Here is a 55,329-nt window from a genome sequence, read left to right as displayed (position 1 = left end):
CTCGCTCAACGAAAACTTTGCCACGCGCATGGCCTCGGGCATGGCCGAGGCGCTGGGCGTCAGCGTGGTCGGCGTGGTCGAGGGCGTGGGCGGCCTGGTGAAAGGCCTGCTAGGACGCTAGCGTGCCCTGCTCGCCCCACGGCAGCATCAAGGTCGCCAGCAGCAGCTTCTCGAACTCGGGCGCGAAGCGCTCGATGATCTTGTCGGGGTCGGGGCACAGCTTGCGGTCGGTGATGAGGCCGAACTGCACGCCGCCGCCATAGCTCAGGATCGACACGCCCATGCCGACGTCGCCCGACTGCGGCACCCAGAACATCACCTGCTTGAGCGTCGAGCCGAGGAAGGCCAGCGGCTTGGCCGGCCCCGGCACGTTGGTCATCACCGCGGTCGCCTTCTTGGCGAAGAAGCCGAGCAGCGCATGCTGCACCGGCTTGATCATCAGCCCTGCGACCGCGAGCACGGCGAAGGCCAACAGCGGCTGGAAGCTGCCCTTGAGCTCGGCCATGCGCGCGCGCACCGCGTAGACGCGCTGCACCGGGTTGGCGATGCCGATCGGCAGCACCAGCGGCACCAGGCCGAAGTGGTTGCCGAGTTCGTGCGCGCGCTCCATCGGCCGCAGATTGACCGGCACCATCGCGCGGATCTCCTTGCCGGCGACCGCATCGCCGCGGTCCTCCAGGTAGCCGCCGATCGCGCCGGCCGCGCAGGCCAGCAGCACGTCGTTGACCGAGCAGCCGAGCGCGCGGCCGACCGCCTTGACCTCGTCGAGCGGCACCGGGTCGCACCAGGCCACGCGCTTGACGGTGCCGGGCCTGCCCTTCAGGCGCGTGGGCGAGTCGTCGTCCATCAGCAACAGCGCGGCAGCGTCACTCACCAGCTGTGCGCCGCTGCGCGCGAGCTCGAACGAACCGGAGAGCGTCTGGGCGATCGGCTGTTGCGGATGGACCAGCATCTCGACCGACTTCGCGACGCCGTCGCCGGTCATGCCGATCGCCTTGACCGCAAGCTCGGTGAACGGCCGCAGCACCGCGTCGGCGAGCCAGTCGCGCTCGTCGCCGCCGGCACGGCCGCGCTTCGAGCGTTCGGGCGGCGGCGCACCGCCGTCGGTGATCGACAGCATCACCGAGATCAGCGCGATACCGTCGCCGATGCAGTGGTGGATGCGCGCGATCAGCACGCTGCCGCGCCGGCCCTCGTCGTCGACGTGGTCCTCGACCAGGTGCATCTGCCACAGCGGATGCGCGGTGTCGAACGGCGTCGCGGCCAGTTCGGCCACGCGCGCCTCCAGCGCGGCGCGCGCGCCCTGCCCGCGCTTGCGGCGCAGTGTCTCGGGCACGACATGGCGGGCGAGATCGAAGTGCGCATCGGGCACCCAGCTCGCGCCCATCGCGTCCTCGACCACCTTCTGGCGAAAGCGCGCATAGCGCAGCAGCCGATCGGCAACCCGTTCGCGCAAGGCCTCCAGCGCGATCGACGGCTCGAGCCGCCACACGCCGATGATCATCATCAGGTTCTGCGGCGTGTCCATGCGCAGCCAAGCAGTGTCGACGCGCGTCATGCGTTGCGCACCCCTGGGCAGGCTGGGCTTGCGCGAACTGGTGGGCATGCTCCAACTCCTGGTCTTGCTCGTTGTGGGCGACACGCTCGCGGCTAACATGCGTGCCGTCAACGGGACTTTCATCCACCCTCGCATCCACGGAGAGCGCCATGTCCGATCTCAAGGCCGCATTCGAGAAGGCCGTCGCCGAAAGCAAGCAGCTGCCGGAGAAGCCCGACAACATGACGCTGCTGAAGATCTACGCGCTGTACAAGCAGGCGAGCGCGGGCGACGTCGAAGGCAAGCGCCCCGGCTTCACCGACATGGTCGCGCGCGCCAAGTGGGACGCGTGGAACGAGCTCAAGGGCAAGTCGAGCGACGAGGCGATGCAGGAGTACATCGACCTGATCGAAGACCTGAAAGGTTGAGCCCCGACGGGGCGGCAAGGGCCGGCGTCAGCCGGCCTTCTTCTTTGCCGGGGCCGCCTTCTTCGGCTTGCCCTCGGCGGCCAGCAGCGCATCGAGGTTCTTTTCGATCTCGCCTTGGATCGTCTTCGCGAAGGCGCCCATCAGGATGCCCAGCCGCGCTTCGAGATCGAAGTGATCGGCCGCGACGATCAGCTGGCCTTTCACGCCGCTGCGCGTGAACTCCACCGTGTCGCTGAACTCGCCTTCAATCACGGTGCAGGCCATGTCGAACTTGGCTTCGGCGTCCTCGGCCCATTTCCAGGCAATGGCCCGCGCGCGTTCCAGTCCCAGTTGGTGCTTGCGGTGAATGCGGATGTCGGCCATGGCGGGGTGATTCAGTGGCGTGCGGTGGCGCTCGTCATGAGCGCGGCCAGTGTCGCGCGGCGCTCGTCGGCCGGCAAGCCGGCGAGGCGCTTGACCTCGGCGTGGAAGCGCGCGAAGTCGCGGCCCTCGCGCTCGAACAGCGCCATGAAGGCCGGCACGAGATCGTCGTAGGCGGCTTGCACGCCCAGGCGCGCGTTGTTGGCGCCGGCGATCCAGGCATCGAAGCGCGCGTCGCCGCGCCACGGCCCGGCCTTCAGCGCCGCGTGCTCCTCGCGCAGTTGCGCATAGATGCGCAGCTTCGCGGCGCGCTTGGCGTCGTCGCTGTCGGCGCTGGCATAGACGGCTTGCAGGCGCTCGCGCGCGCGGCGCGTCAGCGCGCGGAAGTCGCGCCGGCGTGCGTCGTAGCGCGCGTACTCCTCGCGCGCGGCCTCGCTCGCGTGCTCGTCGAGCCAGCGGGTGCCGCCGAGGCGCTCGACCGCGGTGGCATAGCTCTCGTTGAACTCGGTGTCGCCGGCGGCATAGGCGACCTGGTGGCTGAGCTCGTGGAACATCAGCCGCGCCAGCTCGCCTTCGGGCCAGGCAATGAAGGTGGACAACAGCGGATCGGCGAAGAAGTCGCCGGGCAGCTTGCCCAGGCTCGAATACGCCGGCACGCCGTAGACCGACACCTCGAGCGACGGATCGGCGGACCGCAGCTCGGCCGCGTAGGCCTCGGCCGCCGCGCGGTCGAAGTAGCCGCGGTAGCCGACGCAGCCGACGACCGGGAAGCACCAGGTCTTGAGCTTGAGCGAGAGCTCCGGCGCGGCCACCACGTTCCACACCACCACGGGCCGATCGAGCGCAGCGTAGCGCCGGTAGCTGGCGTTGTCCGGCAGCGCGAGCTCGCGCACGGCGAACTCGCGCATGCGCTGCGTGAGCACGAGCCGGTCGCGCAGCGCGGCGGGCGTGGCCTCGTCGGCGATCACCTCCGGCACCGGCCGCGCGGCGCGCATCACCGCGAGGTGGCCTTGCACCGATTGCAGCAGGTAGCCGGCGCTGCCGCAGCCGGCAAGGCTCAGTGTGAAGGCCGCGATGGCGAGGGCGGCAAGCGGTCGGCGCATGGCCGACAGTCTACGCAGCCGCGCGGGCCGCCTCGGCCTCAGAGATAGCGCCGGATCTCCGCCAGCCCCGGGTCGCTCGAGGCCTCCAGCCGCCGCACGGCCTCGGTGAAGCACTGGTCGGCACGCACAGGCCCGGCCAGCTCGGCCAGCGCCACGTACATCACGTTGACCAGCGCCGTGCCGGCGCCGCCGGCGGGCCAATCGCCGCCCAGCGACGAGACCTGGCCGCTCCACCACAGGGAGGCCGCATGCTGCTGCGCGCGCGGCAGCGTGGCCGCATGGCGGATCAGCGTGCGACGAACGCGCGCCGGCGTGATGCCCGGCGGCAGGTCGCGCGCGAGTTGCTCCTCGAGCGCCTGGTAGAAGCGCCGCAGCACGGCGGCCGAGCCGCTCGCGGGCGGCTGGGTGCTCGGCGCGCCGAACGCGTCGGCGCGCTCGTGCGGCGGCTGCGTCAGCGGGTCGTCGGGCAGCAGTCGCGGGTCGGACTGCAGCGCGCGAAACACCTTGAGGTGCAGCTCCGCTTCCTTGCCCGCGAGGCCGAAGACCTGGGCCACCTGGCGACAGTAGCGGTTGAGCCCGACGATGAGCGACTCGCGGCCCTCGAAGCTGCGGCTCCACAGGGCCAGCGCGTCGCGCACGCGTGCAGCGTCGAGGTAGTCGCCGAGCGCCTGGGCCAGCGCGCGGCGGGCGACGACGGCGTCGTGGTCAGGTGAAACTGCCATCGGTCGATTGCCGGCGTTCACTGCTTGCCGCGATGCACGGCCTCCTGCTGGAACTCCGGATAGCCGACCTCGTAGTGCTCGGTGAAGTCGAGGCCGCGCTGCTCGTCGAGCGTGGAGGCGCGCAGGCCCATGGTCTTGGCGATCACCGCGTACATGAGCAGCGAGACGCCCAGCGACCACACCAGCGCGACGCCGCAGCCCAGCGCCTGGACGCCGAGCTGGTGCCAGTCGAACATCGCGTCGGCCTTGAACAGCCCCGCTGCCAGCGTGCCCCAGACGCCGCCGACCGCATGAACCGAGACGGCGCCGACCACGTCATCGATGCGACGCGCCTCGAGCAGCCAGCCGGCCAGCACCGACAGGCCGCCGGCGACGAAGCCGGTGAGGATGGCGTAGACCGGCTCCATCACGTGGCAGCCGGCGGTGATGCCGACCAACCCGGCGATGCCGCCGTTGATGGCCGCCGTCATCAGCACGGGCTGGCGCGCCACGCCCAGCATCGCTAGGGCGCCGATCGCGCCGGCGGCGCCCGCCAGGTGGGTGTTGAGCACGATCTTGCCGATGCCGAGCGACGCCGCCGCCGTCGAGCCGCCGTTGAAGCCGAACCAGCCCAGCCAAAGGATGAAGCCGCCGAGCGCGACCGACGTGAGGTTGTGGCCCAGCACAGGCCGCGCGTGACCGTCGGCACCAAAGCGCCCGAGCCTGGGGCCCACCATGAGGATGGCCGCGAGCGCCGACCAGCCGCCCACCGAGTGCACGACGGTGGAGCCGGCGAAGTCGATGAAGCCGAGCTGCTTGAGCCAGCCGCTGCCGCCGTGCAGCGAGCCCCAGGCCCAGGCGCCGAACACCGGGTAGGTCAGGCCGGTGATGACGATCGAGCCGACGATGTAGGCCGAGAACTTGGTGCGCTCGGCAATGGCGCCGCTGACGATGGTGGCCGCCGTTGCGGCGAACATCATCTGGAAGAACAGCATGCCGTATTGCGCCTCGGGCACGCGATGCAGCGCGAACTGGTCGACGCCGATCCAGCCGCTGGGATTGGCGCCGAACATCAGGCCGTAGCCCACGGCCCAGAACGCGACCGCGCCGAAGCACATGTCGCAGTAGTTCTTCATGATCACGTTGATCGCGTTCTTCGCGCGGCTCATGCCGCTTTCGAGCAGCGCAAAGCCGGCCTGCATGAAGAACACCAGCGCACCGGCGGCGATCAGCCACACCATGTCGGTGTCGGCGCGCAGCGCCGCAAGCTCAGGGGTCATGCGCGGTCCCAACGATTTGTGACAACCGCGAGCGGGATGGCAAGAGCCATGCCACGCCACGCGTCGCGTCACATCACGCGGGCGCGACTTCCACCAGCACGTCGTAGAAGCACGGCGCGCGGCCCAGGTCCGTGAGCCGCTGGTGCGTGAGCTCGTTCACGTTGGTGCCTTCGAGCCCAAGCTTGCGCCACCAGATGCCCAGGCCGTTGACCACGCCGGGGCGCGCACGCTCGCTCACCTCGGCGGTGCACAGGTAGCTGCCGCGCGCGTTGAAGACGCGCACGCGTGCACCGCTTTGGATGCTGCGCGCGGCGGCGTCGCTCGGATGGATCTCCAGCAACGGCTCGCCCTCGATGTCACGCAGGCTCTTCACGTTGACGAAGCTGCTGTTGAGGAAGTTGCGCGCCGGCGGCGAGATCATCGCCAGCGGATAGCGGCGCGCGAGTTCGGGTGTACTGGACGGCGACTCGTGGTTGGGCACCACCTGCGGCAGGCCGGCCTCGGGCGCGTCGATGCGCACGCGGCCATCGGGCGTGGGGAAGCCGCCGTCGGCGAACGGTGCGTCGGCGATCGACAGCGACACCCAGCCGACCTCGCGCAGCCGTGCGTAGTCGATGCGATCGCCGAAGGCCTGGCGCGCGAGCGCCTCGTCATCGTCGGCGAAGCAGGGCTCGTCGAAGCCCATGCGTGCCGCGAGGCGGCGAAAGATCTCGGTGTTGGACAGCGCCTGGCCGAGCGGCGCGACCGCCGGCTCGTTGATCAGCACATCGGTGTGCCCGTAGCTGGTGTGGATGTCCAGGTGCTCGAGCTGTGTGGTTGCCGGCAGCACGATGTCTGCGAAGTCGGCCGTGTCGGTCATGAAGTGTTCCAGCACGACGGTGAACAAGTCCTCGCGCGCGAAGCCTTGCACGACCTTGGGCGACTCGGGCGCCACCGCGACCGGATTGCTGTTGTAGACCACCAGCGCATCGATGCGCGGCCCGAACGCAGGGGATGCCTCGCGCAGCAGGTCGTCGCCGATCGTGCTCATGTTGATCGTGCGCGGGCGGCGCGTGCCGAGCAGGTCGGGCCGCTGCAGCGCGGCGCGGTCGGGATGGAACCAGCCGGAGCTCGACAGCAGCATGCCGCCGCCGCGATGGCGCCACGCGCCGACGAGCGCCGGCAGCGTCGCGATCAGGCGCACCGCGTTGCCGCCGCCGGCCACGCGCTGCATGCCGTAGTTGAGGCGGATCGCGGCCGGCTGCGCCGTGCCGTAGTCGCGCGCCAGGCCCTTGATCTGCTCGACGCTCAGGCCGGTGGCCGCGGCCGCGCGCTCGGGGGACCACTGCAGCGCCTGGTCACGCAGCGCGTCCCAGCCGCGCTCGCCTTGCTGCACGTGGCGCGCGATGTAGTCGTGGTCGAGCCAGTCGTTGACGATCAGCTCGTGCATCAACGCCAGCGCCAGCGCAGCGTCGCTTCCAGGCAGCAGCGCCAGGTGTTCATGGCACTTCTCGGCCGTCTCGGTGCGGCGCGGATCGATGCACACCAGCTTCGCGCCGGCCCGCTTGGCCTGCTGCGCGAAGGTCCAGAAGTGCAGGTTCGAGGCGATCGAGTTGCTGCCCCAGATCAGGATCAGCTTCGACTCCGCGAAGAAGCGCGTGTGCATGCCGACCTTGCCGCCCAGCGAGGCGGTCATGCCGGCCCCGCCGGCGCTGGCGCAGATGGTGCGGTCGAGCAGCGAGGCGCCGAGCCGATGGAAGAAGCGCCGGTCCATGCTCTCGCCTTGCAGCAGGCCCATCGTGCCGGCGTAGCTGTAGGGCACGATGGCCTGCGGGTCGCGCGCGGCGATCGCGCCCAGGCGTCGGGCGATCTCGTCGAGCGCGGCATCCCAGCTCACGGGCTCGAAGCGGCCTTCGCCCTTGCGGCCGACGCGCCGAAGCGGCGTCAGCACGCGCTCGGGGTGGTAGGTTCGCTCGGGATAGCGCGAGACCTTGGTGCACAGCGCGCCATGCGTCGTGACGTGGTCCGGCGCACCCTGGACCTTGACGACGCGTCCGTCTTGCACGCTCACGCGCAGGGCGCAGGTGTCGGGGCAATCGTGCGGGCAGGCGCCGCGCACCGTGTGTATCGAGTTGTCGCTGACCGAGACGTCCATTGAAAGATGGTGCCACACGGACCACGGGGGCGTGACAGGCTCCTCGCAAGCCCCGCCGCAGCGCCGATCGGTGGCTCGAGCGCGCATGCTGCGCCGGCGCAACGCCGCTATCCTGCACGGGTTTGCATAATTCCCCGGCCATCGCCGGTGGCGCGAGCGAGCGTGTCGCGCCAAGCTGCATACGTCGTTGAGGACCTCGCCATGATCCAACGCCGCGCCCTGATCCAGGGTGCCGCCGCTGCTGCGGCCTCGGTCGCCCTTCCGGCCCTGCGCGCCGCCGAAACCAAACTGGTCCTCGGCCAGTCGGCCGCCTTCAGCGGGCCCGCCGCGCAGCTGGGCATCCAGATGAACAAGGGCGCGAAGATCTGGTTCGACCAGGTCAACGCGTCCGGCGGCCTCAACGGCATGCAGATCGAGCTGCGCACGCTCGACGACGGCTACGAGCCCGACCGCTGCAAGGCCAACACCGCCCAGCTGATCAAGGACGAGGTGTTCGCGCTGTTCGGCTATGTCGGCACGCCAACCTGCGTCGCGGCGCTGCCCCTGGTCAACGAGGCCAAGATCCCGTTCTTCGGGCCTTTCACGGGCGCCGAGGTGCTGCGCGATCCGTTCAGCAAGGTGGTGTTCCACCTGCGCGCGTCCTACTTCGACGAGACCGCGCTGATCGTGAAGAACCTCACCTCGCTGGGGCTCGACAAGATCGCGGTCTTCTACCAGAACGACTCCTACGGCATGGCCGGCCTCACCGGGGTGCAGCGCGCGCTCAAGACGCTGAACCTCGAGCCGGTGGCGCTGGGCACGGTGGAGCGCAACACGGTCAACGTCGCGCAGGCGGTCAAGGACATCGTGTCCAAGCAGCCGCAGGCGATCGTGCAGATCAGCGCCTACAAGAGCTGCGCTGCGTTCATCCGCGAGGCGCGCAAGGCCGGCTACGGCGGCCAGATCTACAACGTGAGCTTCGTCGGCACGCAAGCCCTGGCCGACGAGCTCAAGGGCGATGGCCGCGGCATCATGATCAGCCAGGTCGTGCCCTATCCCTACACGCCAGCGATCCCGATCTCGCGCGAGTACCTCGAAGCCGTGCGCAAGGCCGGCGGCGATGCGACACCCAACTACTCCAGCATGGAGGGCTACCTGGCCGCGCGCGTGTTCACCGAAGGCCTGCGCCGTGCCGGGCGCAACCCGTCGCGCGACGCGCTGGTCTCGGGCCTGGAATCGATCGCCAACTTCAACCTGGGCGGCTTCAACGTCAACTTCAGCGCGCGCGATCACGTCGCCTCGCGCTTCGTCGATCTGTCGATGCTCACGGGCGACGGCAAGGTCTCGCACTGAAAGGACCTTCGCCATGCAACGACGCCAGTTCCTGCGCCGCGGCGCCGCCGCGACCGTCGCGACCCTCGGCCTGCCTGCGCTCGCCCAGAGCGATCGCAAGATCGTTCTCGGCCAGTCTGCGCCGCTGACCGGCCCGGCCGCGCAGCTGGGCCTTCAGTTCCAGCGCGGCGCCAAGCTCGCCTTCGACCGCCTCAACGCCAAGGGCGGCGTGAACGGCACGGCGATCGAGCTCAAGACGCTCGACGACGGCTACGAGCCCGAGCGCTGCAAGGCCAACACCGAGCAGCTCATCAAGGACGGCGCGTTCGCGCTGTTCGGCTACATCGGCACGCCCACCAGCCTCGCGGCGCTGCCGCTGGCGACCGCCGCCAAGCTGCCCTTCATCGCGCCCTTCTCCGGTGCCCAGGCACTGCGAGAGCCGTTCAACCGGCTGGTGTTCCATGTGCGCGCCTCGTACTTCGACGAGACCACGCGCATCGTCAACCAGCTGGTCGCCACCGGCGTGCGCAAGATCGGCGTGTTCCACCAGAACGACAGCTACGGCCAGGCGGGCCTCGAGGGCGTGACGCGCGCGCTCAAGGCACACAACCTGGAGCCGGTCGCGATCGGGACGGTGGAGCGCAACTCAGTCGACGTGCAGGCGGCCGTGGGCAAGCTGATCGCGGCGGCGCCCGAGGCGATCGTGCAGATCAGCGCCTACACGAGTTGCGCAGCGTGCATCCGCGCCGCGCGCAAGGCCGGCTACGTGGGCCAGTTCTACAACGTGAGCTTCGTCGGCACGCAAGCGCTGGCCGGCGAGTTGGGCAACGACGCGCGCGGCGTGGTCGTGAGCCAGGTGATGCCCTATCCGTTCGCGCCGGTGTCGGCGCTGGCCACCGAGTTCCTTTCTGCGATCAGCGCCTCGCAGTTCGACATCGAGGCCAACTACAGCAGCATCGAGGGCTACATCGCCGCCAAGGTGTTTGCAGAGGGACTCAAGCGCGCCGGCCGCGACGGCAGCCGCGAGGGTCTCGTCGCCGGCCTCGAGGCGATGCGCGACGTCGACCTCGGCGGTTTCTTCATCGACTTCTCGCCGAAGAAGCACGCCGGCTCGAGCTTCGTCGAGCTCACGGTGCTGACGCAAGACGGCAAGGTCCGACGCTGACGACGCAATCGGGGCCGGCCATGGCCCTCGCGCGACGACGGTCGCAGCCCCGGCAGTACCATCGGCGCCTCTGTCGGAGAGCGCGATGCAACTGATCGAATCCATTCTTGCCGACGCGGCTTCGGTGCGTGCGATCCGTCGCGACCTGCACGCCCACCCCGAGCTGTGCTTCGAGGAGCACCGCACCTCGGATCTGATCGCCAAGACGCTCGAGGGCTGGGGCATCCCGGTCGTGCGCGGGCTCGGCAAGACCGGCGTCGTGGGCATCGTCAAGAACGGCAGCTCGACTCGAGCGGTCGGCCTGCGCGCCGACATCGACGCGCTGCCGATGACCGAGCACAACCGCTTCGAGCATGCAAGCCGCCACGCCGGCAAGATGCACGCCTGCGGGCACGACGGCCATACCGCGATGCTGCTGGCCGCGGCCAAGCACTTCGCGCGGCAGCGCGACTTCGACGGCACCGTCTACCTGGTGTTCCAGCCGGCCGAGGAAGGCGGCGGCGGCGCGCGCGAAATGATCAATGACGGCCTGTTCGAGCGCTTTCCGATGGAAGCGATCTTCGGCATGCACAACTGGCCCGGCCTCGCGCTCGGCCAGTTCGCGATCAAGCCCGGCCCCTGCTTCGCTTCGAGCAACGAGTTCAAGATCACGATCAAAGGCAAGGGCGCGCACGGCGCGATGCCGCACCTGGGCATCGACCCGGTGCCGGTGGCCTGCCAGATGGTGCAGGCCTTCCAGACCATCATCACGCGCAACAAGCGCCCGATCGACACCGGCGTGATCTCGGTGACGATGATCCACACCGGCGAGGCCACCAACGTCGTGCCCGAGAGCTGCGTGATCGAGGGCACGGTGCGCACCTTCACGACCGAGGTGCTCGATCTCATCGAACGGCGCATGAAGACCGTGGCCGAAGCCACCTGCGCGGCCTTCGAGGCGAGCTGCGAGTTCGAGTTCGAGCGCAACTATCCGCCGACCATCAACCATCCCGAGGAGGCCGCGTTCGCGCGCCGCGTGATGGAAGGGCTGGTCGGCGCCGACAACGTGTTCGAGATGGAGCCCACCATGGGCGCCGAGGACTTCAGCTACTTCCTGCAGGCCAAGGCGGGCGCCTACTTCGTGATCGGCAACGGCGACGGCAGCCACCGCGAAGGCGGCCACGGCCTGGGGCCCTGCATGCTGCACAACCCCAGCTACGACTTCAACGACGACCTGATCCCGCTCGGCGCGACGTTCTGGGTGCGGCTGGCCGAGGCGTGGCTTTCGCCGCGCTGAGTCGGCGTTAGATCAAGCCGAGCGCGCGCAGCTCGGCCTCGCACTGGGCCGCGCCGCGAAAGTGCAGCGCCTGCCAGCCCAGCGTGCGCGCCATATCGACGTTGCCTGCGTGATCGTCGATGAACAGCAGGTCGTTCGGTGCGTGGCCGAATATCGACTCGGCATGGCGAAAGATCTGCGGCTCAGGTTTGATGGCGCGCAAGCGCGACGAGAAGACGCCGCCGCGGAAGCACCGAAAGAAAGGCTGGCGACGTTCGATGTCGTCGGCATAGGGCGCCGGCATGTTCGAGAGGTAGTACAGCGGCACGTCTCGCGCGTGCAGGCGCTCGATCAGTGCCACCGTGGCCTGCTGCGCGACCAGGTGGTGGGGCACCGCGTCGACCAGGCGCTGGAGCCATCGCGCGTCGAGGCCGCTGCGCGCCGCGATGCGCGCCACCAGGGCCGACGGCTCGACCGTGCCTCGATCGAACTCGGCCCAGTCACCGCCGGGGCGAAAACCCTGGAAAACCGACTCGAACAGCGCCTCGATGGCGGCGGCATCGCCTGCCAGCGACGGCATCAGTTCGGCCAGCAACGCGCGCGGCTGCCAGTGCAGAAGGACGCCACCGAGATCGAAGACCACCGCCCGCGGCGCGGGCGCGGCAGCGTTCATGCGCGCAGGCGCGCCAGCAAGCCCGCCGTCGAGCCGTCGAGGCCCTGCGCATCGCCGCTGGCCAGCCGCGGCAGCAGGTCGTTGCACAAGGCCTTGCCCAGCTCGACGCCCCATTGGTCGAAGCTGTTGATGCCCCACAGCGCGCCGCTGGTAAACACGCGGTGCTCGTAGAGCGCGATCAATGCGCCGAGCGAGCGCGGCGTGAGCTGGTCGAGCACGAAGGTCGTGCTCGGACGGTTTCCCGGGAACGTGCGGTGTTTGGCGATCACGCTCTTGTCGAGCGACTTCGACGCGGTGGGCGCCGACTCGCCGAGCGCCTGCGCCTCGGTCTTGCCCTGCATCAGCGCCTGGCCTTGCGCGAGGCAGTTGGCCAGCAGCTTGGCGTGCAGGTCGGCGTGATGGTGCGAGGGTCGCTTGACCGCGATGAACTCGACCGGGATCACGTCCGTGCCCTGGTGCAGCATCTGGAAATAGGCATGCTGGCCGTTGGTGCCCGGCTCGCCCCAGACGACCGGGCTCGTCGCGTACGGCAGCACGGCACCTTCGAGGTCGACGCGCTTGCCGTTGCTTTCCATCTCGAGCTGCTGCAAGTAGGCCGGCAGCCGGCGCAGGCCCTGGTGGTAGGGCGCGACGCTGCGGCTCGTGAAGCCGTGGAAGTTGCGGTACCAGACGTCGAGCAGGCCGAGCAGCGCCGGCAGGTTGCGCTCCAGCGGCGCCTGCGCGAAATGGCGGTCCATTGCGTGCGCGCCGGCCAGCAGCTCGCGAAAGGCCTGGGCGCCGATCGCGATTGCGATCGGCAGGCCGATCGCGCTCCACAGCGAATAGCGCCCGCCCACCCAGTCCCAGAAGCCGAAGGTGGTGTCGATGCCGAACGCGGCCGCGGCATCGACGTTGGTCGTCGTGCCCGCAAAGTGCCTGGCGATCGCCGCCTCGCCGCCGGCGCCCCAGCCCTGCAGGAACCACGCGCGAGCGACCTGCGCGTTGGCCATGGTCTCCTGCGTCGTGAAGGTCTTGGACGCGATGATGAACAGCGTCGAGCGCGGCTCCACGCGCGCGAGCACCGGCGCGAGGTCGTGGCCGTCGACGTTGGAGACGAAGTGGAAACGCAACTGCGGATGCACGTGCGACTCGAGCGCCGCGACCGCCATCTGCGGCCCGAGGTCCGAGCCGCCGATGCCGATGTTGACGATGTCGCGGATGCCGCTTCGAGCGACGTCGCGCACGCGTTCGGCATAGGCCAGCATCGCGTCGAGCACGGCGTGCACTTCGTCCGAGAAGGGTCCTTGGCCACGCGGCGCGCGCAGCGCGGTGTGCAGCACGGCGCGGCCTTCGGTCACGTTGATCGGCTCGCCCGCGAGCAGTGCGTCGCGCCGCATCTCCAGGCGGCACTCGCGCGCGAGTTCGACCAGGAGCTTGCGCGTCGCGAGATCCCAGCGGTTCTTGGACAGGTCCGCGAAGACCTCGGGCGCCTCGACCGCGAAGCTCGCGAAGCGGCCGGGATCGCGCCCAAATGCCTCGCGCAGGTCGAGATCGCGGCCATGGGCCTCGAAGTGGCCCGCCAGCGCCGACCACGCGACCGTGCGGTCGCAACGAATGAACTCGGACATCACAGCGCGCGGATCAGGTCGTCGAGCGAACGGGCATCGGCAGCGAAGGCGCGAATGCCCTCGGCCAGCTTCTCGGTGGCCATGGGGTCGTCATTCAGGGCGTAGCGGAAGCTCGCTTCGTTGAAGCTGAGCGCGCGCGCATCGCAGGCGCTGGCTTGGGTGGGGTCGAGTCGGCGCGGCACCGGCGCGTCGGACTGCTGCAGTTGTCCAAGCAACTCGGGACTGATGGTCAGCAGGTCGCAGCCCGCCAACGCGAGGATCTGGCCCGTGTTGCGAAAGCTCGCGCCCATGACCTCGGTATCGATGCCGAACTTGCGGAAATAGCGCCAGATGCTGGTGACCGACTTCACGCCCGGATCGTTCTCGCCAGCGTTCGCGGCCTCGTCCCAGGCCGCGCCGGCCTGCTTCTTGTGCCAGTCGTAGATGCGACCGACGAAAGGCGAGATCAGCGTGACGCCGGCGTCGCCGCAGGCCACCGCCTGGCAGAACGCGAACAGCAGCGTCAGGTTGCAGTGGATGCCCTGGTGCTCGAGCGAGCGCGCGGCCTGGATACCCTCCCAGGTCGCGGCGACCTTGATCAGCACGCGCTCGCGCGCGATGCCCTCGGCCTCGTAGAGCGCCACCAGGCGCTGGGCGCGCGCGATGGTCGCCGCGGCATCGAAACTCAGGCGCGCATCGACCTCGGTCGAGACGCGCCCGGGGATCAGATTCAGGATCTCGCAGCCGAAGCGCACCAGCACGCGGTCGACGAGCGAATCGACCGGCTGGCCGCGGTGCGCAGCCACGGTCTGCGCGACCAGCGGCGCGTAGGCGTCCTGCCGCGCGGCCTTGAGGATCAGCGTGGGGTTGGTCGTCGCGTCGCGTGGGGCGAACGCGCCCAGCTGCTGAAAGTCACCGGTGTCGGCGACGACGACGGTGAAGCGCTTGAGTTGCTCGAGTTGGTTGCTCATCGGGTGCGACCGTGCCGTGACGGAACGTCGCCCGAATGGTACCCCCCTCTCGGTGACAAACGCTCCCGCGCGAGGGCCGCCGCGGCCCGCCCGCGAGAGACAGCGTTCACGCGGCCGGCGTTTCGGCCGCGGGCAGCAGCTCGGTGATGCCGTAGACCCGCGCCAGCTCGGCGAGCTGGTGCGGCAGCGAGCGCATCGCGAAGCGCTTGCCCCAGGCCTGCGCCAGGCGGCGGCATTCGAGCAGTACCGCAAGCGCGCTGGAGTCGAAGCGCTCGAGCGCACTGGCGTCGACGATCACGTCCGTGTCACCTTCCTGCTCGAGGGCAACCTTGAGCAAGCGCAGCGTGTCGCGCGCCTCGCGCAGCGTGAGCGTCTCGGGCAACAGGAGCATCGCGCGCCTCGTCGTGTCAGCTCTTGGCGGCGCCGGCCGACTTGTTGCGCTCGGCCAGCTTGGCGATCAGGCCGTCGATGCCGCCGGCACTGATCTCCTGCGCGAAGCTGTTGCGGTAGTTCTCGACCAGCCACACCCCGAGCACGTTGACGTCATAGATCTTCCAGCTGTCGGGCGTCTTTTCCAGACGGTAGTCGAGCTGGATCGGGTCGCCCCTGCCGCGCACCTCGGTGCGCACGACGACCTCGCTGTCGTCGGCCTTGCCGCGCATGGGCTTGAGCTGGACGCTCTGGTCGCGCACCTGGGCGAGCGCGCCGGAGTAGGTGCGCACCAGCAGGGTCTTGAACTCTTCTTGCAGGCGCTTCTGCTGCTCGGGCGTGGCCTGGCGCCAGTAGCGGCCGACCGCCGACGCGGTCATGCGACCGAAGTTCACGTGCGGCAGGATCTTCGCGTCGACGAGCGCCATGATCTTCTTGACGTCGCCGCCCTGGATGGACGGATCCGCCTTGATCGTGTCGATCACCTCAGTGGAGACGCGCAGGACCAGTGCATCCGGTCCGTTTGCCTGGGCCTGGGCATGCGCGGCCAGCGGCACGGCCAGCACGGCGCAGGCGCCGAAGCTCAGGCGCAGCATCAGGCGTCGGGTCGTTTGCAGCATGAGTGTTTCCTTTCGTTCCAGCGATGGGGTGTGAGCGCCCCATCGTTTCGAGCCGGGTGCGGACCCGGGGTTTCGCCCTGGTTGCCGGGCGTTACGTATCGCCTTGCCTCAACGCGCCGGGCCCGAGGCTGGTGCACCAGGCGCACTGGCCGCGGCGCCCGCCGCCGCGGCCGCTTCCTCGGCGGCGCGCTCGTGCGAGCGCAGCGACGGTGGCGGCTCGTAGGGGTCTTCTTCGTCGGGCGGGTTGCCGTCGTAGATCAGGCTGCGACGGCGCTGCAGGTAAGCGTCGCGGATGAACTGGTACTTGTCGAGCGCGATCTCGTCGATCACCTGCGTGGCCCCGAGCAGATTGGCGCGCGCATTGACGACGCGCACGACGGACAGCGTGCCGATCGTGATGCCATCGCTCGAGTACTGGTCGGGCGAAAGCTGAATCGCGAACGGGACGTCGGTCACATCGCGGAAGGTCGACGGCCCCAGCAAGGGCAGCACGAGATAAGGCCCTGCGCCGACGCCCCACTTGCCCAGTGTCTGGCCCAGGTCCTCGTCGTGGCGCTCGAGGCCCAGCGGCTCGGCCCAATCGATGAAGCCGGCCAAGCCGAACACGGTGTTGATGCCGAAGCGCATCAGGTCGCTGCCGGCGTCGGCCGGGCGGCCCTGCAGCAGCAGGTTGACGGCCGACCAGGCATCCTTGAAATTGTGGAAGAAGTTGTCAATGCCGGTGCGCACCGGGCTGGGCGTGATGTCGCGGTAGGCCGTTGCGACCGGCACCAGCACGTGCTGGTCGACGGACTCGTTGAACTTGAAGACCGCGCGGTTCACCGGCTCGAGCGGATCGCCCGACAAGCGCGGCGTCACAGCCGCGCAACCGCTCAGGGCCAACGTCGCCGCGCCGAGCGCGGCCGCGCACATGAGGGCCTTCATCACTTCTTGGCGCCTTCGCTGCCGGCGTCGGCGGCCTTGTTGTAGAGGAACTGGCTGATCAGGTTCTCGAGCACCACGGCCGACTGCGTCATGCGCACCGTGTCGCCCGACGCCAGCAGCTTTTCCTCGGCGCCGGGCTCGATGCCGATGTACTGCTCGCCGAGCAGGCCGGCCGTGAGGATCTTGGCCGAGCTGTCCTTCGGGAAGGTGAAGCGCTTTTCCAGTTGCAGGTCGACGCGTGCCTGGTAGGTCTTGTCGTCGAACGAGATGGCTGCCACGCGGCCGACCACGACGCCGGCGCTCTTGACGGGCGCGCGCACCTTGAGGCCGCCGATGTTGTCGAAGCGTGCGCTGACGTTGTACGTCTCGGCAAAGCTCAGCGACAGCAGGTTGCCTGCCTTGAGCGCGAGGAAGAGGATGGCGAGGCCGCCGATGACGACGAACAGGCCGACCCAGAGATCGTGCTTTGATTTCTGCATGGTTTGGTTTTCCTCCGCTACGCCGCGCCTGAGCTTCAGATGGAGAACATCATCGCGGTGAGGATGAAGTCGAGACCCAGCACCGCCAGCGACGCCATCACGACGGTGCGCGTGGTCGCACGAGACACGCCTTCGGGCGTGGGCTGGCAGGCATAGCCTTGCAGCAGCGCGACGAAGCTCACGGTGAAGCCGAACACGATGCTCTTGACAATGCCGTTGCCGACGTCCTTGAACACGTCGACGCCGGCTTGCATCTGCGACCAGAACGCGCCGGCGTCCACGCCGATCAGCACCACGCCGACCAGCCAGCCGCCGAGGATGCCCACCGCCGAGAACACCGCCGCCAGCAGGGGCATCGCAATCACGCCACCCCAGAAGCGCGGCGCCAGCACGCGCGCGACCGGATCGACCGCCATCATCTCCATCGCCGCGAGCTGCTCGCCGGCCTTCATCAGGCCGATCTCGGCGGTCAGCGAGGTACCGGCACGCCCGGCGAACAGCAAGGCGGTGACCACCGGCCCCAGCTCGCGCACCAGCGACAGCGCGACCAGCAGACCCAGCGCCTCGGCCGAGCCGTAGCGCTGCAGCGTGTAGTAGCCCTGCAGGCCGAGCACGAAGCCGACGAACAGGCCTGATACCGTGATGATCGCCAGCGAGTGGTTGCCGAGGAAATGCACCTGGTCGACCACCAGGCGCGCGCGCCGCAGCGCCGTGCCGCCCAGCAGCACGAGGCGGCCGAGCAGGCGCGCGGACACGCCGTAGTCGGCGAGCTTGGCGCGCACCGCGTAGCCGAGCGCGCTGGGTCCGAAGCCGTAGGGATTGCTCATCAGGCGGCTGCGCTGCGCTGGTCGATGCGGAAATCGTCCGCCACCGCCGCGGCCGGATGCTGGAAGCGCACCGGGCCATCGGGCTGCGCGTCGACGAACTGGCGCACCAGCGGGTCATCGGTCGCGCGCATCTCGGCCGGCGTGCCCTGGGCGACGACGCCGCCGTTGGCAAGGAAGACCACGTGGTCGGCGATCAGGAAGGTCTCCTCGACGTCGTGCGAGACGACGAGGCTGGTGAGGCCGAGCGCGTCGTTGAGCTCGCGGATCAGCCGTGCGGCGACACCCATCGAGATCGGGTCGAGGCCGGCGAAGGGTTCGTCGTAGAGCATCAGCTCCGGGTCGAGCGCGATCGCGCGCGCCAGCGCGACGCGCCGGCTCATGCCGCCCGAGATCTGGCTGGGCATCAGGTCGCGCGCGCCGCGCAGGCCGACCGCATTGAGCTTCATCAGCACGAGGTCGCGGATCATGGCCTCGCCGAGGTCGGTGTGCTCGCGCAGCGGGAAGGCCACGTTGTCGAACACGCTGAGGTCGGTGAACAGCGCGCCGTGCTGGAACAGCATGCCCATGCGGCGACGCGCGGCGTACAGGCGTTCGCGGTCGAGCGTGGCGAGATCGGTGCCGTCGAGAAGCACTTGGCCCGACATCGGGTCGAGCTGGCGGCCGATCAGGCGCAGCACGGTGGTCTTGCCGCCGCCGGAAGTGCCCATCAGCGCGACCACCGCGCCGCGGGGCACCGCGATGTCGATGTCGCGCAGGATCACGCGTTCGCCGTAGCCGCAGGTGACGCGGCGCAGTTCGACGAAGGGCTTGGAAGCAGTGGCGGCAGGCTCGGCCGAAGGCGCCGGCGCGGACGGATCGGTCATGGGCTTTCGCAAACGAAAGCCGGTGTCCGAAGACACCGGCGCCCGGATGATAGGGGATAACACCGACCGCTGCCGGCGGCCCGCGCCGCGCAACAGTTCTTTGCCCGGGAAGCCGGGCTCAGCGCGGCAGCTCGCTGGCGCCCATCAGGAAGGCGTCGACCGCGCGAGCGGCCTGGCGGCCTTCGCGGATCGCCCACACCACCAGCGACTGGCCGCGACGCATGTCGCCGGCCGCGAAGACCTTGTCGACGCTGGTCTTGTAGCTCGCCGCGCCCTCGGTGGCGGCCTTGGCGTTGCCGCGCGCATCCTTCTCGATGCCGAAGGCCTCGAGGATCGAGCTCACCGGGCTGACGAAGCCCATCGCCAGCAGCACCAGGTCGGCTGGCCAGGTCTGCTCGGAACCGGCCACCTCGACCGGCTTGCCGTTCTGCCACTCGATGCGCACGGTCTTGAGCGCCTTGACCTTGCCCTTTTCGCCGATCAGCTCCTTGGTCGAGATCGCGAACTCGCGCTCGCAGCCTTCTTCGTGGCTGGAGCTGGTGCGCAGCTTGATCGGCCAGTACGGCCAGGTCAGCGGCTTGTTCTCGGACTCGGGCGGCTCGGGCATCAGCTCGAACTGCACAACGCTCTTGGCGCCGTGGCGGTTGCTGGTGCCCACGCAGTCGCTGCCGGTGTCACCACCGCCGATGACGATGACGTGCTTGCCGGCGGCGGAGAGCTGGCCCTTGACCTTGTCGCCGGCGTTGACCTTGTTCTGCTGCGGCAGGAACTCCATCGCGAAATGCACGCCGTCGAGATCGCGGCCGGGCACCGGCAGGTCGCGGCTTTGCTCGGCGCCGCCGGTCAGCAGCACGGCGTCGAACTCGCTCTTGAGCTGCTCGGCGCTGACGATCTCCTTGGCCCAATTGGTGACCTTGGAGCCCTCCGGCAGGTGGCCGACCAGCACGCCGGTGCGGAACGTGACGCCTTCGGCCTGCATCTGTTCGACGCGCCGATCGATGTGCGACTTCTCCATCTTGAAGTCGGGGATGCCGTAGCGCAGCAGGCCGCCGATGCGGTCGTTCTTCTCGAACACCGTGACATCGTGTCCGGCGCGCGCCAGCTGCTGCGCGGCCGCCAGGCCGGCCGGGCCGGAGCCGACCACCGCGACCTTCTTGCCGGTCTTGCGGCTCGGCACTTGCGGCTTGACCCAGCCCTCGGCCCAGGCGCGGTCGATGATCGCGTGCTCGATCGACTTGATGCCTACCGCGTCACTGTTGATGTTCAGCGTGCACGCCGCCTCGCAGGGCGCCGGGCAGATGCGCCCGGTGAACTCGGGGAAGTTGTTGGTCGAGTGGAGCACCGCGATCGCGTTCTTCCAGTCGCCGCGGTACACGAGGTCGTTGAAGTCCGGGATGATGTTGTTGACCGGGCAGCCGTTGTTGCAGAACGGGATGCCGCAGTCCATGCAGCGCGCGCCCTGCACCTTGGCGTCTTCGGCCGCAAGGCCGATGACGAACTCCTTGTAGTGCTTGACGCGCTCCGCGACGGGCGCGTAGCCCTCTTCGAGACGCTCGTATTCGAGGAAGCCGGTGACCTTGCCCATGGTGTGTCAGTCCTTGTTCTGCGGGGTCGACGGCGTCACTTCGCCGAGACAGTCTTGCTGCCCTTGGCGGGCGACTTGGCCTTGGCGATCGTCGCGTCAGCTTCCTTCTGCGCGTTGATCTCGCCGAGCGCGCGCTTGTACTCGTGCGGGAAGACCTTGACGAACTTCTCGCGCGACTGCGCCCAGTGATCGAGGATCTCGCGCGCGCGCAGCGAGCCGGTCCAGCGGTGGTGGTCCTCGATCAGCTTGCGCAGCAGCAGTTCGTCGGCCACGCCCTTGTGGAAGGTGGCCGGGTCCTGCGAGGCGCGCTGGTCGTCGGCGGCCTGCACCTTGTCGAGCGCGACCATCGAGGTGTTGCAGCGCTTGGCGAACTGGCCGTCCTCGTCGTAGACATAGGCGATGCCGCCCGACATGCCGGCCGCGAAATTGCGGCCGGTGCGGCCCAGCACGACGACCGTGCCGCCGGTCATGTATTCGCAGCCATGGTCACCGGTGCCTTCGACCACCGCGGTCGCACCCGACAGGCGCACCGCGAAGCGCTCGCCCGCAACGCCGCGGAAGAAGGCTTCGCCACTGGTGGCGCCGTAGAGCACGGTGTTGCCGACGATGATGTTCTGCGTCGCGTCACCGCGGAAGTCGATGCTCGGGCGCACCACCACGCGGCCGCCCGAGAGGCCCTTGCCGGTGTAGTCGTTCGCGTCGCCGATCATGTACAGCGTGATGCCCTTGGCGAGGAAGGCGCCGAAGCTCTGGCCGCCGTTGCCCTCCATCTGGATGAACACCGTGTGGTCGGGCAGGCCGTCGGGCTGGTGGCGGATCAGCTCGCCGGAGAGCATCGCGCCGACCGTGCGGTTGACGTTGCGCGCCTCTTCCAGCAGCTGGACCTTCTCGCCGCGCTCGATCGCCGGCTTGCACTTCTCGATCAGGCGCACGTCGAGCGCCTTCGCGAGGCCATGGTCCTGCTCCTCGACCTGGCGGCGCGGCACATCGGCCGGCGCTTCGGGCAGGTGGAAGATGCGGCTGAAGTCCAGGCCCTTGGCCTTCCAGTGCGCGATGCCCTTCTTGGTGTCAAGCAGGTCGGCGCGGCCGATCAGATCGTCGAACTTGCGGATGCCCAGCTGCGCCATGATCTGGCGCACTTCCTCGGCGACGAAGAAGAAGTAGTTGACGACGTGTTCGGGCTTGCCCTGGAACTTCTTGCGCAGCACCGGGTCTTGCGTGGCCACGCCGACCGGGCAGGTGTTGAGGTGGCACTTGCGCATCATGATGCAGCCCTCGACGACCAGCGGCGCGGTCGCGAAGCCGAATTCATCGGCGCCGAGCAGTGCGCCGATCACGACGTCGCGGCCGGTCTTCATCTGGCCGTCGGCCTGCACGCGGATGCGCCCGCGCAGGCGGTTGAGCACCAGGGTCTGCTGCGTCTCTGCGAGCCCCAGTTCCCATGGCGTGCCGGCGTGCTTGATGCTCGACCACGGCGAGGCCCCGGTGCCGCCGTCGTGGCCGGCGATCACCACATGGTCCGACTTGGCCTTGGCCACGCCGGCCGCGATGGTGCCCACGCCGACTTCGCTGACCAGCTTGACGCTGATGCTCGCGCGCGGGTTCACGTTCTTCAGGTCGTGGATCAGCTGCGCGAGATCCTCGATCGAATAGATGTCGTGGTGCGGCGGCGGCGAGATCAGGCCGACGCCCGGCACCGAGTAGCGCAGGAAGCCGATGTACTCGCTGACCTTCCCGCCCGGCAGCTGGCCGCCCTCGCCCGGCTTGGCGCCTTGCGCCATCTTGATCTGGATCTGGTCGGCCGAGACCAGGTACTCGGTCGTGACGCCGAAACGGCCCGACGCGACCTGCTTGATCTTCGAGCGCAAGGAGTCGCCTTCGCGCAGCTCGTAGTCGGCCTCGATGACCTTGGGGCCGACGACGTCGGAGACCTTGGTCCCCGCGGTGATCTTGATGCCCTTGAGCTCGTTGCGGTAGCGCGCCGGATCTTCTCCGCCCTCGCCGGTGTTGCTCTTGCCGCCGATGCGGTTCATCGCGATGGCGAGCGTCGAATGCGCTTCGGTGGAAATCGAGCCGAGCGACATCGCGCCGGTCGCGAAGCGCCTGACGATCTCGCTGGCGGGCTCGACCTCGTCGAGCGGCACCGCCTTGGCCGGATCGAACTTGAACTCGAACAGGCCGCGCAGCGTCATGTGGCGACGCGACTGGTCGTTGATGATCTGCGCGTATTCCTTGTAGGTCTCGAACTTGTTCGCGCGCGCGCTGTGCTGCAGCTTGGCGATCGCGTCGGGCGTCCACATGTGCTCCTCGCCGCGCACGCGCCAGGCGTACTCGCCGCCGGCGTCGAGCATGTTCTCGAGCACCGGGTCGTCGCCGAAGGCCGCCTTGTGCATGCGGATGGCCTCTTCGGCCACCTCGAAGATGCCGATGCCGCCGACCTGCGAGGCCGTGCCGCGGAAGTACTTGTCGACCAGCCCCTTCTCGAGGCCGATGGCCTCGAACAGCTGCGCGCCGCAATAGGACATGTAGGTCGACACGCCCATCTTGGACATGATCTTCGACAAGCCCTTGCCGATCGCCTTGACGTAGTTGTAGACCGCCTTGTCGGCCGACAGGTCGCCCGGCAGCTCCTGGTGCAGCGAGACCAAGGTCTCCATCGCCAGGTACGGGTGGATGGCTTCCGCGCCGTAGCCGGCCAGCACGCCGAAGTGATGCACTTCGCGCGCGGAACCCGTTTCGACCACCAGGCCTGCCGTCGTGCGCAGGCCCTCTCGGACCAGGTGCTGGTGGATCGCCGACAGCGCCAGCAGCGCCGGGATCGCGACGTGCTCGCGATCCATGCGGCGGTCGGTGATGATCAGGATGTTGTGGCCGCTGGCGATCGCGTCCACCGCTTCGGCGCACAGCGAGGCGAGCTTGGCCTCGACCCCCTCGCGGCCCCAGCCGAGCGGGTAGACGATGTCGAGCTCGTAGGTCTTGAACTTGCCGCCCGTGTGCTTCTCGATCGCGCGCAGGCGCGCCATGTCGTCGAAGTCGAGGATGGGCTGCGTGACCTCCAGCCGCATCGGCGGGTTCACCGCGTTGATGTCCAGCAGGTTGGGCTTGGGGCCGATGAAGCTGTTGAGCGACATCACGATGGCCTCGCGGATCGGGTCGATCGGCGGGTTGGTGACTTGCGCGAACAGCTGCTTGAAATAGTTGGGCAGCGGCTTGTTCTTGTCCGACAGCACCGCCAACGGCGAGTCGTTGCCCATCGATCCCACGCCCTCTTCGCCAGCCTGGGCCATCGGGCTCAACAGGAACTTCAGATCTTCCTGCGTGTAGCCGAAGGCCTGCTGACGGTCGAGCAGGGATTCGCTGAACGCGTTGGGCTGGGCGGCGGCCTCGACGGCGTCGAGCTTGATGCGCACGTTCTCGATCCACTGCCGGTAAGGCTTGGCCGAGGCGTACTGGTTCTTGAGCTCCTCGTCGTCGACGATGCGGCCCTGCTCGATGTCGATCAGGAACATCTTGCCGGGCTGCAGACGCCACTTCTTGACGATCTTGTTCTCGGGGATTGGCAGCACGCCGGACTCCGACGCCATGACCACGAGGTCGTCGTCGGTGACGATGTAGCGCGCCGGACGCAGGCCGTTGCGGTCGAGCGTGGCACCGATCTGCTTGCCGTCGGTGAAGACCATCGCGGCCGGGCCGTCCCAGGGCTCGAGCATCGCGGCGTGGTATTCGTAGAACGCGCGGCGGCGCTCGTCCATCGTCGCGTGCTGTTCCCAGGCCTCGGGGATCATCATCATCGCGGCGTGGGCGAGCGGGTAGCCGCTCATCGTCAGCAGCTCGAGCGCGTTGTCGAAAGTGGCGGTGTCGCTCTGGCCCTCGAAGGTGATCGGGTAGAGCTTTTGCAGGTCGTCGCCGAGCACTGGCGACTTCATCACGCCTTCGCGCGCGCGCATCCAGTTGAAGTTGCCCTTGACCGTGTTGATTTCGCCGTTGTGCGCGACCATGCGATACGGGTGGGCGAGCGGCCACTCCGGGAAGGTGTTGGTCGAGAAGCGCTGGTGGACCAGCGCCAGTGCGGAAGTCACGCGCGGATCGGCCAGGTCTTTGTAGTACTTGCCGACCTGGTCGGCCAGCAGCAGGCCCTTATAGATGATCGTGCGGCAGCTCATGCTGGGCACGTAGTACTCGCGGCTGTGCGTGAGCTTCAGGCGCTGGATCGCCGCCGAGGCCGTCTTGCGGATCACGTAGAGCTTGCGCTCGAGCGCGTCAGGCACGATGACGTCGGTGCCGCGGCCGATGAAGATCTGGCGGATCACCGGCTCCTTGGCGCGCACCGTCGGCGACATCGGCATCTCGCGGTCGACCGGCACGTCGCGCCAACCCAGCAGGACCTGGCCCTCGGCCCGGACAGCCCGCTCGAGTTCCTGTTCGCAGGCCAGCCGCGACGCATGCTCCTTGGGCAGGAAGATCATGCCGACGCCGTATTCCCCCGGCGGCGGCAGTTCCACGCCCTGCGCGGCCATCTCGGCGCGGAAATAGTCGTCCGGAATCTGGATCAGGATGCCGGCGCCATCCCCCATCAGCTTGTCAGCGCCCACTGCGCCGCGATGGTCCAAGTTCTCGAGAATCTTGAGACCTTGTTCGACGATGTGATGCGCCTTCAGGCCCTTGATGTGGGCCACGAAGCCGACACCGCAGGCATCGTGCTCATGGGCCGGGTCGTACAGGCCGCTGCGAGCCAGGGCCGAGATCTCTTCGGCGGTGACAGGACGATGGGCCATGGCGCTCTCCGGCATTGAATCGGGAGCCGGAGATTACTGCGGCGCAACATCGGAAGCAATCAATTTAATTGGGGACGGTATCTATTTATGCGAAGCGGGCGGCGCGCTGATGTTTAAATAGGGACATATTAATTGTGCCCCTTCGGGGGGCGGCCGCGCGGCCGCGGCCGCAGGGGTCGGGCCGCTTTCTCGCTCAGTGCGGCAACAAAAGCGGCTGAGCCCAGGGCCCAACCGCCTCGCAACGCGGCGTCGATCGCTCCCCTGCGCAGCAAAGTCAGCGGTTGCTCCAGCAGCGATCGGTAACGCGCCTCGCGTTCGAACGGTGTGTTACCCAGCGCCCAAAAGCTCGCCGGGTCGGCGACCAACGGATCGATGCGTTGCCCGAGGTGGTGGGCAGTACTCGACGGGGCTTCGGCTGTCAGCGCGGCTTGTTCGACGTAGAGCATCGCGTCGAGCATCCAATCGGATGCATCGAGTACGGCTGCACGGTAGCGGCCGCTCCACAATGTGCCGTGACGACCCAAGCGCCGGTTCAAGGCCATCGCAAAGCGTCTTGACCAGGCTTGCATCATCGAGCCAAGGGCCGTGTCCGTCGGCGGCGTGGCGACGAGGCACCAGCGATCGGGCAGCAGCGCGTAGGCATGCACGCTGATCGCATGGTGCCCTGCGACTTCGCGCAGCAACTCGAGAGCCGTCTTGGCGTCTTCTGGCTCACTGGCGAGCGATACACCCGGCAAGGCCTGCTGGACGACGATGTGTGGAAGCGCAGCAAACGCAGCGCGAGGAAGACGGGCCATGAAGTAGACAGGTGGGCGGGCATACAAAGAAAAAGGGCACCCGAAGGTGCCCTCGATGATCGCCTGCCTGCAGCGCAGGTGGCGCGATCCGTCAGAAGCGGTGACGCAGGCCGACCATGACCGAAGTGCGGTCGGTCGCGCCCGTGCTGGCGGCAGTCGCAGGGGAGGCAAACGTGCCGTTGATGACCAAGCCGTCCTTCAGCTTGGTGTAGTCGGCACCGATGTAGCCGTCCGTGCGCTTCGAGAACGCATAGTCGAACAGCACCGAGAAGGCGTCAACCTTGCCGTTGCTCGAGCCGTCCACGGCCGTCTGCTTGCCGTAGTAGTACTGGAAGCCCACCAGCATGGCCGGCGTGAAGTTGTAGGTCATGCCGACCGTATGCAGTTCGCGCTCACCGACGGTTGTCGAATTGGTGGCGACCGGAACAGTGAGCGCGGTGCCGAACAGGGCGGCCGAGATCGCCGCCGCGCCGATGCCCGCATCGAACTCGTTCTTGCCGTACGAGTAGTTCACGTACAGCGGGCCCATGGTGTAGGCGACACCGACCTGGTACACCTTGGCCTTGAGACCACCCACCGTCTCGCTTTCGATGTAGCCGCCGCCGAAGCCCAGGCCGCCGGTCACGTAGCGGGCCGCCGCACCGTAGGACTTCAACAGCGCAGGATCGCCCTCGCCGGCGCTCACTTGGGCCTCGGCCGTCAGTCCGCCGACCGTCAGCGCGTACTTGACCATGTTGTTGTTCCGCGACCCGAGGCCCGCGGCACCGCCAGCGCCCTGGACCGTCAACTCGGGCTTGAAGGCCTCGATGTACGGCGAGAACTTGTACGGCGCATACGTGGTGGTCATCATGTCGAACAGCACGTTGTACTGCCGACCGAGCGTGATGCGCCCCCAGCTGGAGGACTGGATACCGACCCAAGCTTGCGAAAACTGCACGCCATTTTGCTGGGTGCCGTCGTCGGTCGTGAAGCGGTTCTCCAGGTTGGCCAGCGTACGCAGACCGCCGCCCAGATCCTCATCGACGCGAATGCCCCAGCGGCTTTGCGACATGCCGCCGCCGATGACGCGGACCCTGCTGTCGTGGCCAACGCCTTCGTTGTCAGAAACGCGCACCGCCGCATCGACGATGCCATACAGCGTCACGCTCGACTGGGCCTGCGCCGCACCGGCCATCGCCGACAGCGCCGCAAGAGCGACGAGGGTCTTCTTCATCATGGGACTTATCTCCTGGGTTCTGGATGTGTTGTGCTTGCAGCCCGGGGAGGAACTGCCTCACAGCGCGACAGGAACGCCCCTACCGCTTACTGCTGCGGGGCACTATATCGACCGGTTTGTGGGGTCAATACCGGGGGAAAGCCTCGGCTGTTGCAATTTGGTGACAAGAAGTGCGCGGTCCGCACGCCTTGTCAGTCGAAGGCCGGTTTGCCCGTGAGCCGTTCGAATTCGCGCGTGGCGAAGCGGTCCGTCATGCCGGCGATGTAGTCGGCAATGGTGCGCTGAGCTGAGGTCTGCGGCGCGGCCGCGATGCCGACATCCGGCCATAGCTCGAGGTACGCCCCGAACAGACCGGCCACGACCTCCTTGGCCCGCGAGGTCGTGGTCACGACTTCGGGGTGGCGATAGAGATTGGCGAACAGAAAGCGCTTGAGCTGGCGGCTGTCGTCGCGCATCGAATCAGAGAAACGCACCAGGACCGCGGCGGCGCGGACATCGTCGACGCTGCGCACATCGGCCGTCGCAAGCGCACGACGAGTTGCATCGATGACGTCGTAGACCTGGACGGAGAGCATGCGCCGCAATGTCTCGAACAGCAGCCGCCGGCCCAGCAGCATGGGGTGTTCGTTCAGTGCATCGCGCAAGTGGGCAACGAACAGCGGCACCGATTCGAGCTGCTCCATCTGCAGAAGCCCCGAGCGCACGCCATCGTCGACATCGTGCGCGTTGTAGGCGATCTCGTCGGCAAGGTTGGCGAGCTGCGCCTCGAGGCTGGGTTGGCCGCCGGTCAGAAAGCGCGCCGCGACGCCATTGGGCTCAATGCTTTCGAGCTCGGCCGCATGCTTCTTGGAGCAATGCTTGAGGATGCCCTCGCGCGTTTCGAAACTGAGGTTCAGGCCGTCGAACGCGGCGTAACGCTCCTCGAGCCGGTCGACGACGCGCAGCGACTGCAGGTTGTGCTCGAAGCCGCCGTACTCGCGCATGCAATCGTGAAGCGCGTCCTGACCGGCGTGACCGAAAGGCGTGTGACCGAGGTCGTGAGCCAGCGCAATCGCTTCCACCAGGTCTTCATTGAGCGACAGGCTGCGCGCGATCGAGCGGCCCAGCTGCGCCACCTCGAGCGAATGCGTCAACCGCGTCCGATAGAGGTCGCCCTCGTGGTTCAGGAAGACCTGCGTCTTGTAGACAAGGCGACGAAACGCCGTCGAATGGACGATGCGATCGCGGTCACGCTGGTATTCGGTGCGGGTCGGCGCCGGCGCCTCCGGATGGCGACGGCCACGGCTGCGGGCGGGGTCGCAAGCGTAGGGCGCCAATTCCATCGGTTGCGCCGACGGCCGTCAGCCGACACAGGCCGCCAGGACCTCGCGAACCGCGGCGTCGGGAGCGGCAGTCACGCTGGCTTGGCCCAGGCCGTCGAGGACCACGAAGCGAATATCGCCATCCTCGGCCTTCTTGTCGACGCGCATCAGCTCGAGATAACGATCGGTGCCGAGGTCCGGCCCCCGGGTCGGCAGGCCGGCGCGTTCGATCAAGCCGACGATTCGCTTCGCGTCCGCAGCATCGAGCCGGCCCAGGTGGACCGACAACTGCGTGGCCATCACCATGCCGCAACCGACGGCCTCTCCATGCAGCCATTGGCCGTAGCCGAGGCCTGCCTCGATCGCATGGCCGAACGTGTGGCCGAAGTTGAGGATGGCGCGCAAGCCAGATTCCCGTTCGTCGGCACCGACGACTTGCGCCTTGATCTCGCACGAGCGGCGCACGGCATGGCGCAGGGCTGATTCGTCGCGCCGCAGCAGCGCATCCAGCGATGTCTCCAGCCAGCCCAGGAACTGCGCATCGGCGATGGGCCCGTACTTGATGATCTCGGCGATACCGGCCTTGAGCTCACGATCCGGCAGGGTGGCCAGCGTGTCCAGGTCGGCAATCACACGAAGCGGCTGGTAGAACGCGCCGATCATGTTCTTGCCGAGCGGGTGGTTGATCGCCGTCTTGCCGCCGACGGACGAATCGACCTGGGCCAGCAGCGTCGTCGGCACCTGCACGAACGGAACGCCGCGCATGTAGCAGGCAGCGGCAAAGCCGGTCATGTCGCCGATCACGCCGCCGCCGAGGGCATAGAGCGTCGTCTTGCGGTCGGCAGCGGCGGCCAGCAGCCGATCGAATATCAGGTTGAGCGTCGGCCAGTCCTTGTGGTCCTCGCCATCGGGCAGCTCGATCAGTTCGACGCGTCGGTGGCGGCGCCGCAAGACGTCCAGCAGCCGTTGACCATACAGGGGAGCAACCGTCGTGTTGGACACGACAGCGGCCGCCGCGGCGGGCAAGCCTTCATAGGACGCCATGTCGTCGAGCAGCCCGGCGCCGATGCGGATGTCGTAGCTGCGTTCGCCGAGAGCAATGCGAACAGTGTCCGCGGCAGCGGCAAGGGAAGCACTCATGCCGCCAGTGTATCGGTGGCTGCAGCGTGGCTTTCAGTCGTCCCGGCGACCGAAGAGCGTGGTCTGGTCCACCGGCGAAGGCACGAGCGCCGGGTCGACCAAACCGGCGAGCTCCAGCTGCATCAGGATCATGCCGACGAGCGTCGGCACCGACGGGCGACCGGTCTCGATGACGAAGCGTGCCGTCTCGCGATAGAGCGGATCGCGAACGCGGTACAGCTCGCGCAACTTGGCGCGCGGATCCGCGACTTGCAGCATCGGCCGGTGCGTGTCGTGACGCAGCCGGCGAGCGAGCTCGTCTGGTGGGGTGTGCAGGTAGATCGTGACGGCGCGCTGGCTGAGCAACCGCCGGTTGGCTTCGCGCACGACGATGCCACCGCCGGTGGCGAGGACGCCCTCGCCGGCTTGATCGAGACAGCCCTGCAGCACCTGCTGCTCGATGTCGCGGAAGCGGGGTTCGCCTTCGCGATCAAAAAAGGAGCGTATCGGCTCGCCGATACGCTCCTCGATGATGGTGTCGGTGTCCCGGAAGGGGCACCCCAGCCTGCGGGCCAGTTGGCGGCCGACGGAGGACTTGCCTCCGCCGGGCATGCCGATCAGCGCAATTGACGTGAGCAACGCTGCAAGTTCACAAGAGCGGGCAGCTACTAGACACGCCGAATGGGCTTACGACACCGGCAGGTGGTACCGTTTCGTCGCTGAAGTCCGAGGAAGAACCACGGACAACGAAAGTCGAGCTGGTCGAAGAGGCTGTCCCACTGACGATCGCCTCAACCTGAAGCTTGAGCTCGACCCACGGCGCATAGCTTTCCGCATAGATCAGCGACAGCGTGGCTCGACCGTTGCTATCCGTCGTAACGTTACCCGGAGATATCGAGATAACGTTGCCGGGCTCAAGCGATCCGTTCGAGTTTGCATCCTCACCGCTATCGAGCACGCCGTTGTAGCTGCGAGCGTCAGTCTCACCGTAGAAGCGGTCCTCACTGTCGCAAATACGGACATTCAACGAATAGGTCCAACTGGGATCGACAAAGGTCAACGACCCGGTCATGTACCTCTGCGGCAGCGCCTTCGCCGTGATCGTGACACCGGATACCGCAACACCGTTGGCGTCAGTCACGTAGACCACATAGTCCTTCTGGTAGGTCTGCGGATCGATGTTCGTGATCGTGTTGCCCGTGCCAAGAGCAATGAACAGCGCTGACTGGCTCACCGTCAACGACGCGTCCCCGGTAACCGATGGCACCGATGCGACCACGGCGTGGAGCTTCACACCATTGCTTGCCGTGCTGGACGCCCCGGAGATGTACTTGACACTCGCTTGGCCCGTGATGTCCGTGACCGCCGACGCCTGCGAAAGCGAGCCGCCGCTCGCGTCCTGCAGTTGACTGAAGTTCACTGTCACACCGGCAACAGGATTCGCCGCTGCATCGGTGACTTTCGCAAGTACGGTCGCTTGATTCGTCGTTGATCCGCCGGCATTCGGGCCAATGGCCGTCGGCGTCACCTGGAGCACGAGCGCGTTAGGCGTTGTTGCAACGAAGCTAATTGGCAGCGTCGCCTGCGCGGTACCGCCCTGCAGCGAAGCCGTCAGCGAAGCAGAGCCTGCAAAGGTCGAACTGATCGACACACTCGCAACGCCAGACGCGTTGGTTACGGCCGAAGAGGCGCTGAGCGTCCCAATGGTGCTGGCGAAGTTGATCGTGCGCCCGGCTTGGGCAACGCCGCCTTGACGATAGCGCACGCTAACCGTCTGCGATGCGCCGACGGCCACTTGCGTGTTTGCCGCCGGGCTCACAAAAGCGAAGTCCTCGCCGCTGACGACGATCGACTGAGTGCTCGTCGCGCCCACGCCGGCGAAGTCGACGGCATCAGTACCGGAGTTGGTGCCGGTGTACGTCAGGCTGGCTTGACCAAGCGCGTCCGTGGTCACGCTCGAGGCAGACAGACCGTTGCCAAGCGAACTTGCGACGGTGACGACGGCACCCGAAATACCATTGCCCTTCGAATCGGTCGCCGTGACCGTCATGGACTGAGAAGCGCCCAGGGTCAGCGTGGTCGCACCCGAATAAGTGAGCTTGGTCCCCTCGACCGGGATCTCGATGCTCCCCGTGGCGGAGCCAGACGTCACGGTGATCGTGGCGGTGCGATTACTTTTGTCCGATCCAGAGCCAAAGGTCGCCGTCGCGACACCGTTGTCGTCGGTCGTCGCAGATACCCCGGACAGGGTACCGGTATTCGTGGAGAACGACAGGACCGTATCGGCGACGGCGGCGTTGCTTGAATCCTTGACGATGGCCGTCAACGTGATCGTGTCGCCTCCTGTGCCCACCGAATTGGAGCTGGCCAGGACTTCAATGACGGCGGCAGTCGAGTCGCCGTCACCGCCTCCATCGTCGGTCCCCGGCAGAGGGTCACCACTACCGGCGCCGCCGCCGCACGCAACTAGCAAGGCAGCACTCGCCAGAAGCGCCAGCCAACGCATGAGCCACTTGTTCATTTGCTTCCCTTGAAATCAGCGCCTCGTCGAACGGGCAATCAGCGCACACCGGATCGATCGGTAATCACCTTGGGTGTCAGAAATACCAGCAACTCAGTCTTCTGGGCATTCCGAGTCTTCGATCGGAACAGCGCCCCCATGAACGGCACATCGCCCAACAGAGGCACCTTCGTCTCGTTGACGGACTCGTTCTGCTCGAAGATGCCGCCGATGACGACCGTACCGCCGTTGTCGACCAGCACTTGCGTCTTGACGTGCTTGGTGTTGATCAGGATGCCAGCGGCCGTCGTCGTGCCCGGGCTGTCCTTGTTCACATCGACATCGAGAATGATGTTGCCTTCAGGGGTGATCTGCGGCGTGACTTCCAGTTTCAGCGTCGCTTTGCGGAACTGGATGGCCGTCGCGCCACTGGAGGTCGCCGTCTGATAAGGGATCTCGGTGCCCTGCTCAATGAGCGCCTTGACCTGGTCGGCGGTGATCACGCGCGGGCTGGACACCACCTTGCCCTTGCCGTCGGCTTCCAGCGCGGACAGCTCGAGATTCAGGAAGCGGTTCATCGCCGAACTGAACAAGGAGACAGCAAACGTGGCCGGGTCATAGTCATTCAAACCGACCGCCGGGAGGTTCACGAAATAGCTGCTGGCGGAGAGGGTTCCGACCACATTGCCGGCCGCATTGACCGGCAGAGACTGCTGCGTCGAGCCACTCAGGCCGTAATAGTTGCCGCCGATGGCCGTGCGGCTGTTGCCGCCCACGCTCCAGCCCGGCTGAACACCGTTGGTGACCGAGCGGTCGGTGGTACCCAGCTTGGCGCCGAGCGTGCGGCCGAAGGTGTCGGACGCTTCGACGATGCGGGCCTCGATCATCACCTGGCGCACAGGGATGTCGATGCGGGCGATCATCTGCGCCACTTCTTCAAGCTTCGACGGGATGTCGCTGATAAACAGCTGGTTGGTTCGCGTCTCGTATACGACGCTGCCACGCGGCGACAAGATGCGGCCCGAGTTGGAACCGCCGCCAGAACCACCGGAACCACCCTGCCCGGCCAACTGACCCGTCAGGCCCTTGGCGACGTCCTCGGCCTTGGTGTAATTGAGCTGGAATGCCTGTGTGCGCACCGGCTCCAGTGACGCAATCTGCGCCTTGGATTCGAGTTCCAGCTTCTCCTTCGCCGCGATCTCGTCCTTCGGCGCAATCCACAGCACATTGCCGGTCTTGCGCACGCCGAGGCCCTTGGCCTGCAGGATGATGTCCAGCGCCTGATCCCAAGGCACATCCTTCAGCCGCAGCGTGACGTTGCCGGTCACCGTATCGCTCGTCACGACGTTGAAGTTCGTGAAATCAGCGATGACCTGCAGCAGCGCACGCACCTCGATGCTCTGGAAATTGAGCGACAGCTTCTCGCCGCTGTAGCCAGGGCCTTGCGTCAGCTTGTTCGGATCGACCTTCTGCGGGCGCACCTCCAGCACGAACTGGTTGTCCGTCTGATAAGCGCTGTGCTCCCACACACCGGTCGGTTCGACGACCATTCGAACCTTGTCGCCGGACTGCGAGGTTGCAATCGTCTTCACGGGCGTGCCGAAGTCCGTGACATCGAGGCGCCGGCTCAGCGAGACGGGCACATTCGACTTCAGGAATTCGACGACGAGCGATTGCCCTTGCTGGCGAATGTCCACGCCGACCTGATTGCTCGGCAGGTCGACGATCACGCGACCAGCGCCGTCGCTGCCGCGGCGAAAGTCGATGTTGCGCAGCGACTGAGGCGTCGTGTTGAGGCTCTCGGCAAAATGCGTCGGGGCAGCGGCGGTCGCAGCCGGAGCCGGCGCGGCAGCCATCACCGCCGGGTCGATGGCACCCGGCGCAACGAACAACAGCAGGGTCTTGCCCTGCAATTGCGCCTGGTAGTTGGCCGCTTGTTTCAGGTTCAGCACGAGGCGCGTGCGGTCCCCGGCCTGGGCAACGGTTGCTGAGCGCAGGATGCCCTGATTGAGTTCGACCGAATTGCGCCCGATCGCGTTGGAGACTCCCGGCAGATCGATCGCGATGCGCGGCGGCGTCTGGACGGCGAACCCCTGAGGCAGAGCCGACAGCGGTTCGCTCAACTCGATGCGAACAACGTCGGTGCCGCCTTGCTGGCTGCTGTTGATCGACTGGATCGCGTTCTGCGCCCACGAGCTCGCGGCGGTCAAGAACAGCGCCAGCGCGACAAGCGGCGCGCGCCAGTGATTCATGGTTCTCTCCTGCATGTTCTTCATCGCCCCTTCTCCTGCAACTGGAGGGTCGCCGGGCGTTCAATCCATTCGCCGGCCGCGTCCTGCACGATCTCGCGCACCGCGACTTCGGTCTCGGTGATCTTCGTGACCTTGCCGTAGTTCTGGCCGAGGTAGTCGCCCACCTTGACCTGATAGAGCAGGTTGTCGACCTTCATCAGTGCGAACTGTCGACCCACGCGCGAGACGCTACCCACCATCGCCATCGAATCGAGCGGATAGGCCTCGAGCGGCTCCTTGCGGCGGTTCATCTCGGCGGCCAGCATGGAGTTCGGCTGCCGCGCCTCCTGCTTGAGCGCCACCGTCAGCTTCTGCGTGCTGAACGGCTCGACGCTTCGAGCCTCGTCATAGGGCTGCGGATCGAACCGCTTTGGCGGCGTCAGCGGCGGCACATTGGGCTTGACCTCGCGCCGCTGTTGCGCCATCCAGGCATCGAGCTCTTCTTGTTCTCCGCCGCAGCCGGCCAGAAGCGATGCGGCAACGACCACGGCCGTCAAGCCGATCACGCGCGAGCGGCGGCGCATCATGGCTTGGCTCCCTTCTTGGCCGCAGCCTGCGCGGCACGCTGCGCATCGATCTCGCTCTGATCGAGGTAGCGATAGGTGCGCGTCAGCGCATCCATCGTGAGCGTCCCACCGGCACCTTGACCTTGCGTCGGCACGATCTGCAGATCGTGCAGCGTCACGATCCGCGACAGGTTGGCAATGTCGGCCGCGAACGAGCCAATGTCGTGATAGCGACCGGTCACCCTGATGTTGATCGGCAGCTCCGCGTAATAGTCACGCACCGCCACCTGGCCCGGCTTGAACAGCTCGAACTGCAAGCCACGACCCAGACCAGCCTGGTTGATATCCGACAGCAGTGCATCCATCTCGGCCTTGCCGGGAAGCTGCTTCTCCAGCTGCGTCACGTACTCCTGCACCTGGATCTTCTGCTTGCGCAGCTCTTCCAGGTTCACGGCCTGCGCAAGCTTCGCTCGATAGTCCGCGCGCAGCGCGGGCTCGCGATTGCGCTCGGCCTCCAGCTCGTCGTGCTTGTCCGTCAGCAGGACGAACCATCCGACCACCACCACGGCCGCAGCCACGGCAGCGAAAGTCGCAAGCTTCGGCAGGATCGGCCACTGCCCCGGCTCATTGGGATTGAGCCCGCGGAACTGCTGCTGCGCCTGTACGAAGACCGAATTGAGATCGAGATTGAGTTTGCCGGCGGTCGCCATCGAACCCTCCTCAGGACGTCTTGGTCGGCACCGCAGCCGGTGCTGCGCCCGGAGCGGGCTTGTTGTCCTGGGCTTCCTTGTCTTGCGGCCGCTTGAGCGTCACGCGCACCGAGAAGTCGAACAGACGCTTCTGCTCGCGCGTCGCGGTCTGAACGTTCGCCGCCTTGATCTCGACGAGTTCCGGCTTCTCGACCCACTCGGAGTTGTAGGCCGTGTTGCGCAGAAACTCCGACACGCGCTCGTTGGTCTGGGCAATGCCGTTGATGGCGACGACCTGCCCCGTCTGCTTGATCGAGACGAGATAAACGCCTTCGGGTGTCTGCTTCACCAGCTCGTTGAGCAGGTGCACCGGCATGTTTCGATCGGTCTGCAGATTCTCGACTGCCTTCTGGCGCGCCTTCAGCGCCTCGATCTCGGCCTTGAGCGTCGCGATGTCCTTGATCTGCTCCTCGAGCTTCTTGATCTCGGCGGAGAGATAGTTGTTGCGGTCTTGCTGACCCGAGATCAGCTGCTGCAGCACACCCAACCAAAGCGCGACGATCAGCGCGCCGACCACGGCCGACAGACCAAGGCCGGCATAGAAGGCCTGCTTGCGCCGCTGCCGACGCTCTTCGCGGTGCGGCAGCAGGTTGATCAAAATCATTGCAGGAACCTCCGCATCGCCAGACCGCATGCAGTCAGATAGGCCGGAGCCTCCCGACGCAGCTTGCTCTCACGCACGGCCGAACCCAGGCGCATGCCGTCGAACGGATTCACGACCATCGATGCGAAACCGGTCAGTTCGGTCACGCGCTCCTTCAAGCCCGGCAATGTTGCGGTGCCGCCGGCCAGCATCACGTAGTGCACCTTGTGGTGCGGCGTGCTGGTGAAGAAGTACTGCAGCGCCCGGCCTATTTCCTGCGACAAGCTATCGACAAAAGGGCTCAGCAGCGAGGACTCGTAGTCCTCCGGCAAATCATTCGCGAGCTTCTTCTGCTCCGCTTCTTCGAACGAGAAGCCGTATTGGCGCGAGATCAGCTGTGTGAGCTGGGAGCCGCCGAAAGCCTGGTCGCGGTCGTAGAGGAGGTCCTCGTCTCGCAGCACCTTGAGGCTGGTCGTCTCGGCGCCGATCTCGAACAGCGCCACCAGCGCGTCCTTGCCGCCGTTGGGCAGACCCGCCACCACGCGGCTCATCGCCAGACGGGAGGCATGCGACTCGACATCCAGCACCACCGGCTTGAGACCGGCCGCCTCGGCGAGCCCCTGACGATCCTGGACGCGATCCTTGCGCGACGCGGCGATCAGCACCTCGACGTCACCGGCCGATGTCGAACTCGGCCCGACCACGCAGAAGTCGAGGCTCACCTCGTCGAGCGAAAAAGGGATGTACTGGTTGGCCTCCGACTCGACCTGGATCTCGAGTTCCTCATCGCGCAGGCCGGCCGGCAGCATGATCTTCTTCGTGATCACGGCCGACTGGGGCATGGCCATTGCGACGCGCTTGGTGCGCGTGCCACTCTTGGCAACCACGCGCCGCACGGCTTCGGCCACTTCGTCGAACTTCTCGATCTGGCCGTCCTGAATCCAGCCTTTTTCGAAGCTCTCGGTCGCGAAGCGCTCGAGGACGTATTCACCCGACGAGGCCTGGCCGAGTTCGACCAGTTTCACGCTCGACGAGCTGATGTCCAACCCGACCAGCGCTCCCTGTTTGCGGCCCAGCAATCCGTCAAGAAAGCCCACACCGTCCCCCGAACGCCGCTGTGCAGCTGTTAATAAGTTACTTGAATGCTAGCAGTAAAGATCTTGTGATCCCACCACATTTGCCCGGGCGCCACAGGCGGCCCGTTGCAAAACTCACACGCGCTGAGAAGGCCTGGAAAGCGGTTGCAACAGCGCTTTCCGAGGCGTCTTAAGGGCGCTTCAACCCCCTTCCTATAATCCTTCGCGACCCCAGGAGGCCCATGACCGCATCCGACCGCGCCCCGAAGTCCGAACCCTCTCCCGCTGGCCGATCCTCACTTCCGGACGCGCTTCGCTGGCCCCTCAAAGCAGTGGGGCTGCTGGCCGGGCTTGCGCTGGCCGGCGTGCTGGCCGCGCTGTTCCTGGTGGCCATGGCACTCGCCGTGGCCTATCCCAATCTGCCGGATATCCACGGCCTGGCCGACTACCGGCCCAAGTTGCCCTTGCGCGTGTACTCGGCCGACGACCAGCTGATCGGCGAGTTCGGCGAGGAGCGCCGCCAGTTCACGCCGATCGCGCAGATCCCGCGCGTGATGCAGGAAGCGGTGCTCGCCATCGAGGATGCGCGCTTCTATCAGCACGGCGGCGTCGACTACCTCGGCGTCATCCGCGCCGGCCTGGCCAACGTCGGCGACGCACGCAGCCAGGGTGCATCGACCATCACGATGCAGGTCGCGCGCAACTTCTACCTGCCGACCGAGAAGACGCTGACGCGAAAGATCTACGAGATCCTGCTCGCCCTGAAGATCGAGACGCAGCTCACCAAGGACCAGATCCTCGAGCTGTACATGAACCAGATCTATCTCGGCCAGCGCGCCTACGGCTTCGCGGCGGCCGCCGAGACCTACTTCGGAAAGCCGCTGCAGGAGCTCACGGTCGCCGAGGCGGCGATGCTGGCGGGCCTGCCGAAGGCGCCGTCGGCCTACAACCCCATCGTCAACCCCAAGCGCGCGCGCATCCGGCAGTTGCACATCATCGACCGGATGTACGAGAACGGCTTCATCACCGAGGAGCAGGCCGAGGCAGCCAAGACGCAGACGCTGCGCTACCGCGCGGCCGCCGTCTCGCCGATCCACGCCGAGTACGTCGCGGAGGCCGTGCGCCAGCTGATCTACGCCCAGTACGGCGACGAGACCTACACGCGCGGCCTGAACGTCTACACGAGCCTGCGCACGGCCGAACAGGAAGTCGCCTATCGCGCGCTGCGCCAGGGCATCACCGACTACGAACGCCGACAGGTCTACCGCGGCCCGGAGGCCTGGGTCGACCTGCCCAAGGATGCGGCCGCGCTGGACACCCGCATCGCCGAAGCACTCGAAGACCACCCCGACAACGACGAGCTGCGCGCGGCGGTCGTGCTCGAGGCGAGCCCCAAGCAAGTGGTCGCGGCGCTGCAAAGCGGGGAGACGGTGACCATCACCGGCGACGGCCTCAAACCCGCGCAGTCCGGCCTGGCGCCGAACGCCGAGCCAAAGAAGCAAGTGCGCCGCGGCTCGGTCGTGCGCGTCGTCAAGATCGGCAAGGACAAGTCGGGCGCCGACCGCTGGTCGATCACGCAGCTGCCCGAGGTCGAGGGCGCCTTCGTCGCCATCGACCCGCAGACCGGCTCCATCCGCGCGATGGTGGGCGGCTTCGACTTCGCGAAGAACAAGTTCAACCACGTCACCCAGGCGTGGCGGCAGCCGGGTTCGAGCTTCAAGCCCTTCATCTACTCGGCCGCGCTGGAAAAGGGCTTCACGCCCGCGACGGTGGTGAACGACGCGCCGCTGTTCTTCGACGCCGCTACCACCGGCAGCCAGCCCTGGGAGCCGAAGAACTACGACGGCACGTTCGACGGCCCGATGCCGCTGCGCAAGGCGCTCGCGAAGTCGAAGAACATGGTGTCGATCCGCATCCTCGAGTCCATCACGCCGCTGTATGCGCAGGAGTGGATCACCCGCTTCGGCTTCGAGGCGGAGAAGCACCCGGCCTACCTGCCGATGGCCCTGGGCACCGGCTCGGTGACGCCGCTGCAGATGGCCGATGCCTATGCCGTCTTCGCGAACGGCGGGTACCGCATCCGCCCGCAGCTGATCACGCGCATCACCGACAACAAGGGCCGGCTGTTGGTGAAGACGGAGTTCGCGCCGCCCGACGAGTCGCAACGCACGATCGACGCTCGCAACGTCTTCGTGATGAGCAGCCTGCTGCAGGAGGTCACGCGCAGCGGCACCGCGGCGCGCGCGCAAGCGACGCTCAAGCGCCCCGACCTCTACGGCAAGACCGGCACCACCAACGACTCGCTGGATGCCTGGTTCGCCGGCTGGGGCCCGGGCGTGGTGGCCGTCGTCTGGATCGGCTACGACCAGCCAAGAAAGCTCGGCAGCCGCGAGACCGGCGGCGGCCTGGCGCTGCCGGTGTGGATCGACTACATGCAAGTCGCCCTCAAGGGCGTGCCGGTGCAGGAGATGCCGGCGCCCGAGGGCGTGATCAACGTTGCCGGCGAGTGGTACTACGAAGAGTACGGGCCGAATGCCGGCGTCAGCGGCGTGGGTCTCGACGCACCGGTGCCGGCGCCGCCGCCGACCGAGGCCGAGAAGAAAAGCATCCTCGACCTGTTCAGGAACTAGCTGGCGGGCGGCTCGAAGCGCAGCGTTCGGCCAGCCTGTTCGCTCGCGCAGGCCGACAGCAGCGACCAGAACTCCTCGCCGCTCTTGGTGTCGAGCCAGCGGCCGCTTGCATGCCTGAAGTGGAAGCCACCGCGCCGCGCAGCCAACCAGATCTCATGCAGCGGCGGCTGCGTGTTGACGACGAGCTTGCTGCGGTCGGGCAGCGTCAGCTCGAGCAGGCCGCCGGTGCGCGCACCGTCGATGTCGACGACGTCGTCCTGGAGCCAGCGGTCAATCTGCGCTTCGATCGCGGCCAGCACCGCACGCGTGCACGCGTCGTACTCGGCGTCAGTGAGGCCGGAGTCGTAAGCGCCGATGGCAGCACCCATCCTTAGAATCCCATGATGATCTCGACCGCTTCAAGCATACCCGTGGCGCGCATCGCCGCGCGCACGGTGATGGCATTGGCCGCGCTGGGCGCGCTGGCCGGCTGCGGCCAGAAGGGCCCGCTGCGGCTGCCCACGACCTCGCCTGCCTCTCCTGCTGCGAGCGCACCCGACGGCCCGGCGGCGAGCACGCCCACGAAATGACGATGAAGCTGCCCGGCCATCCGGACGTCGCCTATCGCGACGGCCAACTACACCTCGACGACCTGCCGCTGCGCGAGCTCGCAGCGCGCTTCGGCACGCCGCTGTACGCCTACTCGCGCCGCGCGATGCTGGCGGCGCTGGCGCCCTATCAACGCGCGCTCGCCGGCCGCGAGCACCTGATTTGCTACGCGATGAAGGCCAACAGCAACCTTGCAGTGCTGCAGACCTTCGCGCAGGCCGGCTGCGGCTTCGACATCGTCTCGGGCGGCGAGCTCGAGCGCGTGCTGGCCGCCGGCGGCGACGCGCGCAAGGTGGTGTTCTCCGGGCTCGGCAAGACCCGCGCCGAGATGGCGCGCGCGCTCGAAGCCGGCGTGCGCTGCTTCAACGTCGAGAGCGAGCCCGAGCTCGAGGTGCTGGCCGAGGTCGCCCGTGCGCACGGCACGCGAGCGCCGGTAAGCCTGCGCGTCAACCCGGACGTCGACGCCAAGACGCATCCCTACATCTCGACCGGCCTCAAGGGCAACAAGTTCGGCGTCGCGCACGACCGCGCGCTGCACGCCTACCGGCGCGCCGCCGAGCTGCCGGGCCTGGAGGTGGTGGGCATCGATTGCCACATCGGCTCGCAGATCACCGAGTCCGACCCCTACCTTGACGCGATCGACCGCGTGCTCGATCTCGTCGAGGCGATCGAGTCGCAGGGCCTGCGCCTGCATCACCTCGATCTCGGCGGCGGCCTGGGCATCACCTACACCGACGAGGCGCCGCCGGCGGCCGACGCGCTGATCGCGCGCATGCTCGAGCGAATCGACGCGCGCGGCCATGGCCATCGCGAGATCGTGCTCGAGCCCGGGCGCTCGCTGGTCGGCAACGCCGGCGTGCTGCTGACCGAGGTGCTCTACCTCAAGTCGGGCGAGGCCAAGAACTTCTGCGTCGTCGATGCGGCGATGAACGACCTGATGCGCCCGGCCATGTACGAAGCGACGATGGCCATCGTGCCCGCCACGCTGCGCGACGCGGCGCCTTCGACCTATGACGTCGTCGGCCCGATCTGCGAATCGGGCGACTGGCTGGGCCGCGACCGCGCATTGGCCGTGCAGGCAGGCGACCTGCTCGCGGTGCTGAGCGCCGGCGCCTACGGCATGAGCATGGCGAGCAACTACAACAGCCGTGGCCGCGCGGCCGAGGTGCTGGTCGATGGCGACCAGGCCTGGTTGATCCGCGACCGCGAGGATCCGCGCGCGCTGTTTGCCGGCGAGCACCTGCCGCCGGCGCGCTGAGGCAGCGCTACAGCCGCCCTTCCTCGACGGCATGGCAGGCCACCTGCACGCCATCGTCCACCGGCATCAGCAGCGGCCGCTCTGCGCGGCAGCGCGCGTTGGCGTGCGGACAGCGCGGATGGAAGGCGCAGCCGGTGGGCGGCGCGAGCGGATTCGGCACCTCGCCTTGCACCGGCACGCGGGCGCGCCCGCTCATCGCCATGTCGGGCACCGCGTCGAGCAGCATGCGCGTGTAGGGATGGCGCGGCGCCGAGAAGATGCGTGACTTGGGCGCCAGCTCGACCAGGCGGCCGAGGTACATCACGCCGACCGCGTCGCTCACGTGGCGCACGACCGCAAGGTTGTGCGAGATGAACAGGTAGGTGAGCCCGCGCTCGCGCTGCAGATCGCGCATCAGGTTCAACACCTGCGCCTGTACCGAGACATCGAGCGCCGAGGTCGGCTCGTCGCAGACCAAGAACTCGGGCGCCGTGGCCAGCGCCCTGGCGATCGAGATGCGCTGGCGCTGCCCGCCCGAGAACTGGTGCGGGTACTTGTCGGCGTCGGCCGCGCCAAGGCCCACCTGCGCCAGCAGTTCGACGACACGCGCGTCGCGGGCGGCGGCGTCGGGCACCAGGCCGTGTTCCCGCAGCGGCTCGCCGACAATCTCGCGCACGGTCCAGCGCGGATTCAGGCTCGCATACGGATCCTGGAAGATCATCTGCAGCCGCCGGCGCACCGCGCGCGACTGCGGCGAGGCGTAGCGGGCCAACAGATCGGCGCCATCGAAGCGCACGCTGCCGCGCGACGGCGCGACCAGGCCGGTGAGCAGCCTGGCCACCGTGCTCTTGCCGCAGCCGGACTCGCCGACCAGCGCCAGCGTGGTGCCGCGCGGGATCGCGAAGCTCACACCGTCGACCGCCTGCACGACCGCCCGGCCGCGCCGCTCGATCAGGCGCTCGAGCCAGGGCGCGGAGACGTCGTAGCGCTTGGCGAGGTCGCTGACCTCCACGAGTGCCGTCATGCCGCCGCCTCCTCGATGCGCACGATCGGCGCCAGCCAGCAGGCGGCCCGGGTCGCCCCGACCGACCTTAGCTCGGGCCGATCGCCCTCGGCGCAGCGCGGCTGGGCGTGCGGGCAGCGCGGGTGGAAGCTGCAGCCCGCCGGCCACGCGCCCGGGCGCGGCATCGCGCCGTCGATCTGCGCCAGACGCTCGCCATGGCCGACAGCGTCGAGCCGCGGAATCGCCGCCATCAGCCCGGCCGTGTACGGGTGCGCCGGCGCGTGGATCACCTCGCGCACCGGCCCGATCTCGACCACGCGCCCGGCATACATCACCGCGACGCGGTCGCAGGTTTCGGCGATCACGCCCATGTCATGCGTGATCAGCAGCACCGCGACGCCGCGCTCGCGCGCCAGGCGCTTGAGCAGGCCGATGATCTGCGCCTGGATCGAGACGTCCAGCGCGGTGGTCGGCTCGTCGGCGATCACCAGCTCGGGCTCGGCGGCCAGCGCGAGCGCGATCACCACGCGCTGGCGCATGCCGCCCGAGAACTGGTGCGGATACTGGTCGATGCGCGCCTCGGGCGCCGGGATGCCGGTGTCGCGCAGCAAGCCGATCGCGCGTTCGCGCGCGGCCGCGGCGTCGAGCGGCAAGTGGGTGCGGATCGTCTCGACCAGCTGCTCGCCCACCGTGTACAGCGGGTTCAGCGAGGTCAGCGGGTCCTGGAACACCGCGCCGATGCGCTTGCCGCGGATGCGCCGCAGCGCACGTTCCGACAGGCCGTCGATGCGCTGGCCGTCGAGCGCGATCGAGCCGCTCGCGACGCGCCCCGGCGGCTCGATCAGGCCGATCACGGCCGCCCCGGTCAGCGACTTGCCCGCGCCCGATTCGCCGACCACGCCCAAGATTTCGCCGCGGCCGAGTTCGAACGACACGCCATCGAGCGCGCGCACGCGCCCGCGCCGCGACGCGAACTCGACCACCAGATCGCTGACGGACAGCAGCGGCGAAACGGCAGCCACGCTGCTCACTTGGCCGGCGGCGTGCAGCCGGCGATCGACTCTTCGTAGTCGACCTTGGGCTTGAAGTCGACGTTCAGCGCGTTGTCCTTCACTGCCACGATGTAGTAGCGCGTGCAGGGCTTGACGTCCATGTTGAGCGTGACCTCGTCGACGTTGCGCTTGCCGGCGCCGCCCGGGGGGCCCTGGAGCGTGACGGCGCGCTGGCCGGGATCGACCAGCACCGGCCCGCCGATCGGCGTGCTCTTGCCGTCGACCTTGGAGATGATCACGGGATAGGTATCGATGGGCGCCTTGAAATAGCGTTGACCGCGAAGCTCGGAATAGTGATAGCCGGTCGCGCAGCCCGCCAGCAGCAGGCCCGCGGTAGCGAGGCACAGGGCACGAAGCGGTGTCATGGGGTCTCCACAAAGGGTAGTCGGGAGATTCGTCAGATTAGCGCAGCCGCGGGTTCAGCGCATCGCGCAGCCAGTCGCCGAGCAGGTTCACGCTCAGCGCGATGGCGACCAGCATCGCGCCGGGAAACACGGTGATCCACCATTCGCCGCTGAACAGGAAGTCGTTGCCGATGCGGATCAGCGTGCCCAGCGACGGAGACGTCGGCGGCACGCCGACACCGAGGAACGACAGCGTCGCCTCGGTGATGATGGCCGACGCCACCTGGATGGTGGCCAGCACCAGCACCGGGCCCATCACGTTGGGCAGCACATGCCGGCGCATGATCGCCAGCGGCGCGACGCCGATCACGCGCGCGGCCTGCACGTACTCCTTCTGTCGCTCGACCATCGTCGAGCCGCGCACCGTGCGCGCATAGGGCACCCAGCCGGTCAGCGCGATCGCGAAGATCAGTACCGCGAAGGCCAGCGTCGCGTGCGCGTCGGGAAACAGGGCGCGCCCGACGCCGTCGATCAGCAAGGCGACCAGGATCGAAGGGAACGACAGCATCACGTCGCACACGCGCATCAGGAAGGCATCGAGGCGGCCGCCGACGTAGCCGGCCAGAAGCCCCAGCGACACGCCGACGATCATCGACAGCAGCACCGACGCCACACCGACCAGCAGCGAGATGCGCGCGCCGTAGAACAGCGCCGAGAGGATGTCGCGGCCCTGGTCGTCGGTGCCCAGCAGGTACTTCGCGCTTCCGCCTTCGAGCCATGCCGGCGGCAGGCGCGCATCGGCGAGGTCGAGCGTCGCGAGATCGAACGGCCGGTGCGGCGCCACGACCTCGGCGAACAGCGCACCGCCGATGCACAGCAGCGCGACCAGCGCCGCCGCGATCGCCACCGGCGAGGTCAAGAAGCTGTGCGCGAGGTCGCTGTCCAAGGCGTGCCGCAGCCGGGCACGCCAGCCGGCAGGGCGGGCAAGTGCAGTGGTCATGAGAAGGCTAATGCGCCGCCGCCGCGCGCTCGACGCGCAGGCGCGGGTCGACCACGGCATACAGCAGGTCCACCACGAGGTTAATCAGCACGAAGATCAGTGCGATCAGGCACAGGTAGGCGGCCATCACCGGCACGTCGGCAAAGCTCACCGCCTGGATGAACAGCAGCCCCATGCCGGGCCATTGGAAGACCGTCTCCGTGATGATCGCAAACGCGATCAGCGAGCCGAGCTGCAGACCGGTGACGGTGATCACCGGCACCAGCGTGTTCTTTAGCGCATGCCGGAAATGCACCGCGCGCTGGGAGAGGCCGCGCGCTCGCGCGAAGCGGATGTAGTCGGTGCGCAGCACCTCGAGCATCTCGGCGCGCACCAGACGCTGGATCAGCGCCAGCTGGAAGATCGCCAGCGTCACCGCCGGCAGCACCAGATGGCGCCAGCCGTCGAGCGTAAGCAGGCCGGTCGACCAGGGACCGAGCTGCACCACGTCGCCGCGGCCGAAGCTCGGCAGCCAGCCGAGGCCCACCGAAAACACGAGGATCAGCAAGATGCCGATCAGGAAGGTCGGCAGCGACACGCCCAGCAGCGAGAAGGCCATCAGCGCCTGCGCCAGCGCGGTGCCGCGCTTGAGCGCCGCGATCACGCCCAGCGGCAGGCCCACGGCCAGGGCCAGCAAGGCGGCCACGCCGGCGAGCTCCAGCGTCGCCGGCAGGCGCTCGGCGATCAGCGTCGAGACCCGGCGCCCCTGGCGAAGGCTGAGCCCGAACTCGCCACGCACCGCATTGCCGACGAAGCGCACGAACTGCAGCGCGAACGGCTGGTCCAGCCCGAGGTCGGCGCGCAGCTGCTCGCGCTGCTCGGGCGTCGCGTCCTGGCCCAGCAGATGCGTCACCGGGTCGCCGACGTACTGGAACAGCATGAAAGCGAGGAACGCGACCGTGAGCATCACGATCGCGCCCTGCGCCAGGCGGCGCAGCAGGAAAGCCAGCATTCAGCTCAGTCCACGCGCACGTTGCGCATCTCGATGCGGTTGTCCGCGCGATGCGTCATCTGCACATTCTTCTTCATCGCCCACGGAATGATCTGGTGGTGCAGCGGGATGTCGGACACGTCGTCCTTGGCGATCTGCAGCGCCTTTTGCAGCAGCTGCTTGCGGGTGTCGGCGTCGATCTCCTTCTTGGCGCGCTCGATCAGCGCGTCGGCCTGCGGGTTGCTGTAGCGCCCGACGTTGTAGTTGCCGTCGCCTTGCGCCCCGACCGTGCGAACGAGCGACTGCAGCGAGTACAGCGCGTCGAAGGTCGGCACGCCCCAGCCGAGCATGTAGATGCTGGCCTCGTAGCGCTGGATCATCGGGAAGTAGGTCACCAACGGCAGCGTGCGCAGCTTGGCCTTGACGCCGATGCGCGCCCACATCGCGCTGATCGCCTGGCAGATTTCCTCGTCGTTGATGTAGCGGTTGTTCGGACAGGCGAAGTCGACCTCGAAGCCGCTCGCATACCCCGCTTCCGCCATCTGCTTCTTCGCGGCTTCCACGTCGTAGGGCAGCCGCTTGTCGAGTTCGGCCGACCAGCCGTTGACCTGGGGCGGGATCAGCGTGCCGGCCGGCTGCGCGAGGCCGCGCATGATGTTCTTCTGGATCGCGTTGATGTCGATCGCCTGGTACAGCGCGCGGCGTACGCGCAGGTCCTTGAGCGGGTTCTTGCCCTTGACGTTGGAGCCGGGCAGCTCGTCGCGATAGACGTCCAGGCCGAGGAAGATGGTGCGGTTCTCGACGCCGTCGAGCACCTTGAGCTGCGGGTTCGCGCGCAGGCGCGCGAGATCGTTGGGCGACGGGTCGAGCACCATGTCGACCTCGCCCGACAGCAGCGCCGCGACGCGCGTGGCCTCCGACTTGATCGGCGTGTAGACGATCTCGTCGAGGTTGCCCTTGGCCTGGCCCCACCAGTTCGGGTTCTTCGTGAGCACCAGCTTCACGTCGGGCTCCCAGCTCTTGAGGATGAACGGGCCGGTGCCGTTGGCGTGGCGGTGCGCGTAGTTCTCTTCGGGCGTCTTGATGTCCTTGGGCGAAGTCGACTTGTTCTTCTCGGCCCAGGCCTTGTTCATGATGCGCAGCTCGGTCAGCTGGCGCAGCAGCACGGGGTTCGGGCCCTTGGTGAGGATGTCGACGGTCGAGTCGTCGACCTTCACGACCTTGTCGATGCCCTGCGTATAGACGCCGTAGTTGGAGGTCTTCTCCATCGCGCGCATCAGCGAGAAGACCACGTCGTCGGCAGTGAGTGGCGCACCGTCGTGGAACTTCACGCCCTTGCGCAAGGACACGCGCAGCTGCGTCGGCGTCATCTGCTTCGAGCTGGTGGCCAGCACGGGCTCGAGCTCGAACTTGTCGTTGTAGGTGTAAAGCGCCTCGTAGACGGTGGCGTGGATGCCGTTGCCCAGCGCGTTGTTCTGCGAATGAACGTCCCAGGTGGGCAGGTCGCTGGCACTGGTCCAGCGCAATGTGGCGGCGTGGACGCCGGCGCCCCATGCGATCAGGCCGGCGGCAAGAACGGCGGATGCGCCGTGGCGAAGAATCGACGTCACGCGGACTCCTTGTGGGATGGTGCGGTCAGGGTCAAGGCGCGCATCATGAGCAAGCCTTGAGCCAGCGGGCAGCCGGGAAAGCCCGCTTTTCGCGGACCAATGTTCAGCGCGCGGCCAACGGCGGCGACCCGAGGCAGACGGCGCCATACCAGGCGATCGCCTGGCCGCCGGTATTGTCGGCATCGGTCATCAACGCCACGCCGGTCAGGGCACCGGGCCTCTCGCCGAACGCGCGCTCGAAATCGGCGGCGATGTCGCGCTCGTAGCTGCGCCACTCGTCCAGCCGGCGCGGGCCCGACTCCAGCACGATCTTGCGCACGCGGTCGGTGCGCTCGCTGATCACCACGCTGCCCTCCGGTGCCTGCGAATCCCAGACGTACATCAGCGTCGCGTACGGAGGTCGCTCGCCGGCCACGGCCTGCACGAGGTCGAACACCATGCGGTTGCGCGCCGACAACCGCGATTCATCGCCCTCAAACGAGAGCAGCAGGCGCACGGGTGCATCCTCGACATCACGATCGCGCACATCGGCGCCGGCGATCAGCGCGGGAACCCGCCACGCGAAGCTCACCGTGCCCAGCGCCGTCGGCTCGACGCGCAGCGTGTGGCGCAAGAGGCTCGCCGAGCGGTCGGCACGCGCGCGCAGGCGCTCGGCGCCGCCGTCGGACGTGAGTTCGTACTGCGTCGCGCGCTTGCCGGGCAGGCGCTGCGGCTGCCAATGAGGAATGCATTGCCGCCCGATCGAGGCGACCGAAGTCGGCGCCGACACCGGCGCCTGCGCGCTCGGCGGCCACGAGGCGCAGGCGCCCAGCGCGCCCGCAACGCATACCGCTGCCGCAGCCCTGATCCCCACGGCGGTCCGTCTCCATCTCATGATCGCGCTTCGATTCGCTGCCTTCATGAAAAAGGGCGCCCGAGGGCGCCCTTTCGATCGGATCGAGGGATCGATCAGAAGTTGTGGCCGATGCCGAAGACGTACTCGCTCTTGCGCGAGAAGAATTCGTCGGCGTTGTCGTCACCCTTGCGCTGCGTCGCCGCGGCGTACAGCTGGGTGCGCTTGGACAGCGAGTAGCGCAGCGAAACGCCGTACTTCTGGAAGTCCGCGTCGCCGAGGGCCGTCTCGATCGTCGAGCTGGTGTACTGGCCACGCAGTTCGAACGCGCCGAACGGGATCAGCACGCCGAGGTTGTAGGCCTTCTGGTCGACCGAGTCGCCGCCAAGGGTCCACTGGGCAGTCTGCGTGCCGACGTCCTTCGTCTGCTGGTAGCCGGCAAAGACGGTCGCGACGCCGAAGTTGTAGTTACCGCCAACGGTCACCACATCGTTCCAGCCGTCGTACTGCTCGAACACGGCGCCGACCTTCAGCGGGCCGCTGGCGAACGTGGCGCTCACGCCCTGCAGGCGCTGGTTGGTTGCCGGCGTGCCTTCGCCCGCGGCAACGATCGCGCGGACCTGGAAGCCGCCCCAGACCGGCGAGAGGTACTGGACCGCGTTGTCAACGCGGGTGCCGAGGTTCTGGAACAGGATCGCCGACGGGGCCGGCGACGTGGCGCTCAGCAGCGTTTCGACAACCGACAGTTCCGACTCGCCGGACACATCGGTGAAGCCGAGGTTCAGTTCGCGGGTCAGGGTCTGCTGGCGGCCCAGACGAATGTCGCCGAAGTCCTTCGAGCCCAGAGCCACGTAGGCCTGGCGGTTGAAGAACGGCGTGCTGCCCGCGCCCGTGTCGGTACGGAAGCCCGACTCGAGCACGAAATAGGCCTTGAGGCCGCCGCCGAGGTCTTCGGTGCCACGCAGGCCCCAGCGCGAACCGCCGACGCCGTTGTCGCCGCCGTCGTTCATCTTGATGACCGCGTCACCAGGGGCGCCGCCAGCCACCGAGGCCGAGCTGCCCGGATCCTGGTACGTCACGTTCGCGTCGATACGGCCGTACAGCGTGACCGACGACTGGGCCGACGCGGCACCGGCGGCAGCCAGCACGGCGAGAGCGATCAGAGTCTTTTTCATTCCAACTATCTCCTGGGTTGAACCGGAGCGACCACCGCGAACGGCCCGGACCGGGCCAAGGTGGCGCGACCTCCTTATCGGAAGTTGCCCGGATTGCATCAGACCTCCGCCGGCAAGACCAGAAACCAATCGCCCCATGGGGCCGAATTTGTTGCCCCGCCGCAACTGGGTCCGGGATGGTGTTGACGGTCATCGACGATTCACAAACGCCCCTATGAAATCGAGGTGCATGACGAGCCTGCAGGCGAGGCTGCGGAATCCGCCGCGCGCGCGGCGGCGGCGTCCGCCGACGGCGCTACGATGCGGCGCATGAACCCGCTGCCGCATCCTGACCAGGTCCTGTCAGCCGCCGATCAAGCGCTGCGCACGTTGTTTTCGTCCCACACGGCCGTGCGACCGATGCCCCGACCCGCGGGGACCGGCGACGAGGCCATCCCGGCCGATGCCGAGCAGCGGCGCCTCAGCGCGGCGCTGATGCGCGTCAACCACGTGGGCGAGGTCTGCGCCCAGGCGCTTTACCAGGCGCAGGCGCTGTCCACGCGCGATCCCGCGCTCAAGGCGCACTTCGAGGCCGCCGCGCGCGACGAGACCGACCACCTCGCCTGGACCGAGCAGCGCCTGCGCGAACTCGGCGCGCGCACGAGCTGGCTCAATCCCCTGTGGTATGCCGGCGCCTTTGGCATCGGCCTGGCCGCCGGACGGGTCGGAGACCAGGTCAGCCTCGGTTTCGTCGTCGAGACCGAGCGCCAGGTCGAGCAGCATCTCCACAGCCACCTGTCGCGGCTGCCCGCCGACGATGCCGCGTCACGCGCCATCGTCGAGCAGATGCGTGACGACGAGGCGCGCCACGCGATGGACGCCGAACGCGCAGGTGCCGTGCCGCTGCCACTGCCGGTGCGCTGGCTGATGCGCGGCGCAGCCAAGGTCATGACGACCACGGCCCACCACGTCTGAGTTCACAAGGGCGCTCAGCCGGCTTCGCGCAATTCCAGGCTGGTCGTGATCTCGGCCGTCTTCGCCAGCATGGCCGTGGCCGAACAGTACTTCTCGTGCGAAAGCGAGACGGCCCGCTCGACCGCCGCCTGCTGCAGGCCACGGCCGGTGATGACGAAGTGGAAGTTGATCTTCGTGAACACCTTCGGGTCGCTCGACGCTCGCTCGGCCATCAGCTTGACTTCGCAGCCGCGCACGTCATGGCGGCCGCGCTTGAGGATCAGCACCACGTCATAGGCGGTGCAGGCACCCGTGCCGGCCAGCACGGTCTCCATCGGCCGCGGAGCGAGGTTGCGCCCGCCGCCGTCGGGGGCGCCGTCCATCGAGAGCAGGTGTCCGCTGCCGGTTTCGGCACTGAAGGCCATGCCGGCATCAGGCTGCCAGCGCACGGTGCATTCCATCGAGGCTTCCTACAGAGGCGGCCCGCGCCGCGCGGGCCCATTGTGGATCGGCGATTGTGCAATTCATCGCGCTGCCCTTGCGGTTGCCCGGAGATGGCCCCGAACGACCGTGCGATTCATATTGCGGCGCACCATCCCGTGCGCCTAGAATTGCCTTCATCGATGCCGCGGAAAGGTCTGTCCGTCGCGGCATCCCCGGTTGTCTCCTCCACCTCCTCCATTGGTGGATTCGGCCCGGAGCCGCAAGGCTCCGGGCCTTTTTCTTGCCCATCGCCAGTGCGCCGCGCGCGACTGCTGCGCCGCAGCGTGGCGGATCGCGCACTCACTTATGATCCTTGGCTGCTTACCGGCCACCAAGGAGATCCCCATGAGCCGCCGCGGCCCCGCGACCGACTACCTCCAGCGCATCCTGACCGCTCGGGTGTACGACGTCGCGATTGAATCGCCGCTCGAGGAAGCCACGCAGCTGTCCGCCCGCCTGGGCAACCGCGTCTGGCTCAAGCGCGAGGATCAGCAGCCGGTGTTCAGCTTCAAGCTGCGCGGCGCCTACAACAAGATGGTGCGGCTGTCGCCCGAGCAGCTCGGGCGCGGCGTGATCTGCGCTTCGGCCGGCAATCACGCTCAAGGCGTCGCGCTGTCGGCGCGCCGGCTCGGCTGCCAAGCCACCATCGTGATGCCGGTGACGACGCCGCAGGTCAAGATCGATGCGGTGCGCACGCTCGGCGGCACGGTCGTCCTGCACGGCGACAGCTTCTCCGACGCCTACGGCCACGCGCTCGAACTCGAACGCACGACCGGCGCGACCTTCGTGCATCCGTTCGACGATCCCGACGTCATCGCCGGCCAAGGCACGATCGCGATGGAGATCCTGCGCCAGCTGCAAGGCCCGATCGATGCGGTGTTCGTTGCCATCGGCGGCGGCGGGCTGATCGCCGGCGTGGCGAGCTACATCAAGGCCGTGCGGCCCGAGATCAAGGTGATCGGCGTGCAGACCGCGGACTCGGACGCGATGCTGCAATCGGTCAAGGCGGGCAAACGCGTCACGCTGCACGACGTGGGCCTGTTCTCCGACGGCACCGCGGTCAAGACGGTCGGCGAAGAGACTTTCCGGCTCGCGCGCGAGCTGGTCGACGACTTCGAGGTGGTCGATACCGACGCGGTCTGCGCCGGCATCAAGGATGTGTTCCAGGACACGCGCTCGATCCTCGAGCCGGCCGGCGCGATGGGCGTCGCGGCGATCAAGCAGTACGTCGCGCGCACCGGCTGCCAGGGCCAGACCTTCGTGGCGATCACCTGCGGCGCGAACATGAACTTCGACCGCCTGCGCTTCGTCGCCGAGCGCGCCGAGGTCGGCGAGGAACGCGAGGCGCTGTTCGCGGTGACCATCCCCGAGGAGCGCGGCTCGTTCAAGCGATTCTGCGAGCTCATCGGCCCGCGCAACGTCACCGAGTTCAACTACCGCATCAGCGACGAGAAGATCGCCCATGTGTTCGTCGGCCTGAGCTCGCGCACGCGCGGCGAGTCGGCCGAGATCGCGCAGCGCTTCGTGCAGCACGGCTTCGCGACCGTGGACCTCACGCACGATGAGCTCGCCAAGAGCCATGTGCGCTACATGGTCGGCGGGCGCAGCGAGCTCGCGCGCGACGAGCGCCTGTACCGCTTCTCCTTCCCCGAGCGGCCCGGAGCGCTGATGCGTTTCCTCTCGCGCATGCATCCCGACTGGAACATCAGCCTGTTCCATTACCGCAACCAGGGCGCCGACTACAGCGACATCCTGGTCGGGCTGCAAGTGCCGCCGAACGAGGCCTCAGAGCTGCAGGAATTCCTCAGTTCGCTCGACTATCCCTATGTCGAGGAATCGCTCAACCCGGTGTATCGGCTGTTCCTGCGCTGACGGCTTGCGCCCGCCTGCTCCACAATCGCGCGACCCCATCCTGACGTCCGCGCCGTGCAACGCTCGCTGATCACTCCGACCGCGCATCCCAAGCTCGAAGAGGCGCTGCGGCACAAGCTGCAGCGGCGCAGCGAGACGACCGGCAGCCTCGGTGAGCTCGAGCCGCTGGCGGTGCGGCTGGGCCTGATCCAGAACACGCTCAAGCCCAAGCTGCGCTCGCCGCAGCTGCTGGTCGCCGCCGGCGACCACGGCCTCGCGGTCGACGTCGCGCCCAGCGGCGCAGCCTCGTCGATCCAGGTCATGCACCTGCTCGCCGGCCGGCTGCCGATGGCGGTGTTCTCGTTCATCCAGGGGCTCGGCCTCACGGTCGCCGACGCCGGTCTGGCCGAAACGATGAGCCCGCACCCGAGCCTGTTGCAGCGCAAGATCGCCTTCGGCACGCGCAATGCGCGCATCACGTCGGCGATGACGGTCGACCAGGCGCATGCCGCGATCCGCGCCGGCATGGAGATCGCCGACGGCCTGCACGGCAACGTGCTGGCCTGTGCGGGCATCGGCGTCGGCGCGCACGAAAGCGCGGCGCTCGTGATCTCGCGGCTGTCGACCGTGCCGCTGCGCTCGCTGGTCGAGAACGGCCACGCGCTGCCGCCGGACCAGCTGGCGTCGCTGCTGGTGGTGCTGCAAGGCGCGCAGGGCCGCCACCGCGACATCACCGATCCGGTCGAGGTGCTGGCGGCGTTCGGCGGCTTCGAGACCGCGCTGCTCGTCGGCGCGATGCTGGTCGCGGCCAGCAAGCGGCACCTGATCATCGTCGACGGCCTGCCGGCCTGCGCCGCGCTGCTGGTGGCCTCGAAGATCGCCGCGCCGGTGACCGACTACTGCGTGTTCGCGCGCAGCCACGGCCACCGCGGCCTGGATCATGCGATGTCGATCTTCGGCGCCAGCGCGCTGCTCGAGTTGGGCATGGAGTCGGCCGACGGCACCGGTGCATCGGTCACCTGGCCGCTGATCCATGCCGCGGCCGCGCTGCTTACCGAGGTTGCCGAGGGCGAGGACCCTGGCCCGACCTTGCCGATGACGACCACCACAGACCCCGGCACGCCGAGCGGTCCGCGCTCGCGCCCCTGAGCCGGCCGCGTTTCAGCGCGCTGCCGAAGCCGCCTCGCCACGCCGGCGTGCCGCACCGCCGGAGCCGACGGGCCCGCGCGGCAGGCTGGGCATCACGGCCGTCGGCGGTGGCGCGCCGGGCACCAGGCCCGGGGGCTCGCCGGTCGGCGGCGCCTGCACCGCGGCCGGCGACGGTGGTGCCGGCGGTGGTGCGCCCGGTGGTGTCGCCGGCGGCAGCGTGCCGGTGGCCGCCGGTGTCGGCGGCGGAAGGCTCAGCTCGACAGCCGGCGCCGCACCCTGAGCGCCGATCGACGCGGTGCGCGCCGCAACCGACTGCAGCAGCCAGTCGCCGTCGACGCTCGCGCCCACGCGCACGGCCCGCGGCGGTTTGCCGTCCACCGCGATCAGCGCGACGCCGCCCTCGCCGCCCGCACGGGGCGCGACGACACCCAGCAGCTTGAAGCGACTGGCCAGCGCCGGCTCGGCCACCGGCGCGTTGCGCACCTCGTTGACGAACAGGCGCGCGACGTCGCCACGCACCGCGGCGGTGCCGGACACCGGCAAGGCGTCCGGCGGCAGGCCCGGCGCCGAGACCGTGGTCCGCAGCACCCAATAGACCGCCGACGCCGCCACCGCGGCCCAGCCGAAGAACGCGGCGCTGCGCGCCAGCCAAGGAGCAGACATGGGCGCCGATTATGATGGACCGTCTCTTCGCAACAAGGCTTCGAGCGAGCCCCATGCCCATGACTGCGTCGACCCCGACTTCCCTTCAGCGCTCCCCGGCCGACCGCATCGTGCGACGCTGCGCGCGCATGGTCGGCTTCACGCTGATCGAGCTGATGGTGGTGCTGGTCATCATCGGCGTTCTCGCCGCGCTGATCGTGCCCAACGTGCTGGATCGCGCGGACGACGCCCGCGTCACGGCCGCGCGCACCGACGTCGCCAACCTGATGCAGGCGCTCAAGCTCTACAAGCTCGACAACCAGCGCTTCCCGAGCGCCGAGCAGGGACTGCAGTCGCTGGTCGCCAAGCCCACCGCGAGCCCGATTCCGCCGAACTGGAAGCCCTATGTCGAGAAGCTTCCCAACGATCCCTGGGGCCGCCCGTACCAGTACGCCAATCCGGGCGTGAGGGGCGAGGTCGACGTGTTCAGCTTCGGCGCCGACGGCCAGGCCGGCGGCGAAGGCAAGGACGCCGACATCGGCTCCTGGCAGTAACGTCGCCGGGCCATCGCGCAAGGAGCACCGATGCGCCGCGCGACACGCGGCTTCACGCTGATCGAGTTGCTGATCGTCATCGCGCTGGTCGCGATCGCATCCGCGGTGGCCTCGCTCGCGCTGCGCGATCCC

General features: G+C 67.9%; 53 protein-coding genes (2 of these 53 running past the window's edge). 14 read left to right on the top strand and 39 right to left on the bottom strand.

The annotated features are described in order from the left end of the window. A protein-coding gene (locus ACO2TI_RS06905) for a DUF748 domain-containing protein (RefSeq protein ID WP_423282999.1) crosses the window boundary here: on the top strand, positions 1-121 show its 3' portion. 962 nt of this gene lie to the left of the window's left edge; 121 of the gene's 1,083 nt are visible here — the last part of the coding sequence; its start codon lies beyond the left edge, outside the window; it ends in the stop codon at positions 119-121. Here the strand turns inward: ACO2TI_RS06905 and ACO2TI_RS06900 are convergent. Beyond that, positions 110-1,606 carry a wax ester/triacylglycerol synthase family O-acyltransferase gene (locus tag ACO2TI_RS06900; protein ID WP_423282997.1) on the bottom strand — a complete coding sequence of 499 codons (1,497 nt, stop codon included), beginning with the start codon at positions 1,604-1,606 and terminating at the stop codon, positions 110-112. The genes ACO2TI_RS06905 and ACO2TI_RS06900 overlap by 12 nt on opposite strands. A 101-nt stretch (positions 1,607-1,707) precedes the next feature. Here ACO2TI_RS06900 and ACO2TI_RS06895 point away from each other — a divergent pair, with 101 nt between their 5' ends. Then, entirely contained in the window at positions 1,708-1,965 is a 258-nt protein-coding gene (locus ACO2TI_RS06895) for an acyl-CoA-binding protein (protein ID WP_423282995.1), read from the top strand. 27 nt (positions 1,966-1,992) lie between these two features. Here the strand turns inward: ACO2TI_RS06895 and ACO2TI_RS06890 are convergent, their stop codons facing one another. From ACO2TI_RS06890 to ACO2TI_RS06870, 5 genes are all read right to left on the bottom strand, one after another. Then, positions 1,993-2,328, bottom strand: a complete 336-nt coding sequence (locus ACO2TI_RS06890) for a polyhydroxyalkanoic acid system family protein (protein WP_423282993.1) — start codon at positions 2,326-2,328, stop codon at positions 1,993-1,995. 11 nt (positions 2,329-2,339) lie between these two features. Further along, entirely contained in the window at positions 2,340-3,428 is a 1,089-nt protein-coding gene (locus ACO2TI_RS06885; RefSeq protein WP_423282991.1) for an aminopeptidase, read from the bottom strand. A gap of 38 nt (positions 3,429-3,466) precedes the next feature. Continuing rightward, positions 3,467-4,150: a hypothetical protein gene (locus ACO2TI_RS06880; RefSeq protein WP_423282990.1), complete on the bottom strand. Its 684-nt coding sequence runs from the start codon at positions 4,148-4,150 to the stop codon at positions 3,467-3,469. 17 nt (positions 4,151-4,167) lie between these two features. Then, positions 4,168-5,409, bottom strand: coding sequence for an ammonium transporter (locus tag ACO2TI_RS06875; RefSeq protein ID WP_423282989.1), 1,242 nt, complete (start codon positions 5,407-5,409; stop codon positions 4,168-4,170). Between the two features lie 73 nt (positions 5,410-5,482). Beyond that, complete coding sequence (locus ACO2TI_RS06870; RefSeq protein ID WP_423282987.1) at positions 5,483-7,543, bottom strand: molybdopterin-containing oxidoreductase family protein; 2,061 nt, start codon at positions 7,541-7,543, stop codon at positions 5,483-5,485. A 201-nt stretch (positions 7,544-7,744) separates the two neighbouring features. Here ACO2TI_RS06870 and ACO2TI_RS06865 point away from each other — a divergent pair, with 201 nt between their 5' ends. The 3 genes from ACO2TI_RS06865 (at position 7,745) to ACO2TI_RS06855 (ending at position 11,295) form a co-directional block, all read left to right on the top strand. Next, complete coding sequence (locus ACO2TI_RS06865; RefSeq protein ID WP_423282986.1) at positions 7,745-8,875, top strand: ABC transporter substrate-binding protein; 1,131 nt, start codon at positions 7,745-7,747, stop codon at positions 8,873-8,875. Between the two features lie 13 nt (positions 8,876-8,888). Then, positions 8,889-10,019: an ABC transporter substrate-binding protein gene (locus tag ACO2TI_RS06860; RefSeq protein WP_423282984.1), complete on the top strand. Its 1,131-nt coding sequence runs from the start codon at positions 8,889-8,891 to the stop codon at positions 10,017-10,019. An 85-nt stretch (positions 10,020-10,104) separates the two neighbouring features. Further along, entirely contained in the window at positions 10,105-11,295 is a 1,191-nt protein-coding gene (locus tag ACO2TI_RS06855; RefSeq protein ID WP_423282982.1) for a M20 aminoacylase family protein, read from the top strand. Positions 11,296-11,302: 7 nt separating this feature from the next. On the opposite strand, the gene ACO2TI_RS06850 is transcribed toward ACO2TI_RS06855, so the two are convergent. From ACO2TI_RS06850 to ACO2TI_RS06800, 11 genes are all read right to left on the bottom strand, one after another. Further along, a complete protein-coding gene (locus ACO2TI_RS06850) occupies positions 11,303-11,947 on the bottom strand; it encodes an HAD family hydrolase (protein ID WP_423282981.1) in 645 nt (214 codons plus the stop codon). Then, positions 11,944-13,554, bottom strand: a complete 1,611-nt coding sequence (pgi, locus tag ACO2TI_RS06845; protein WP_423282979.1) for a glucose-6-phosphate isomerase — start codon at positions 13,552-13,554, stop codon at positions 11,944-11,946. The genes ACO2TI_RS06850 and pgi overlap by 4 nt, the downstream gene beginning before the upstream one ends. After that, the gene (gene tal / locus ACO2TI_RS06840) at positions 13,554-14,504 is read right to left on the bottom strand and encodes a transaldolase (RefSeq protein WP_423282978.1); all 951 of its coding nucleotides are present in this window, start codon (positions 14,502-14,504) and stop codon (positions 13,554-13,556) included. The genes pgi and tal overlap by 1 nt, the downstream gene beginning before the upstream one ends. 106 nt (positions 14,505-14,610) lie before the next feature. Continuing rightward, on the bottom strand, positions 14,611-14,895 hold the full coding sequence (locus ACO2TI_RS06835) for an STAS domain-containing protein (protein WP_423282977.1): 285 nt from the start codon (positions 14,893-14,895) through the stop codon (positions 14,611-14,613). A gap of 16 nt (positions 14,896-14,911) precedes the next feature. Beyond that, positions 14,912-15,553 (bottom strand): MlaC/ttg2D family ABC transporter substrate-binding protein, encoded by a 642-nt coding sequence (locus ACO2TI_RS06830; protein ID WP_423282976.1) that lies wholly within the window; start codon positions 15,551-15,553, stop codon positions 14,912-14,914. A gap of 108 nt (positions 15,554-15,661) precedes the next feature. Continuing rightward, positions 15,662-16,477 (bottom strand): MlaA family lipoprotein, encoded by an 816-nt coding sequence (locus tag ACO2TI_RS06825; protein ID WP_423282974.1) that lies wholly within the window; start codon positions 16,475-16,477, stop codon positions 15,662-15,664. Continuing rightward, positions 16,477-16,956 carry an outer membrane lipid asymmetry maintenance protein MlaD gene (gene mlaD / locus ACO2TI_RS06820; protein WP_423282972.1) on the bottom strand — a complete coding sequence of 160 codons (480 nt, stop codon included), beginning with the start codon at positions 16,954-16,956 and terminating at the stop codon, positions 16,477-16,479. Before mlaD ends, ACO2TI_RS06825 begins: the two co-directional genes overlap by 1 nt. Positions 16,957-16,991: 35 nt before the next feature. After that, positions 16,992-17,783 carry a lipid asymmetry maintenance ABC transporter permease subunit MlaE gene (gene mlaE, locus ACO2TI_RS06815; RefSeq protein WP_423282970.1) on the bottom strand — a complete coding sequence of 264 codons (792 nt, stop codon included), beginning with the start codon at positions 17,781-17,783 and terminating at the stop codon, positions 16,992-16,994. Beyond that, positions 17,783-18,646: an ABC transporter ATP-binding protein gene (locus ACO2TI_RS06810; protein WP_423282969.1), complete on the bottom strand. Its 864-nt coding sequence runs from the start codon at positions 18,644-18,646 to the stop codon at positions 17,783-17,785. The genes mlaE and ACO2TI_RS06810 overlap by 1 nt, the downstream gene beginning before the upstream one ends. 118 nt (positions 18,647-18,764) lie before the next feature. Next, complete coding sequence (locus ACO2TI_RS06805; protein ID WP_423282968.1) at positions 18,765-20,231, bottom strand: glutamate synthase subunit beta; 1,467 nt, start codon at positions 20,229-20,231, stop codon at positions 18,765-18,767. Between the two features lie 35 nt (positions 20,232-20,266). Further along, a complete protein-coding gene (locus tag ACO2TI_RS06800) occupies positions 20,267-25,006 on the bottom strand; it encodes a glutamate synthase-related protein (RefSeq protein ID WP_423282966.1) in 4,740 nt (1,579 codons plus the stop codon). Between ACO2TI_RS06800 and ACO2TI_RS06795 the strand changes: the two genes are divergently transcribed. Further along, positions 25,005-25,127, top strand: coding sequence for a hypothetical protein (locus ACO2TI_RS06795; RefSeq protein ID WP_423282965.1), 123 nt, complete (start codon positions 25,005-25,007; stop codon positions 25,125-25,127). The two genes, ACO2TI_RS06800 and ACO2TI_RS06795, sit on opposite strands and share 2 nt — an antisense overlap. 7 nt (positions 25,128-25,134) lie before the next feature. On the opposite strand, the gene ACO2TI_RS06790 is transcribed toward ACO2TI_RS06795, so the two are convergent. The 11 genes from ACO2TI_RS06790 to ACO2TI_RS06740 form a co-directional block, all read right to left on the bottom strand. Beyond that, positions 25,135-25,803: a transposase gene (locus ACO2TI_RS06790; RefSeq protein ID WP_423282963.1), complete on the bottom strand. Its 669-nt coding sequence runs from the start codon at positions 25,801-25,803 to the stop codon at positions 25,135-25,137. A 91-nt stretch (positions 25,804-25,894) separates the two neighbouring features. Further along, positions 25,895-27,019, bottom strand: a complete 1,125-nt coding sequence (locus tag ACO2TI_RS06785) for a porin (RefSeq protein ID WP_423282962.1) — start codon at positions 27,017-27,019, stop codon at positions 25,895-25,897. A 191-nt stretch (positions 27,020-27,210) separates the two neighbouring features. Then, complete coding sequence (locus ACO2TI_RS06780; protein ID WP_423282960.1) at positions 27,211-28,341, bottom strand: deoxyguanosinetriphosphate triphosphohydrolase; 1,131 nt, start codon at positions 28,339-28,341, stop codon at positions 27,211-27,213. Positions 28,342-28,359: 18 nt separating this feature from the next. Further along, positions 28,360-29,460 (bottom strand): 3-dehydroquinate synthase, encoded by a 1,101-nt coding sequence (gene aroB / locus ACO2TI_RS06775; RefSeq protein WP_423282958.1) that lies wholly within the window; start codon positions 29,458-29,460, stop codon positions 28,360-28,362. A 33-nt stretch (positions 29,461-29,493) separates the two neighbouring features. Further along, a complete protein-coding gene (locus ACO2TI_RS06770; protein WP_423282957.1) occupies positions 29,494-30,078 on the bottom strand; it encodes a shikimate kinase in 585 nt (194 codons plus the stop codon). 10 nt (positions 30,079-30,088) lie between these two features. Further along, a complete protein-coding gene (locus ACO2TI_RS06765; RefSeq protein WP_423282956.1) occupies positions 30,089-31,960 on the bottom strand; it encodes a beta strand repeat-containing protein in 1,872 nt (623 codons plus the stop codon). A gap of 38 nt (positions 31,961-31,998) precedes the next feature. Further along, positions 31,999-34,215, bottom strand: coding sequence for a type IV pilus secretin PilQ (pilQ, locus tag ACO2TI_RS06760; RefSeq protein ID WP_423282954.1), 2,217 nt, complete (start codon positions 34,213-34,215; stop codon positions 31,999-32,001). Beyond that, positions 34,212-34,754 carry a pilus assembly protein PilP gene (locus ACO2TI_RS06755; protein WP_423283334.1) on the bottom strand — a complete coding sequence of 181 codons (543 nt, stop codon included), beginning with the start codon at positions 34,752-34,754 and terminating at the stop codon, positions 34,212-34,214. Before ACO2TI_RS06755 ends, pilQ begins: the two co-directional genes overlap by 4 nt. Then, on the bottom strand, positions 34,754-35,446 hold the full coding sequence (locus tag ACO2TI_RS06750; protein ID WP_423282952.1) for a type 4a pilus biogenesis protein PilO: 693 nt from the start codon (positions 35,444-35,446) through the stop codon (positions 34,754-34,756). The genes ACO2TI_RS06755 and ACO2TI_RS06750 overlap by 1 nt, the downstream gene beginning before the upstream one ends. A 10-nt stretch (positions 35,447-35,456) precedes the next feature. Then, on the bottom strand, positions 35,457-36,089 hold the full coding sequence (locus ACO2TI_RS06745; protein WP_423282950.1) for a PilN domain-containing protein: 633 nt from the start codon (positions 36,087-36,089) through the stop codon (positions 35,457-35,459). Further along, complete coding sequence (locus tag ACO2TI_RS06740) at positions 36,086-37,165, bottom strand: pilus assembly protein PilM (RefSeq protein ID WP_423282949.1); 1,080 nt, start codon at positions 37,163-37,165, stop codon at positions 36,086-36,088. Before ACO2TI_RS06740 ends, ACO2TI_RS06745 begins: the two co-directional genes overlap by 4 nt. A gap of 221 nt (positions 37,166-37,386) precedes the next feature. Here ACO2TI_RS06740 and ACO2TI_RS06735 point away from each other — a divergent pair, with 221 nt between their 5' ends. Beyond that, the gene (locus ACO2TI_RS06735; protein WP_423282947.1) at positions 37,387-39,774 is read left to right on the top strand and encodes a penicillin-binding protein 1A; all 2,388 of its coding nucleotides are present in this window, start codon (positions 37,387-37,389) and stop codon (positions 39,772-39,774) included. On the opposite strand, the gene cyaY is transcribed toward ACO2TI_RS06735, so the two are convergent. Beyond that, complete coding sequence (gene cyaY / locus ACO2TI_RS06730; protein ID WP_423282946.1) at positions 39,771-40,142, bottom strand: iron donor protein CyaY; 372 nt, start codon at positions 40,140-40,142, stop codon at positions 39,771-39,773. The two genes, ACO2TI_RS06735 and cyaY, sit on opposite strands and share 4 nt — an antisense overlap. 15 nt (positions 40,143-40,157) lie before the next feature. Between cyaY and lptM the strand changes: the two genes are divergently transcribed. Together lptM and lysA are read left to right on the top strand one after the other, a co-directional pair. Beyond that, the gene (gene lptM / locus ACO2TI_RS06725; RefSeq protein WP_423282945.1) at positions 40,158-40,343 is read left to right on the top strand and encodes an LPS translocon maturation chaperone LptM; all 186 of its coding nucleotides are present in this window, start codon (positions 40,158-40,160) and stop codon (positions 40,341-40,343) included. A gap of 2 nt (positions 40,344-40,345) precedes the next feature. Next, entirely contained in the window at positions 40,346-41,620 is a 1,275-nt protein-coding gene (lysA, locus tag ACO2TI_RS06720) for a diaminopimelate decarboxylase (protein WP_423283332.1), read from the top strand. Between the two features lie 7 nt (positions 41,621-41,627). Here lysA and ACO2TI_RS06715 read toward each other — a convergent pair whose 3' ends face one another. The 8 genes from ACO2TI_RS06715 to ACO2TI_RS06680 all read right to left on the bottom strand — a co-directional run bounded on the left by ACO2TI_RS06715 (position 41,628) and on the right by ACO2TI_RS06680 (position 49,585). Further along, positions 41,628-42,623: an ABC transporter ATP-binding protein gene (locus ACO2TI_RS06715; RefSeq protein WP_423282943.1), complete on the bottom strand. Its 996-nt coding sequence runs from the start codon at positions 42,621-42,623 to the stop codon at positions 41,628-41,630. After that, the gene (locus ACO2TI_RS06710; RefSeq protein WP_423282942.1) at positions 42,620-43,624 is read right to left on the bottom strand and encodes an ABC transporter ATP-binding protein; all 1,005 of its coding nucleotides are present in this window, start codon (positions 43,622-43,624) and stop codon (positions 42,620-42,622) included. The genes ACO2TI_RS06715 and ACO2TI_RS06710 overlap by 4 nt, the downstream gene beginning before the upstream one ends. Before the next feature lie 5 nt (positions 43,625-43,629). Next, complete coding sequence (locus tag ACO2TI_RS06705; RefSeq protein WP_423282941.1) at positions 43,630-44,019, bottom strand: hypothetical protein; 390 nt, start codon at positions 44,017-44,019, stop codon at positions 43,630-43,632. Positions 44,020-44,056: 37 nt separating this feature from the next. Continuing rightward, complete coding sequence (locus tag ACO2TI_RS06700) at positions 44,057-44,998, bottom strand: ABC transporter permease (RefSeq protein WP_423282940.1); 942 nt, start codon at positions 44,996-44,998, stop codon at positions 44,057-44,059. Positions 44,999-45,005: 7 nt separating this feature from the next. Beyond that, positions 45,006-45,989, bottom strand: a complete 984-nt coding sequence (locus ACO2TI_RS06695) for an ABC transporter permease (RefSeq protein ID WP_423282939.1) — start codon at positions 45,987-45,989, stop codon at positions 45,006-45,008. Between the two features lie 5 nt (positions 45,990-45,994). Next, entirely contained in the window at positions 45,995-47,527 is a 1,533-nt protein-coding gene (locus ACO2TI_RS06690; RefSeq protein ID WP_423283330.1) for an ABC transporter substrate-binding protein, read from the bottom strand. Positions 47,528-47,681: 154 nt separating this feature from the next. Then, on the bottom strand, positions 47,682-48,431 hold the full coding sequence (locus ACO2TI_RS06685; RefSeq protein WP_423282938.1) for a DUF3047 domain-containing protein: 750 nt from the start codon (positions 48,429-48,431) through the stop codon (positions 47,682-47,684). Between the two features lie 95 nt (positions 48,432-48,526). Further along, entirely contained in the window at positions 48,527-49,585 is a 1,059-nt protein-coding gene (locus ACO2TI_RS06680; protein WP_423282936.1) for a porin, read from the bottom strand. Positions 49,586-49,894: 309 nt separating this feature from the next. Between ACO2TI_RS06680 and coq7 the strand changes: the two genes are divergently transcribed. Then, a complete protein-coding gene (coq7, locus tag ACO2TI_RS06675; RefSeq protein WP_423282934.1) occupies positions 49,895-50,539 on the top strand; it encodes a 2-polyprenyl-3-methyl-6-methoxy-1,4-benzoquinone monooxygenase in 645 nt (214 codons plus the stop codon). Between the two features lie 14 nt (positions 50,540-50,553). Here coq7 and ACO2TI_RS06670 read toward each other — a convergent pair whose 3' ends face one another. Then, a complete protein-coding gene (locus ACO2TI_RS06670; protein ID WP_423282933.1) occupies positions 50,554-50,979 on the bottom strand; it encodes an OsmC family protein in 426 nt (141 codons plus the stop codon). 367 nt (positions 50,980-51,346) lie between these two features. On the opposite strand from ACO2TI_RS06670, the gene ilvA reads away from it, so the two are divergent. Continuing rightward, entirely contained in the window at positions 51,347-52,873 is a 1,527-nt protein-coding gene (gene ilvA, locus ACO2TI_RS06665) for a threonine ammonia-lyase, biosynthetic (RefSeq protein ID WP_423282932.1), read from the top strand. A gap of 54 nt (positions 52,874-52,927) precedes the next feature. Continuing rightward, positions 52,928-54,001 (top strand): nicotinate-nucleotide--dimethylbenzimidazole phosphoribosyltransferase, encoded by a 1,074-nt coding sequence (locus ACO2TI_RS06660; protein WP_423282930.1) that lies wholly within the window; start codon positions 52,928-52,930, stop codon positions 53,999-54,001. 12 nt (positions 54,002-54,013) lie between these two features. Here ACO2TI_RS06660 and ACO2TI_RS06655 read toward each other — a convergent pair whose 3' ends face one another. After that, positions 54,014-54,664 carry a hypothetical protein gene (locus ACO2TI_RS06655; RefSeq protein WP_423282928.1) on the bottom strand — a complete coding sequence of 217 codons (651 nt, stop codon included), beginning with the start codon at positions 54,662-54,664 and terminating at the stop codon, positions 54,014-54,016. Between the two features lie 128 nt (positions 54,665-54,792). On the opposite strand from ACO2TI_RS06655, the gene gspG reads away from it, so the two are divergent. Both gspG and ACO2TI_RS06645 read left to right on the top strand, forming a co-directional pair. Next, positions 54,793-55,197: a type II secretion system major pseudopilin GspG gene (gspG, locus tag ACO2TI_RS06650; RefSeq protein ID WP_423283328.1), complete on the top strand. Its 405-nt coding sequence runs from the start codon at positions 54,793-54,795 to the stop codon at positions 55,195-55,197. Between the two features lie 30 nt (positions 55,198-55,227). Beyond that, a protein-coding gene (locus ACO2TI_RS06645; protein ID WP_423282926.1) for a prepilin-type N-terminal cleavage/methylation domain-containing protein crosses the window boundary here: on the top strand, positions 55,228-55,329 show its start. Its footprint extends 372 nt past the window's final position; only the first 102 of its 474 coding nucleotides appear in the window; it begins with the start codon at positions 55,228-55,230; its stop codon lies beyond the right edge, outside the window.

It is taken from the genome of Caldimonas sp. KR1-144 (assembly GCF_049446155.1).
GTDB lineage: Bacteria > Pseudomonadota > Gammaproteobacteria > Burkholderiales > Burkholderiaceae_C > Rivibacter.
The sequence above is the reverse complement of the archived record's forward strand: the minus strand, read 5'-3'. Positions and strand labels throughout refer to the sequence as shown.

What these genes read in the sequence shown, in the direction of transcription:
- ACO2TI_RS06900 (WP_423282997.1), bottom strand. Translation starts at nt 1,606, where the DNA reads ATGCCCACCAGTTCGCGCAAGCCCAGCCTGCCCAGGGGTGCGCAACGC.
- ACO2TI_RS06895 (WP_423282995.1), top strand. Translation starts at nt 1,708, where the DNA reads ATGTCCGATCTCAAGGCCGCATTCGAGAAGGCCGTCGCCGAAAGCAAG.
- ACO2TI_RS06890 (WP_423282993.1), bottom strand. Translation starts at nt 2,328, where the DNA reads ATGGCCGACATCCGCATTCACCGCAAGCACCAACTGGGACTGGAACGC.
- ACO2TI_RS06885 (WP_423282991.1), bottom strand. Translation starts at nt 3,428, where the DNA reads ATGCGCCGACCGCTTGCCGCCCTCGCCATCGCGGCCTTCACACTGAGC.
- ACO2TI_RS06880 (WP_423282990.1), bottom strand. Translation starts at nt 4,150, where the DNA reads ATGGCAGTTTCACCTGACCACGACGCCGTCGTCGCCCGCCGCGCGCTG.
- ACO2TI_RS06875 (WP_423282989.1), bottom strand. Translation starts at nt 5,409, where the DNA reads ATGACCCCTGAGCTTGCGGCGCTGCGCGCCGACACCGACATGGTGTGG.
- ACO2TI_RS06870 (WP_423282987.1), bottom strand. Translation starts at nt 7,543, where the DNA reads ATGGACGTCTCGGTCAGCGACAACTCGATACACACGGTGCGCGGCGCC.
- ACO2TI_RS06865 (WP_423282986.1), top strand. Translation starts at nt 7,745, where the DNA reads ATGATCCAACGCCGCGCCCTGATCCAGGGTGCCGCCGCTGCTGCGGCC.
- ACO2TI_RS06860 (WP_423282984.1), top strand. Translation starts at nt 8,889, where the DNA reads ATGCAACGACGCCAGTTCCTGCGCCGCGGCGCCGCCGCGACCGTCGCG.
- ACO2TI_RS06855 (WP_423282982.1), top strand. Translation starts at nt 10,105, where the DNA reads ATGCAACTGATCGAATCCATTCTTGCCGACGCGGCTTCGGTGCGTGCG.
- ACO2TI_RS06850 (WP_423282981.1), bottom strand. Translation starts at nt 11,947, where the DNA reads ATGAACGCTGCCGCGCCCGCGCCGCGGGCGGTGGTCTTCGATCTCGGT.
- pgi (WP_423282979.1), bottom strand. Translation starts at nt 13,554, where the DNA reads ATGTCCGAGTTCATTCGTTGCGACCGCACGGTCGCGTGGTCGGCGCTG.
- tal (WP_423282978.1), bottom strand. Translation starts at nt 14,504, where the DNA reads ATGAGCAACCAACTCGAGCAACTCAAGCGCTTCACCGTCGTCGTCGCC.
- ACO2TI_RS06835 (WP_423282977.1), bottom strand. Translation starts at nt 14,895, where the DNA reads ATGCTCCTGTTGCCCGAGACGCTCACGCTGCGCGAGGCGCGCGACACG.
- ACO2TI_RS06830 (WP_423282976.1), bottom strand. Translation starts at nt 15,553, where the DNA reads ATGCTGCAAACGACCCGACGCCTGATGCTGCGCCTGAGCTTCGGCGCC.
- ACO2TI_RS06825 (WP_423282974.1), bottom strand. Translation starts at nt 16,477, where the DNA reads ATGAAGGCCCTCATGTGCGCGGCCGCGCTCGGCGCGGCGACGTTGGCC.
- mlaD (WP_423282972.1), bottom strand. Translation starts at nt 16,956, where the DNA reads ATGCAGAAATCAAAGCACGATCTCTGGGTCGGCCTGTTCGTCGTCATC.
- mlaE (WP_423282970.1), bottom strand. Translation starts at nt 17,783, where the DNA reads ATGAGCAATCCCTACGGCTTCGGACCCAGCGCGCTCGGCTACGCGGTG.
- ACO2TI_RS06810 (WP_423282969.1), bottom strand. Translation starts at nt 18,646, where the DNA reads ATGACCGATCCGTCCGCGCCGGCGCCTTCGGCCGAGCCTGCCGCCACT.
- ACO2TI_RS06805 (WP_423282968.1), bottom strand. Translation starts at nt 20,231, where the DNA reads ATGGGCAAGGTCACCGGCTTCCTCGAATACGAGCGTCTCGAAGAGGGC.
- ACO2TI_RS06795 (WP_423282965.1), top strand. Translation starts at nt 25,005, where the DNA reads ATGGCGCTCTCCGGCATTGAATCGGGAGCCGGAGATTACTGCGGCGCA.
- ACO2TI_RS06800 (WP_423282966.1), bottom strand. Translation starts at nt 25,006, where the DNA reads ATGGCCCATCGTCCTGTCACCGCCGAAGAGATCTCGGCCCTGGCTCGC.
- ACO2TI_RS06790 (WP_423282963.1), bottom strand. Translation starts at nt 25,803, where the DNA reads ATGGCCCGTCTTCCTCGCGCTGCGTTTGCTGCGCTTCCACACATCGTC.
- ACO2TI_RS06785 (WP_423282962.1), bottom strand. Translation starts at nt 27,019, where the DNA reads ATGATGAAGAAGACCCTCGTCGCTCTTGCGGCGCTGTCGGCGATGGCC.
- ACO2TI_RS06780 (WP_423282960.1), bottom strand. Translation starts at nt 28,341, where the DNA reads ATGGAATTGGCGCCCTACGCTTGCGACCCCGCCCGCAGCCGTGGCCGT.
- aroB (WP_423282958.1), bottom strand. Translation starts at nt 29,460, where the DNA reads ATGAGTGCTTCCCTTGCCGCTGCCGCGGACACTGTTCGCATTGCTCTC.
- ACO2TI_RS06765 (WP_423282956.1), bottom strand. Translation starts at nt 31,960, where the DNA reads ATGAACAAGTGGCTCATGCGTTGGCTGGCGCTTCTGGCGAGTGCTGCC.
- pilQ (WP_423282954.1), bottom strand. Translation starts at nt 34,215, where the DNA reads ATGAAGAACATGCAGGAGAGAACCATGAATCACTGGCGCGCGCCGCTT.
- ACO2TI_RS06755 (WP_423283334.1), bottom strand. Translation starts at nt 34,754, where the DNA reads ATGCGCCGCCGCTCGCGCGTGATCGGCTTGACGGCCGTGGTCGTTGCC.
- ACO2TI_RS06750 (WP_423282952.1), bottom strand. Translation starts at nt 35,446, where the DNA reads ATGGCGACCGCCGGCAAACTCAATCTCGATCTCAATTCGGTCTTCGTA.
- ACO2TI_RS06745 (WP_423282950.1), bottom strand. Translation starts at nt 36,089, where the DNA reads ATGATTTTGATCAACCTGCTGCCGCACCGCGAAGAGCGTCGGCAGCGG.
- ACO2TI_RS06735 (WP_423282947.1), top strand. Translation starts at nt 37,387, where the DNA reads ATGACCGCATCCGACCGCGCCCCGAAGTCCGAACCCTCTCCCGCTGGC.
- cyaY (WP_423282946.1), bottom strand. Translation starts at nt 40,142, where the DNA reads ATGGGTGCTGCCATCGGCGCTTACGACTCCGGCCTCACTGACGCCGAG.
- lptM (WP_423282945.1), top strand. Translation starts at nt 40,158, where the DNA reads ATGATCTCGACCGCTTCAAGCATACCCGTGGCGCGCATCGCCGCGCGC.
- lysA (WP_423283332.1), top strand. Translation starts at nt 40,346, where the DNA reads ATGAAGCTGCCCGGCCATCCGGACGTCGCCTATCGCGACGGCCAACTA.
- ACO2TI_RS06715 (WP_423282943.1), bottom strand. Translation starts at nt 42,623, where the DNA reads ATGACGGCACTCGTGGAGGTCAGCGACCTCGCCAAGCGCTACGACGTC.
- ACO2TI_RS06705 (WP_423282941.1), bottom strand. Translation starts at nt 44,019, where the DNA reads ATGACACCGCTTCGTGCCCTGTGCCTCGCTACCGCGGGCCTGCTGCTG.
- ACO2TI_RS06700 (WP_423282940.1), bottom strand. Translation starts at nt 44,998, where the DNA reads ATGACCACTGCACTTGCCCGCCCTGCCGGCTGGCGTGCCCGGCTGCGG.
- ACO2TI_RS06695 (WP_423282939.1), bottom strand. Translation starts at nt 45,989, where the DNA reads ATGCTGGCTTTCCTGCTGCGCCGCCTGGCGCAGGGCGCGATCGTGATG.
- ACO2TI_RS06680 (WP_423282936.1), bottom strand. Translation starts at nt 49,585, where the DNA reads ATGAAAAAGACTCTGATCGCTCTCGCCGTGCTGGCTGCCGCCGGTGCC.
- coq7 (WP_423282934.1), top strand. Translation starts at nt 49,895, where the DNA reads ATGAACCCGCTGCCGCATCCTGACCAGGTCCTGTCAGCCGCCGATCAA.
- ACO2TI_RS06670 (WP_423282933.1), bottom strand. Translation starts at nt 50,979, where the DNA reads ATGGAATGCACCGTGCGCTGGCAGCCTGATGCCGGCATGGCCTTCAGT.
- ilvA (WP_423282932.1), top strand. Translation starts at nt 51,347, where the DNA reads ATGAGCCGCCGCGGCCCCGCGACCGACTACCTCCAGCGCATCCTGACC.
- ACO2TI_RS06655 (WP_423282928.1), bottom strand. Translation starts at nt 54,664, where the DNA reads ATGTCTGCTCCTTGGCTGGCGCGCAGCGCCGCGTTCTTCGGCTGGGCC.
- gspG (WP_423283328.1), top strand. Translation starts at nt 54,793, where the DNA reads ATGGTCGGCTTCACGCTGATCGAGCTGATGGTGGTGCTGGTCATCATC.